Raw genomic sequence first — 57,671 nt, forward strand, 5'->3', positions numbered from 1 at the left:
AAAGTATATGTTTTCTCCCTTTTGTTTATAAATGAAACCACTTCGTCCAAATATAATAACGCATACCTTTGTATATACATTTTGATTTTCCAACATATAAGTCGCGGCTATACATACAAAAAGAGCCTTGCACTCATTTTCTCCCTTTATTTTCACTTGGCATGGGGCTCAAAAAGGCTCTGACCGCTTCTTTGCTTGGCCGGATCCTCTCTCACACCTAAAAAAGAATGGTTTTCTATCAGTTTTTCAATTTATATTCATATATTTTTAAACATCCTTTGAACACTATAGGTAAAGCGTCGTGTCCCATAAACCTAATTATTAATATGCTATAACAATCGCAATGGAAAGTAGGTGAAAAGAATCAATGTGCAGTAATTTTCTTATCTCTACTCCTGCTGAACCCAAAGTTGTCCAACCACTGGAACAAGAATTCAGTATTAGTGCAACACTTTACGGTGCACAGGCTTGGTCGGCTGATAGCGATACCTTTTTTCAAGAAATTTGGAAATCCACCCTGTTTGCATCCACCTCTCAGCCTGACGATGCTGTCTATCCACTTGGTATTCTAAAGATTATCAACCTCTCTTACGACACAATAACAGTTGTAACATCAAAAAAATTAAACAGTAGACTGGAGATTACAGTTCCACCGAATTCGGAAGCCATACTTTCTTCCAGTTCTTTAGCCGATGTCCAGGCTAGTACAACTGGCAGAGCAAGCAGAGTCAATTTTCTCTTTCATATCTTTTTTTCTCGCGAACCAGCTAGAACTTCCCTCATGCCATTACAGAAATAACAAAGAGGTAATCTTGCCTTTAAATTCTTCTATATTTTTCAACCGGAATAATGTAATCATTACCATGACACATAAAAGGATTTGTTACATGAAATACAAACACATAAAGTGAAACTTTAATCAGTGTGGGTTTTCTTCCCCCACTGATTATTAGCCCTCATCAATCGGGCTTTTACGGGCAGTTGGCCCCCCACCTATCTTCCTCGTTTCTCTCTAAATCTTGAGGTGGTGGTCTTACTGCCCGTTAATGCGGGATAAATAAAAAAAGTACATCACCATTATCGTTGATGTACCTTTCATTTCTACAACATAAAAAATGATAATGCCTACTCCTTTGTCTTCATAAGCTCAATATTATACGTCTCCACATCATTCAACTCTCCTGTATAATACGGATTTTCACGATACCACGACTGCTTTAAAAAGTATGATTGCATATCTTTCGTTTGAAAAACATGCCCATGCCGAGCATATATTTCATTTCTCGCGATCCGCAATTGTTCTTTTGTTAAAATGTTTAGCTCTGCGCTTGTTAACTTACGAATATGACTATCAGGAAAGAAAAATCCGTTATATACATATTTTGTTGTCACAGTTGATGGAGAAGAAGATGTTTCTTGTTTTTCAGGCTTCTTCTGAAACGAAAGTGTATAATATTGACTTGTTGATATATTTTCCACCTTTGTTTGTTCTTTTCCATTTGCACCTTCTTTTTCTAAATAAATAGAGACGCTTCCATCTGTAGCTACTGGTCCCCACTTAAACTCTTCCCCCACCAATGTCGTAATCGGTTTCTGGTTCGCATATAATGTTGCTCCCACTACATTTGTTTGAATGGTAATGTAGTGACCTTTTAACGATAAGTCAACTGTTACATTATTTTGATTTTGTTTCATAAGTACAACCTTTTCTTTACGCGTTAGCTTCACATAATCATTTTTAAACTCTGATTGAAACGTTTGAATACCTGGGAAAAATGGTCCATATTGCTTTTCAAACATTTTATCAGTTGTCTTATCTAACTCTTTTCCATTTATTTTTAACAACGCATCTTTTTCATTCGTAAGGAGCGTTGCATAATAGGTTTTTGCTTTCAATTTATATCGATCAAATAGAAAGAGGTATTTTCCATCCTTCGTTAATACAAAATCGACTTTTTCTACATCATTTTGCTTCTTCTTTTGCTGTTGTATAGAAGCTTTTAAATCATTAACATAGGACGGATATTCTTTTATATACGAAAACAACGGTCTTACACTCTCTTTATCTACTACAAATTGTGGGTCATCTGTTGTAACAATATCAATGAATTTTTCCGTATCTCTGTCTTGTAAAATCGTAACCATTCTATCAATTTGTGCTTCTGCAGAATAATACTTTGTTCCATACAGGTATGCGCCGCCAAAACCGACAATAAAAAGAATCACAAGCACAATCCATATTTTCTTCCCCTTGCTCATTTTCTTTCGTATCTGTGGTTCCTTTTCGTTCCCTACTCGCTGGTGCTCATCTCTTCTAGCCCCACACTTTTGACAAAATTGCACGTCATCCATTACCTGTGAACCGCATTTTGCACAAACGTTCATCCATTCATCCACCTTTTCATTAGAAGTTTGTTAAACCTCCAGTTAAGGTATCAAGTATTGTTTTTATATAGGACCAAAGCACAATCCAGCTCGCAATTGAAATCAAAATATTTGCGATAATAAGTGTATACACTGGATCTAATCCACCTCTGTCTAACTTTAATATGGAAACAATTGTGCAAATCGTCATCCCTGTTACAGCGAATCCTAAAAATAGTGGAGATAGGAAGCCTAACAAAAAGCTAAATAACAATGCAAGAATAAGTATAGCGACAACCGGTGTTGAAATTGTTCCCCATACCCCTAATGCTTCTAAAAAAGAAAAAGATGATTTCATGAGCTTTCCACTTACAAAAATTATACCCCCAACAAATAGAAATAAAATTAATAAAAATAAAAAGACCTTAGCTGATTCCCCGAAAAAAGAAGGCTGTTCTTCAGGTACAAATCCAGCCCTACTTATAATTCCAGTTGCAATTGCTGCCGTTGCACTCATCAACCGGTAAAACATACAAGCAAAAAAGAAACAAATAAGAACAAGACTTGTAATCCCATTCCTTACCTCAATATGTCCACTTTTCATAATTGCTGTTGGAGCTTTTAATGCATTCTTAAAAAACTGAATGTAATCACTTGCAAATTGCTTTGCTTGCTCTACCGTTTCATTCGAACGGTTTTCCTGTACAGGTGCTGGTTGGGACAACTGCTGTTCCCCCTGTTCTGCATGATGCTCTACAGCTTGCTCCATAAGTGAATGTCCACAATGACCACAGAATTTCGCTTCACTTGCATGCTCAGTTTTACACTCTGGACACATCATCCTACCATCTCCCTTGCATGTATCTTCTAAGCTGCTACAAATTCAATATATGTATAAGGACAGAAAACATGCCTACAAGAAAAAGCTATATATGCTATACATTTCCACCCTATCTATTCTAGTAATCTATTCACAAAGTGGTATGATAAACAGTAGTAAAATACATAGATTGGATGAAGAATATGGAACTAGCATACTCAATTTTTCATATATTCCTTAAAAGCTTAATACAATTTTTTTCATTACTTGGTGTTATCATTTTAGTTGGTTTTCTATTAGGATATTTAGAATCTCTTACACGAACGTATTGGACGAGGGCTTTTGGTAGAAAAGGCTTCCTTTTATCAGCTTGGATTGGTGTTCCTATTCATGAATTAGGACATGCGATTATGTGTGTCGTATTTAGGCATCAAATTGTGGCAATGCAGCTCTTTCCAACCAATACAAATAACGGTTATTTAGGTTATGTCAGGCATCAATATAATCAAAGAAGTATATATCAACGAATAGGAAATTTCTTCATCGGAATTGCTCCTATTTTCTCGGGAATGGCCGCCTTGATCCTTCTTATGTATTATTTCGTACCACAATCTTATTCGGTCTTTATACATGCTCTTGAAACAAATACTCAAACCGCTTCTATCAATATCGATATGTTACAAAATATTTTATTATCAGCCATTCTCTTATTAAAAAGTCTCTTTACAGTTAACAACTTATTTAATCCTTTGTTTTGGCTTTTTCTTTTTATCGCGATTTGTATCTCTGCACATATTGCCTTGAGCAAGCCGGATATAGAAGGTTCATTAGACGGTGTAATTACTATATTTATCGTTCTTTTCCTCTTCAATGCAATAGCAGGTCTATTTCATTATGATAGTAATCAACTAATAGGGAATGTAGTGAAATATAATATGTATGTACTTGCTTTCTCTAGTATTGCCATACTATTTTCATGTATCGCTGTATGTATCAGCTTTATTTTCTACAAAATTAAAACAGCTAGTTCGAGATGAACTAGCTGTTTTAATTAATTTTTGCTCTTATAGTTGCAATGCTCCACCGGAATCCGCGCATGTCCCTCTTCGTCTGTACACCAAGACTGCGACTGAAATGCGAGGAAAATGCCAACCCATTGCTGCTTTTTCTCAAAATGGATGAATAGGCCACCATCTTGCCATGTGCCATCATCCCCTTGCCACTTCTCCACATTTCCTTGATTCATATGAATATCATGTATCCCATTACCAGGTTTAAAATGAAAATATCGATCAGGTGTATCATTTTCTGGACCCCATCGTTCTCCAAATGCATAAATAATTGCCTTTTCCTCTATCGCTCGTTTTATATAGTGTTCTATTTTTTCATTTAAATCGTTGTCAGCTCCCGATTTTTCTGGCGGCAAAGGAATCATCTGTTTTGACTCAAATAAATTTCCCCGCACATAATCTAAAGCCACCTTTGGTTCATTATTTTTCACTTCTGTAAAACCAAAAGGTAATGTCGGTAAAATCGTAATAGCTTCTGATTTAATATTTTCACTTGCAAAATATAATACTTCTGATGGATAGCTCTGCGATTTCACATTAATTGCAATCCGGTAATCTACTCCCGATTCATCTTGCAAATGAACTTGATAATGAGGTGTTTTCCCTTTTCCAATCATAGATTGTAGTGCGGTACCTTTTAAAACGCCATAGTTTTTTAAGGGCATGGGATCATCTCCTCTTCATGTAATGGAAACACTTGTTCTTTTATAAATTATCCACTAACAAACAAAAATCCTCCTAAAGTAGAGGATTTCATCAAATATTTCATCGCAATACATACCAACCTGCAACTTCCACCACCACAATTAACACCGCTCCAAAAATCATAAGCGTTGTCTTCTTTAGTAGTTCATTCTCACGAAATGGAATATTACATAAATAGGCCCCAAGCGTAATCCGTGACGGGCAAGCAATTGTCGCTACGGATGATGCTGTATTTTGCAAAGTCGTAACATATTGCCACGGAAGTCCTACATTCTGCGCCGTTTGCATTTGTAGTTTAATAAACATCGCATTTGATCCTGCGTTACTTCCCGTTAAAAAACCACCAATTGCACCGATGAACGGGGCAACGAAGACAAATAATGTTCCAAATGTACTTCCTGCTGCTTCTGCTAATAATGTATGCATACCCGCGGCACCCATCAATTCTGAAATAGCAATGAACATTGTCGTTGTAATCGCAAACGGTATCCATTGTTTAATCGTTTGCGATAAAGACTGTTTTATAATAGAAGAAGGAATACGGAAAAAAACGATGGTAAATAAACATGTAATCCCAAGCCAAAATCCCGGTGAATATAATAACGCTAGTTTGTAAGAATACGATGGTAAATCAAGAATCGCGTAAGATTGTAGCATATTATGTAACGACGGAATGAGACGAGAAAGTAAAATACAAACTGTTAAAAATAAATAAGGGCTTATAATTTTCACGATAGAAACTTCTCGCTGCGTCGTGGCAGCATGCTCCGATAAAAACCCCTTTCCTTGCCTCGCTGTCATCTTAATGATAAGAAAGCCAAATGTAATCGTTACGATGGAACTTAAAATCCCGGCTAGTTCAACGCTTACGTATGCATTAGACAGATAGATTGATATAGAAAATAAGAGAAAAAAACCGAACCCTTCCTTCCATTTTTCCTTCACCGCTTGCCAACCACCAACTACATACAAAGAAAGTAAGACAAAGTATGCAAAAAAAGGAATACTGAGTAATGCTGTACTAGATCCTAAGTTTACTAATGGCATATTGATAAGCTGCGATCCAATAATTGTCCCTGTTGCCATCGCACCCCAGGAACTCGCCAATAAACCGATAAACGATAACAAGACTGCTTGGAACGGTTTATAACCAAGCGAAAGAAAAATAGGAGCTGCCACCATAAAACCAATTCCAAATCCGCTCACTGATTCGATAAGTGGACAAATTCCAAAGCACATTAAGAGCATTTGTAATAATCGATCATGTGTAACTTGTTCGATAAAACGTGCAACTTGATCGATATACCCCATTTTGTTCATGAGGTGAAATAAAAGAATACCAAAAAACAGAACATACCCTACAATAAAACAAATTAACCCGCCCTTAATTGTTGCATGCATGACCTCTCCCATTTGCAGTCGAAACATTGGCGTTAGTAAAACGATTCCAGTACATACAACATAAGAAATCAGCGAGGCTTTCAGCGATGTTTGCTTAAATACAAATAAACAAATGAAAATCATCATAATTGGAATAAGGGCTAACCATACAGCCATACCATCATCTCGTTTCTTATAAGATACAATTGTAACTATTATATAATAGATGTCAGAATATTCAATTCGTTTTATAACAGTTTTTCACTATTCTTTATCAAGTGAATGATCGAAAAAACGATACACTACAAGAAATACTATATTCCTCAAAAGGGGTTATAGATATGAACAAAGGACAATTTTGGCAGCTGATTTCAGAAATGAATCAAAAAGAGGAAACGAGCGAATGGCTGGTGGAACACTTAACTTCTCAGCCCACGGGCGAAATTGCAGATTATGAAATCCATTTCCAAACTGCTCTTAAAAGAAACGGGAGATACAGAATGGGACGACGATATTTGGGATACATTTGATTCCTTATTAGATGAAAAGGGACATGATTCATCTATGCCTGAAATTGAGTTCGATTGGGAAGAAGACGATGAAGAAGGATTAGCAAAACGTTTTGGTGAAAATCCTTTATTATATTAACTGAATAAATTCAAAATACTCGTATATGAAATGGTATAATTTACATAATGAATTCCATTTTATAAAGTGAAACTTTAATCAGTGGGGATTTTTTGTCTAAAAGAAAAAGAAGATTTTCAAAGAGGCTGAGCATAAATCAAATTTTGACTTATCTCTCAACCTCATAATATCTTTATGCTTATTGTGCCACGGCTTGTTTGTTTTTTTTCATAGTTCTCATGGATTCAGCTACTTTAACCATCATGGAACATTCTACTCTCTTACGGAAGATGTCACAGCTAAAATCGTAGATTCCATTGATGGAGCCGGTTGCATGCAATGCGTTGGCAGGGCAACCACCACTGCAGTAAAGTTTCGCCCAGCAGTCCTGACATTCTGGCTTCGAGTAGCAACTGCTCTCTTTAAATTGACATTGCATCTCTTGTTTTGTAATCCCATCCCAAATGTTTCCCATACTGTATTCGTTATCCCCGATGAACTGGTGGCAAGGAAAAATCTCGCCCCATGGTGTGACAGCGAAATATTCGGTTCCTGAGCCGCAGCCAGAAATTCTCTTTTGGATGCAAGGGCCTTCTGAGAGATCAAGCATGTAATGGTAGAAAGTGAATCCATTACCTTCTTCCTCACGCTTTAGCATTTCCTTGGCGAGAATTTCGTACTGGTTATAAATATCTGGAAGGTCCTTTTCGGTGAGTGCATATGGTTCCCGTGGATTACAGATGACCGGTTCCATCGAGAGCTTGTCAAAACCAAGATCTGCGATATGAAAAATGTCATTGGTGAAGTCAACGTTGTTATGAGTATAGGTTCCACGCACATAGTATTCTTTATCTCCACGGCTTTTGACGAATTCTTGGAACTTCGGAACGATATACTCATAGCTCCCCTTTCCAGTTACCGTTTTACGAAGGTGATCGTGGACTTCTTTTCTTCCATCAAGACTCAATACGACATTGTACATTTCTTTATTCAAAAAATCAGTGATTTCATCGTTTAGTAACATGCCATTTGTAGTAAAGGTGAAGCGAAACGTTTTTTTGTACTCTTTTTCTTTACTTCTTGCGTAAGCGACAATCTGTTTTACAACTTTCCAGGCCATGAGCGGCTCTCCCCCGAAGAAATCGATGTCGAGGTTTCGGTGATGACCGGAGTTTTCCAATAGGTAATCGATAGCTCTTTTGCCAACCTCATAACTCATAATCGCTCTGCTTCCATTGTATTTTCCTTGGCTGGCGAAGCAGTATTCGCATGATAAGTTACATGTATGTGCAACATTGAGGCAGAGGGCCTTTACATAAGTTTGGCGGTTTCTTAAATCAATTGAGAGACTCTTATATTCATCCTCAGTAAAGAGTTCCCCATCATTTTTTAGCTCTTCGATATCTGCAATGGTTTCTCGAATGTCTTTCTCAGAGATATCGGAATCATATACGTATTTTTCTAGCATCATTGTTATGATTTCTTCTGCAGCAGTAGTCTCATAAAGCGTGATGATTTCATAAGCGAGGTCGTCAACAACATGTACTGATCCACTGTAGGTATCGAGTACGATGTTGTATCCGTTTAATTTATATTGATGAATCATATTTAATAATCAAACTCCTTTTATCTATAAAGTAAAACTTCCGTTAATGGGGTTTTTACTTCTTGTTCATGCGGGATAAAAATGGCCGCCCATCTGGGAAACAGTTGGGCGGTACGTTTCTCATTTTCTATCTGTTCATTATGTTTTCACATTTTTGATTTGCAACTCCGCAAGATGTCTTGCAAGCTGATTGGCAAGATGTTTGACATGCGCCACACCCACCATGTTTTACTGTATCTGTCAGTTTACGAGTACTTAGTGTTACGATTCTTTTCATAACGTATAACTCCTTTTAAAAAAATTTTTAAGAAACAAACTCAACATTTGTGAATGTTTTCACATTAAAAACTACAATTTGTGAAATACTTCACATTAATTCCAGTAATAATTTTAACAACACCTTTGGTTTACGTCAATCATTCTTGATATTTTCATGTCAGTTGGGGAATCAACTGACCGTAAAAGCCAATTCGCTCAACTAATAATTAGTGGGAGATGAAGAATCCCCCACTAATTTGCAAGGTCTTAATGGCTTGAAACTTGCTCATATAATATAGAGGCCCCTTAACAGGCAGCCTCTTCTTCTTATTTCACTGCAGCAATCAGTTCACAAATTTCCTCTTCTTTTTCTGTTTCTAAAAGCTCAATTACCTTACTTCCCACAACCACTCCATCACATAACGTAATCATTTCCTCAATTTGCTCAGTCGTTGAGATTCCAAATCCAGCAACTACTGGAAGATGTACATGTGCTTTTACCTTTTCTAAGTAGCTATGAATTTCTTGCTTAAAGTCACGTCTAACCCCAGTGACCCCCGCTACCGTTACCGCATAAACAAACCCTTGTGACTCCCTCGTAATCTTTTCAATTCGTTCGATTGGACTCGTTACTGTTACAAGCGGAATAAGTGCGATATGCGCATCACGAAGGAGCGATGCGATAATATCTTGTTCTTCATATGGCAAGTCTGGAACAATAATTCCATCTACACCAGCTTCAAGACAACTTCCGATAAAACGTTCTTTACCAAATGCTAAAATAGGATTCAAGTATGTCATAAGTACGAATGGAATATTTACTTCTTGTCTGACTTCCGCTAGTGCCTGAAAGATTCCTCCGAGCGTTGTTCCACTGTCTAATGCTCGTTTTCCTGCTCTTTGAATTGTAGGTCCATCTGCAACTGGATCAGAAAAAGGAATACCAATTTCAACAATGCTCGCTCCTGCTTCATCTAGAAAATGAATTTGCTCTTTTAACTTCTCTAGACCTCCATCTCCTCCCATTACATAAGGAATAAATGCTTTTTTTCCATTTTGAAACGCTGCTGTAATTCTTTCTACTCCCATCGTTTACACCTCTTCCATATAACGTTTTATACTTTCAACATCTTTATCACCGCGGCCCGATAAACAAATGACAAGTCCTTCATCTTGCTTCATTGTAGGCGCAAGTTTTAATGCATACGCCACTGCGTGTGAACTTTCTAATGCCGGGATAATTCCTTCTTTTTTCGTTAGTAACTGGAATGCAGCTAGCGCTTCGTCATCTGTAATTGAGTTGTAAGAGACACGGCCAATATCTTTTAGCAGACTATGTTCTGGCCCAACTCCTGGATAGTCTAGCCCTGCTGAAATAGAGTGCGCTTCCTGAATTTGTCCTTCTTCATTTTGAAGGAGATACATCATCGAACCATGAAGAACGCCAACGCTTCCTTTTGTTAATGTTGCTGCGTGCTTCTCTGTATGAATCCCTTTTCCTGCTGCTTCTACGCCGTAAAGAGCAACTTCTTTATCATGTACAAACGGATAAAACATTCCCATTGCATTACTTCCACCGCCGATGCAAGCAACAACTGCTTCTGGTAATTTCCCTTCTAGCGCTTCATATTGTCTCTTCGTTTCTTTCCCGATTACACTTTGGAAATCACGTACAATTTGCGGGAATGGATGCGGTCCAAGAACAGATCCCATAATATAGTGCGTATCGTGCACATGTGCAACCCAGTAACGAAGCGCCTCGTTTACTGCATCTTTTAATGTTCCACTACCTGCTGCGACACTTTCCACTTTCGCTCCTAATAGTTCCATTCTGAAGACGTTTAACTTTTGTCGTTTTACATCTTCTTCTCCCATGAAAATGACGCACTCTAAACCGAGTAAGGCGCATACCGTCGCCGTTGCAACCCCGTGCTGTCCAGCTCCTGTTTCAGCTACAACCTTTTTCTTACCCATTCGTACTGCAAGAAGCGCTTGCCCAATTGTATTGTTAATTTTGTGTGCTCCGGTATGATTTAAATCTTCACGCTTTAAATAAATCTTCGCCCCTCCGCAATACTTTGTCAGATTCTCCGTAAAATAAAGCGGTGTTTCTCTTCCGACGTACGTTTGTAAATAATGCTCTAATTCTTGTTGAAATGCTTCATCTTGCATCGCTTCTTTATACGCTTCTTCTAATTCTAAAACAGATTGCATAAGTGTTTCTGGAACGTAACGTCCTCCGTATATACCGTAGTGACCTTTTTCATCTGGATATGCATATTGCATGTTTAACACTCCTTCGCTTTTCTAATAAATTGTTTTATTTTTTCGCTATCTTTCTTTCCATCCGTTTCTACTCCGCTGCTGACATCTACCATATATGGCTTAACAGTTTCAATTGCTTCTTTAATGTTTTCAATGTGTAATCCACCAGCTAAAATACACTTTTTACGAATTTCATTTGGCATATCATCTAGCAACTTCCATGAAAATATTTTCCCATTTCCACCATGAAACTTTTCTTTCGGGCTATCAAATAAGAGAAAATCAGCTTCATAGTCTGGTGATTGCTCTATATCTTCGCTCGAATGTACACCAACTGCTTTTATAGACGGAATATTCAATCTTCCGATATGATGATTTCCTTCATCCCCATGCAGTTGTACATGTGTTAAACCACAATCATTTACAATTTTCTGAATGACCTCTACCGATTCATTTACAAAAACACCAACTTTCATTACATCAGCTGGAAGCTCATCAATAATCTGTTTTGCTCTTTCAGGTGTAATTTCCCTTTTGCTTTTCGCAAATACAAATCCAATAGCATCTGCGCCGTATTCACACGCTTTCTTTGCTGTTTCTACATCGATAATGCCGCAAATCTTTACTTTCACGTTGTCACCTTCAGTGATTGAAAGAAGTCTCTTACAGAAGGTGCAGTCATCAGCGCTTCCCCAACAAGAATTCCTTTTGCACCTGCCTGCTTCACACGTACGATATCTTCTTCCGTATGAATACCACTCTCACTAATCCAAAGCATATTTTCTTCATTCAATCGTTTCCCTAGATTTTCTGTCGTACTCAAATCCACTTCAAATGTTTTCAAATTCCGATTGTTTATTCCAATCACATGAGGATTTAATGCTAGTGCTACCTCTAATTCTGTCTCATTGTGAACTTCTACAATTGCCTCTAATCCTACTTTTTGCACGTATGCATATAACTCTCGTAGTTTTTCTTCTGATAGTGCAGCAACGATAAGTAAAATGAGATCCGCTCCAGCTTCATATGCCCGATCAATTTGAATTGTATCGATAATAAAATCTTTACATAGAAGCGGAATATTACTATTTGCTCGTGCTGTTTCTAAATCTTGAAAAGATCCTTTAAAAAACTGTTCATCCGTTAAAACAGAAACTGCTCCGGCGCCACACTCTTCATACATTTTTACTTGCTTTGGTACATCTACATGTAAATGAATATCACCTTTAGATGGAGAAGCTCGCTTCACTTCAGCAATGACTGTGAAGTTTTGCAGTGCTTCTACAAGAGAGTGTGACTTCCGTTGTTTCTTCACCGGCGTATATGTTTTATACAACGCTTCTACCTCTTTTTTCTTCTGCTGAACAATCTTTTCTAAAATGGTTTCCATTTAATTCACCCTCTCTAATCTTTTATTACTTGCACTAATTAATAGATTCAATTTCGATAACGCTTTTCCAGAATCAATACTTTGAGCTGCAATATGAATGCCTTCTTCAATTGTCCCTGCTTTTCCATTTGCAAAAAGTGCAAGACCTGCATTGAGTAGAACCGTATCACGGTATACACTCTTTTCCCCCTCTAGTACTTGCAGTGTAATATTCGCATTTTCTTTTGCATTTCCACCTCGGATTTCTTCATTGCTCACACGAGAAAATCCATATTCTTCTGGAATAATACTCTCTTCTATAATTTTGTTATCCTTTAAAATCACTACATGATTTTCCCCTTGCAGAGATGCTTCATCTAAAAATCCGCTCCCATTTACAACAAGCGCTTGTTTTCTACCAAGCTTTTGCAATACCTCTGCTACAGGCATTAGCATATCTCGTTTGTATATGCCAACAAACTGCGTTTCTAAATCAATCGGATTTGTAAGAGGACCAATTAGATTAAAAATGGTCGGTACATTTAGCTCTTTTCTTATTTTCATAATGCGTTTAAGTGCTGGATGCATAGCTGGTGCAAACAGAAATGCGATACCAACCTTTTCTAATAAGTAGTCAATTTCTCTTGGCGTACATGCAATATTGACACCAAGTTCTTCTAATAAATCCGCACTCCCTGTTTTACTAGAAACCGCGCGATTCCCATGTTTCGCCACCTTCACACCAGCCCCGGCAAGTACGAAAGCAGATGTTGTACTAATGTTGAATGTTTGTGCACCGTCTCCGCCCGTCCCGCAATTATCCATTGCTCCTTTTATATGACTTGCAAATGGTAATGCCTTTTCCCGAAGAGCACGAACGAGGCCATATATTTCATCAGAAGTTTCACCCTTTGCCTTTAACAATGCTAAAAAAGCTGCAATTTCACTTTCTAATATATCTTCACTTAAGAGCACAAGGCCTGCTTCATACATTTCCTGTTCCGTTAAGTTCTGTCCATCTACTAATTTCCGAAGATAACTATTCATACTCGCTCCTCCTCTTTCACACTGGATAAAAATGCACGGATTAATTTTCCGCCCTCTTCAGTCGCAATTGACTCTGGATGAAACTGCAATCCGAAGAGTGGATAATAGTTATGGCGAACTGCCATGATTTCCCCATCATCCATCGCTGTTGCTAATACATCAAAACATTTTGGAATCGTATGCTTCGCCGCTACGAGTGAATGGTAGCGCATCGCAGTTAACGGTTGCGTGACATATGAAAATATCGATGTGCCATTATGCTTTACACGTGATGTTTTCCCATGTTTTATATGCTCTGCTCTTACAATTTCCCCGCCAAATGCTGAAACAATCGCTTGGTGTCCAAGGCAAATGCCAAGGATCGGAATTTGTTTGTAAAAATGTTGAATCACCTGGGTGCAAATCCCTGCATCCTCTGGTTTTCCTGGTCCTGGTGAAAGAATAATTGCTTTTGGCTTCATTTCTTCGAGTTCTTGAATCGTCACTTTATCATTTCGCAGTACAACAATCTCTTCCTCATATGCCCCTAACAATTGATACAAGTTATAAGTGAATGAATCATAGTTATCGATGAGTACAATCATTTCATTACCTCCAAAAGCGCCTTCGCTTTATTTAATGTCTCTTCATATTCAGCAATTGGATCTGAATCATAGACAATACCTGCTCCCGCCTGCACATATGCTGTCTGGTCTTTTACAACCATTGTGCGAATCGCAAGCGCCATATCAAGGTTTCCAGAAAAAGCTATATATCCTACTGCTCCGGCGTATACATTTCTTTTTTCCGTTTCTAATCCGTTTATAATTTTCATCGCCCTAATTTTCGGTGCCCCGGATACAGTGCCAGCCGGCAAACAGTAGGCTAGTGCATCAAAACAATCCATTTGTTTTCGCAATGTTCCGGAAACTTCAGATACAATATGCATGACATGTGAGTACTTTTCTACTTTCATATACTTATCGAGCCCAACAGAACCGACTTCGCTCACCCGCCCGATATCATTTCTTCCTAAATCTACAAGCATCATATGTTCTGCACGCTCTTTCTCATTTGCTAAGAGCTCTTTTGCTATCTCTTCATCTTCCTGCTTTGTTTTTCCGCGTGGCCTTGTTCCTGCGATTGGATTTGTCATCACTTTTTCATTTCGTACAGAAAGTAAACTTTCTGGTGAGGAACCAAGTACAACATAATCTTGGAAATCAATATAAAACATATACGGTGATGGATTTGCAATCCGAAGTTTTCGATATAATGCAAATGAATCGCCTATAAATTCACTTTGCAATCGCTGAGATAATACAACTTGAAAAATATCACCAGCTCGAATGTATTCTTTTGCCTTCTCCACCATTTCGCAAAACTTTTCTTCTGTTATAGAAGAAGTAAAGGATAGAGAAGGCTGTATTTCTTTCACTTGTTCTTCTCCATGTAAGACATCTTGTTTATATGCCTGCAATCTCTCGTGAACTTCTTCAAAAGAGTCCGTATCTTCTCCCCTGCATACATATACAAACGATAGTTTCTGACGTAAATGGTCGTATACAATAAACTCTCGGTACAGTAATACATGAACTTCCGGAATATCGACCGGATCAAACAGTTCTTCCCCAATGTCTTCATATTGCCGAATGACATCATAACCAATATATCCAACTGCTCCTCCGCAAAATGGAAATGGGCTTTCTACCTCTGATGGCGCAAGGGCTTTTTCCAATGCTTGTAATACATTTTCTTCTATCTGCTTCGTTCTACCATTTATCGTAATCTCTACCGCCGCGCCACTACTTTTGATTTCTCCGTATGGATCACATCCTAAATAAGAATAACGTCCCTTATCTTGATGAAGCTGCGAGCTTTCGAGTAAAAATTTTTTCTCACCTTTCATCTGGCGATATAAAGCAATTGGCGTTACACTATCTCCTTCTTCTTCATCAATTACCAAAAATGATTTTCCTTGTCTCTTTTGCATATTAAATTGTTCTTTCGTTATCATGTCTGTCACCTCACTATTGAAAATAAAAAAAGTCCTCTGCATATCGGAATATGCAGAGGACGATAAATTTACCGTGGTACCACCTCTTATTGGATGCAGAAGCATCCCTCTTTATTCAGGTACAAATATATACCTTATCCTTGTAACGGCGGAACCCGGGTTGCCTACTTATTTAGAATCTGTTCAGCATACCTCTCGTAAGCCCATTCCGCATATGGCACCGCACCGGGCTCCCACCTATCCCCGGCTCTCTGGAACGTCTCCAATATACGTACTCTTCTTACTTAAACGATTTAGTTTATTCAGTTCATTTATTTTTATACACAAAAAGGGAGTACTCATCCTATAGAAAGGACGGGTACTCCCGTGGTGCCACCTTAATTCGTTACAAATGTAACGCACTTTGCCGTATCCAAAATGAATACGTGTCTCTTGTATCGATGAGATCATGTCGCCAAAGCCTACTTCTTTCGGTTCGGTTTGGAAGCTCCGAAGGCCATTCCATATTAATTCCATACTGATTCGCACCAACCATCAGCTCTCTGACATGTTCATAATACGTACTCTTCTTCATCAACGCTTGCATTTTTTAAGTTGAAATCATTATATGCCGTTCCTTTTTCATAAGTCAATACTTTTTAAAAATTTTTATTTATTTCTCAGCTCAATATTATATTGACAAAACAACCTATTTCTATGTAAATATAATAAATACCCTATTAAAATTAAGGTTTTTTGTCAGAAAATTATATATTCGAAAAATGAACCAATGTCAAAAAACGCTTACATTTCAGAAAATTCGTATTTGTATATGGATTTTCTGAAATAATCATGATAGATTATAATTATGCAAAGTTCATCAAAAGACATTACAAAAGGAAGGGGAACTACATGAGTACGCAGATGTTAATTTTAATTTCTATCTCTATCTACATGCTCGGGATGCTAGTCATTGGCTATTTTGCCTATAAACAAACATCCAACTTAACAGATTATATGCTTGGCGGGCGTACACTAGGCCCCGCAGTAACAGCATTAAGTGCGGGAGCAGCTGATATGAGCGGCTGGCTGTTAATGGGATTACCCGGTGCAATGTTTAGCGTTGGATTAAGTAGTAGCTGGATTGCGATTGGCCTAACACTTGGCGCATACGCAAACTGGATCTATGTCGCTCCTCGCTTACGTACCTACTCAGAAATTGCAAACAATTCTATTACTATTCCAGAATTTTTAGAGCATCGTTTCCATGATGCATCTCATATGCTACGTCTTGTTTCTGGACTTGTTATTATGATCTTTTTCACATTTTATGTAGCTTCAGGATTCGTCTCAGGTGCTGTATTATTCGAAAATTCATTTGGCTTAAATTATCATGTTGGACTACTTATTGTTGGAAGCGTTGTTGTAGCTTACACATTATTTGGTGGCTTCTTAGCTGTAAGTTGGACAGACTTCGTTCAAGGAATCATCATGGTAGTTGCTCTTATCCTTGTTCCGGTCGTAACAATTATGAATGTAAACGGCATTGGACCAGCATTTGATACAATTAAATCTATTGACCCAGCGCTATTAGATATTTTTAAAGGAACATCCGTATTAGGTATTATTTCATTATTCGCCTGGGGTCTTGGTTATGCTGGACAACCTCATATTATCGTGCGCTTTATGGCCATCTCTTCTGTCAAAGAAATCAAAAGCGCACGCCGAATCGGTATGAGCTGGATGATTTTCTCTGTAGTAGGAGCTATGTTTACTGGTCTTATCGGTATCGCTTACTATTCAAAAGCGGGATTAAAGCTCTCTGACCCAGAAACAATTTTCGTTGAACTAGGTAACATTTTATTCCATCCATTAATTACTGGATTTTTATTAGCAGCTATTTTAGCGGCTATTATGAGTACAATCTCTTCTCAGCTTCTTGTTACATCAAGTGCAGTAACGGAAGATATATATCGAACATTCTTTAAACGTTCTGCATCTGATCGTGAGCTTGTATTTGTTGGTCGTATGGCCGTTCTTGTTATCGCACTTATTGGTTGTGGATTAGCATTTAAACAAAACGACACAATCCTAGCGCTTGTTGGCTATGCTTGGGCTGGATTTGGTTCTTCATTTGGTCCTGTCGTTTTACTAAGCTTATACTGGAAACGTATGACAAAATGGGGCGCGTTAGCTGGAATGATCGCTGGTGCTGCAACTGTTATCACGTGGACACAATTTAAGTTTTTAAAAGATTTCCTATATGAAATGATTCCAGGTTTCACAGCAAGCTTACTAGCAATTGTTATCGTTAGTTTACTAACAAAGCCTTCAAAAGAAGTCGAAAAGCAGTTCGAGGAATTTGAGAAAACTGCATAATATTTTTTAAAAAAGGAACCTCCGCTTTCATCATAAAAGCGGAGGTTCCTTTTTTTATTCATTGTTCGACAATTCTCTCCTTGAAATTAACAATTTCTTTATATTTCGTTAAATCTACCATAACACTACTTCGTTATAGTATGAGTATCAACACTTATACAGAAAGGAGACTTTAGAATAATGGCATCACTACAACACCAAAATTCAAAAAAGCTATCACTTATTACAAATTCTTCTTGTCCAAACATACAGTCAAAACCTCAAATTTCACTCGCTCCTTCTGTTGTATCTGTAATTGGTGTGCATATACAAAAAAACAAATTAAAAATAAAAGTAGAACAAAGCGCAGAATTATCAGCTTTCGTTCTCCCAGTTCAAGCAACAAATCAAGGGCTTATATGGACAAATATGAATCCTGACGTCATAACAGTCCATGCAGATGATGACAAAGCAATCATAACTGGAAGAAACCCTGGACGAGCTGTCATAATTGTAACAACTGCTGAAGGGAAATTTCGAGATTTATGTGTTGTTCATGTTCAGCCTTATATGACAAATCCGAATTGAACTCGCCCCCACTTTATTAAAGTGGGGGCGTTCAATTTTATTTAGTCTTGTGATTTAAAATAATCATGTGCCTTCTCTGCTAACATTTTACGTTCCTCTGGCTTTTGGAGATACTCTAGAACTGTCTCCGCAATCTTTTCATGGGGGACAAAAACAATTCCCGGCCACTCTACTTCATCTTCAGGGCTACTAGATTCAGAAATAATAAATTTATGATTCGCGACAGCGTGAGAAACTCTCGGTGTTTCAAGAATACCAGTTAAGTAGTAGTGTATGTTTAAAATAATTTTGGATCTTACTATAAGTTCATTTCTAAGAATTCCCCATACATTGCTTTTAAAAATAATATTTAAATCTGGTGCAAGCTTTTTTAACTGATCAAAAACTGCTTGACGGCGTCCATTCATAGCACCGATAAACAATACATCAATATCTTCAGAGATAGGCTTTATAAAAGTATCTGTTTTAATTTTTAAAGTAGGAGCATACTTCATTTTGACACGTTTCACTTCTTTTCCTAATTCTTTCTTTTTCAACCAAGCAATATTTTGAGGACTGTAATCCCACACTATCCTGTTTTTTAATATATTACGATAAATAATATTATCATACGGACACCCATCATATAGCTGCTCTAAATTATAAATAATCACATCTTCTGGAATCTTAACAGGAGTATGGACATATGAATGTGCACCAAAAACTATTGTATTATTCGCGTTTGTTAATAATGTTTCTGATATAATTGCCGTTTTCCCCTGCTGTTCTAACTTCCACTTTAAAGCTCTAGCAACATCTATAAAACTTCCATATGTATATGGCCATATGTAAAGACAATAGTCATAATAACTGTTGAAATACGCTTCAAATGCTTCCACATTATTTTGGTAAAGAACTACTTCAGGATGCTCAGCCAGAAGTTTATCGGCATATTTTTTCCCAACCTTATACAATCCCGCATAGTACGCTGATATACATTTTTTCAGCTCAACAGCCTCTCTTTGACTCGGTGACAACTCCATTTCAAGAAGAATACCTGCAAGCAAAAAGGCTTTCAAATGATCTCGATCATAATAATATTCTAATGCAGGTAATAGTTCATTGGGTGTATTACCATGTACTGAAGCTCCTAGTTCAACAGCCCATCTAATTAATTCCATTTTCTTTCCGCTCTCCCTTCTGAGAACAAATTACATAAATTTCACATAAAAGACAAATATGATTCCTTTTACTATTTATGAAAATTCCGTTTTAGTTATTCGACTTTTCATACAATTAATATAAGTATCAACTTCACATCCCATATAGCCAGTAAATATTAAGTTTTAATATCAAAATATAAAGTGAAACTTTAATCAGTGGGAAGTCTTCATCCCCCGCCTCTCTTCCTCGTTTTCCCCTGTATCTTGAGGGAATAAAAATAAGAGTGGCCCTTGAGACCACTCTTATCAATCGTTCATTATATGATTTTCTACTTCAATTTGCGGATGAATGCTTTTTAGCAAAGAAACAAATTTCCACTTATCTTTCGGTGAGACAAGGGCTGTTTCAAATTGAGAACCATAAAGTATTTCAAGTCTATCAAAAGACAGTGCCGGAGCTGCTAGGATTTCTCCTAGCAGCTTACTAACTATCTATAAATACACTACAGCTCTTGCGTAACTGCTGCGCTGTGTGCTGGTTCTTTCTGCACGCGCTTTTGCTGCTGCAACAAGAAAATAAATACACCGAACAATACGAGAATACTTCCGATAATTTGCATCATATTTAACTTCTCACCAAGCAAGAAAAACGCAAGTACCGATGCTCCAACAGGCTCTCCTAAAATACTCATTGAAATCGTTGTGGCATTCACATAATTTAATAGCCAGTTATTAATCATATGTGAAGCGGTTGGTACAATCGCAAGCAAACTGAAAATCCACCAGTCCCACGTAGAATATCCTGTAAACGGCACACTCATGATTACGTTATAAATAGCGATAAATATTCCCGCAAATACAAACACGGTAAAGCTATAAATCCAGTGTGAAACTTTTTTTACCGTTGTTTGCCCAATGAATAAATAACCAACAACTGCAATTACACTTAAAAAGGATAAAATATCCCCGAATATCGCTGCTCTGCTTAACCCTAAATCTCCCCATCCAATGCACATTACACCAAGGATAGCAATCCCCATTGTGGCAATGGCTGAATACGTCGTTCTTTCTTTAAACAGAAAAAAACCTCCAACTAATGATACGATTGGCTGAAGCGCTAAAATGATAGTCGAACTAGCAACAGTTGTAAACTTTAAAGATGCAAACCATAAAAGGAAATGCAGTGCTAAAAAGAATCCTGATCCTATTAAAAAACACCAATCTCGCGTTTGAATTCTGCGAAATTCTTCGCGTTTTTTCCAAACAATCGGAAGCATAAAGATTACAATAATCCATAATCGATACATGCTTAAAATTGAAAATGGTGCTGAGGACATCTTAACGAAAACAGCTGCAAATGAAATAGCTATAATGGAAACTGCTAATGGTAGTGCAATTGATTTTTCTTGTTTCAAAGTTGCTTTACCCCTCTCTCTTTAAAAATCCCCACTTCATTATATATAAACCCAATTTAATCTTTCAACATATAAATCATTGCTACGAAAAACAGAAGGTGACCTGCACTCACTTCCTCTCTTTATTTTCCCTTCGCATGGGGCAGGAAAAGGATTTGACCGCTTCTATCCATGGCGGATTCTCTCTTCCACCTAAAGATTAGGTTTTATATCGATTTTTCTTTTATTATATAAATACTAATTTTTTAGATTCTTCTTACCATTATGGTAAAATAGAAAATGAGAAGCACAGTAGTAGATGCATCCTTACATCTTCACTACCTGCGCTACCCTCACAGGGCAACTACAGCATATTTTTATTTAGGGGGATCATATATGAATCAAGCAACAGGGAGAATAGAAGAACTTTCATTTTACAGTACATCACTTCAAGAAGAGATTACACTTCTCGTCTATTTACCAGCTAATTACACGCCGCTGCACAAACACACCGTTGTAATTGCACAGGACGGGAGAGATTATTTTCAGCTTGGTAAAGCGCACCGCGTAATTGAACGTCTTCGTGAAAATGAAGAAATTGACCGAACAATTATTGTCGGTATTCCATATAAAAATGTTCACGATCGTAAAGAAAAATACTTTCCAAACGATGTAAAAAATAGCGCATACATTCGTTTCCTTGCGCATGAACTCGTTCCATATATTGATGAAAATTATCCAACCTATCAAATGGGAAAAGGTCGTGTATTAATCGGTGATTCCCTTGGTGGTACAGTGTCCTTTATGACAGCACTTATGTATCCGCATACATTCGGTAAAGTCGTTATGCAATCCCCATTTGTCGATGAAACAGTACTTAGTCTTGCAAAAGATTTTACAGAACCACACGCATTGGAAATTTATCATGTAATTGGGACGGAAGAAACCGCTGTAAAAAGAACGGATGGACAAGTTTCTGATTTTGTAGAGCCAAATCGCGAGCTGCATGCATTACTTACAGAAAGAAACTTCATCACACATTACGAAGAATTTGAAGGCAATCATACGTGGAAATATTGGCAAAATGATTTACCGAAAGCATTTTCTTATATTCTATCAATGAAATAATAGGAAGCAGTGTTCAGAATTATTTGATATAATAGAAAAAGAGATTTATTTTCTCGAAATCTAACTAGACTTACAAAGGGAGGAATATAAAGATGAAACTAGGCATTGTAATTTTTCCATCAAAAATGATTCAAGATAAAGCAAACGGATTGCGTAAGCGTTACGATCCGCATTATGCATTGGTTCCACCACATATCACATTAAAAACACCCTTTGAGGCACCAGATGAACAATTAGAAGCGATTGTACAAGAACTACATGCAATTGCAAACAAAACAAATCCGTTTACCCTTCATGTTGGAAAGGTAAGCTCATTTGCACCTGTTAATAATGTTATTTATTTCAAAGTAGATAAAACACCTGAACTCACATTCTTAAACGAAGAAATGCATAAAGGATTCTTCACGCAAGAACGCGAGTACGCTTTTGTACCACACTTAACAATTGGACAACACTTATCAGATGCAGAGCATGCTGATGTACTAGGCCGCTTACGTATGAAAGACTTTTATTACGAGCAACCAATCGACCGTTTCCACCTTCTATATCAATTAGAAAATGAAACATGGACAGTATATGAAACATTCCATATTGGAAAGGGGAACAACTAATTTGCAAGCACAAATCGTACAAACAGACGAACAGCTAAGAGACGCATTCTCTGTACGTAAACAAGTCTTTGTTGAAGAACAACATGTGTCTGCTGAAGAAGAATACGATGAATTTGAAGAAACTTCTAAACACATCGTTATATATGATGAGGATATTCCAGTTGGGGCAGGTCGCTTTCGCATTGTTGATAGCATCGGGAAAATGGAACGGATATGCGTTCTCGCTTCCCATCGCAAAAAAGGAATCGGAAAAATCATTATGGACGCGCTCGAAGCATATGCGAAGGAAGAGTCGCTACCAAAATTGAAACTCCATGCCCAAACACAGGCTGAATCCTTTTATAAGAAACTCGGATATCAAACCGTTTCTGATGTATTTATGGAAGCCGATATCCCGCATGTTGTTATGATAAAAGAATTATGATTTTCTAAACAGGAGGTAACCCCCTCCTGTTTTTTACATTGCTATTTTCTTTTTCTTCCGCTAAAGTTAAAAGTTGATGCTATAGTTTTGAAGGTGAATATATGACTCAAGAAAAATTTTCACAAAAATCATTAACACACGCTGACGTTCCGCAAGCAACATATCATATTCCAAAAACCTCTTCCCATTTAATTATGGAAAAGGATGCGGATGCTGCTTATTTCCGTGCTTTGGAACAGCAAGGCGTCTATTTAAATGAAAAACAATTAGAAGCAGTCAGAACGACAGAAGGTCCCGTTCTTACATTAGCTGGAGCTGGGAGCGGGAAAACATCTGTTTTAACAACTCGCGTTGGCTATTTAATTAATGTAAAAAATGTTCATCCACGCAACATTTTACTGCTTACGTTTACACAAAAAGCTGCTGAAGAAATTCGAAGCCGTGTAGCAAACTTACCTGGTATGAACCATGCTGCAAGCCGCTATGTTGTCGCAGGTACATTCCATTCCGTCTTTTTAAAATTACTTCGCAGTCAAGGATACAACCAGCAGATCTTAGCAAATGAAAAACATAAACAAATTATGATAAAAAAAATCTTAAAAGAATTGCGCTTAAAAGACGATTATGACGCTGAAACGATGCTCGCAATGATTTCACTCGAAAAAAACAAATTAAATCGTCCAAAAAATGTCCAAGCAAAAACACCCGTTGAACAAGAATTTCGTGAAGTGTATGAACGTTATGAAGATGTAAAACAAAGATATGGATATATAGACTTTGACGATATCTTACTAGAAACATTCTATATGCTTGAAAATAACGCACCTTTATTAACACAATTACAAAATAGATTCCATTACATTGAAGTCGATGAATTTCAAGATACGTCGTATGCGCAATATGAGATTGTAAAACTGTTAGCTTCACCGCGAAATAATTTATTTATCGCGGGAGATGACGATCAAGCTATATATGGCTGGCGCGGTGCAAGCCATCAAATTATCTTATCCTTTCCAAAAGAATTTGATGATACAACCATTATTGCGTTAAATACAAATTATCGTTCTAATCCTTTTATAGTGGGGCTTGGAAACGAAGTAATTAAACTCAATCAAGAACGCTTTAAAAAAGAATTATATTCCGTTCATGAAGAAGGTATACAGCCATTTTACGCACGTCCTGCAACTACTCTTGATGAGGCAAATCAAATCCTGCAACTCATTCAAGATAAAGTAGCGAGCGGCGAACGAGAATACAAAGACTTTTGTTTATTGTATCGTACGCACTCTGTCAGTCGTTCTTTACTCGACCAACTAACGATTCATAAAGTTCCGTTTATCAAACACGGTGCAAGCCAATCGTTCTATGAGCATTCTTTAATTAAGCCCGTACTCGATCAGCTACGTCTCGCATATGAACCGTTTCGAATCGAATCGCTCTCAAGCATATTGCCGACGATGTATATCGGCCGTGATGAATGCATTTCATTTATTGAACGTGAACAGTGGAAATACGGCGAAGGAAGATTCCCTTCCCTCCTGCATTTTCTATTGCTGAACCCGAGTTTAAAACCATTCCAAGTCAAAAAAATAAACGACCGAATTGACTTCATTAAATTCATTAAAGAATTAGAACCAAAGAAAGCACTAAAAGAAATTATTAAAGGTAAAGGGAAATACTTAGAGTACTTACAAAGTAATGACCGTTCTTCCTTTACGATGCATAAAGACATCCAAGAAGAAATGCTTGAGGAACTTATGGAATCAGCAACTCGTTTTACTGATATTCCTGCTTACTTAGAATTTATTAGTGCAGCTATTCAAAGCCAAAAAGAAATGGAAGCATTAAAAACAATGCAACAAAAAGATGCCGTATCTCTTATGTCCATTCACAATGCAAAAGGACTGGAATTCCCGTGTGTCTTTTTACTCGGAGCAAGCGATGGCATACTGCCTCATTCGTCTTCTTTAAAAGATGCAAATGACCGCGTAACTGACACATCTGAAGCGTTAGAAGAAGAGAGACGGCTCATGTACGTCGCCATCACGCGCGCAAAAGAAGAACTTTACATTTCCTCCCCGCAATTTTTTAGAGGAAAAAAATTAGATGTATCGAGATTTTTATATATTGCCCGGAAAGACTTACCAAAAAATCCAACACCTTAACATGTGGTGCTGGATTTTTTCATATCTTTCTCAAGTAATATCTGCTTATTGTCCAACACAATTTATAAAAATCTCCTAGACCTCACCTTTGTCCCCCGTAATATCAACTCTTCTCGACTCATATTCTAATAGTAAAAACTTGAGGATAGGGAAGTGAACAATATGACCTGTAATTCTAGCGACGAGCATGATACATACTTTGATGAAAGTTGTGTATGTAATATCGTCAAATTCATATATGAATTACAAGAATGTGCATCCACTGCTTATTTATCACAATATAATGCTCCATTCCTCCGTCCGCAATATACAGCAAAAGCAGCAAACACACGTCCATTTATTTTATTCACAAAATCAGGAGACCCATTTGAAGCATATGTTCCTTCTGCAAATAAAAATTGCCACTCTCCTATTTTCCGTGTAGAAAGTGTAGATGAAAATTGCTGCGCTGTACTTCGGGCATTAATCGTTATTATAGGTAAAGAACCTGACAAGAGCCCAAATTCCGTCTGTACTTACTTAACGATCCCGCATGCTAAATTACGTGCAACCTCTTCTTGTGTCACGGTTGATTTGCATTGCTTTTGTGGTATTCAATGTTTACGTGATGCATTTGTTACAAACTGCTGAATATATAACAGCATAGTATAACCTTTTAACATATAATTTTTCTTGTCCATTAACTTCCCGATTCTTCACCATAGTATCTCAATATGTCCGCAAAATTAACCCTTCGCTATATGCCCTGCTTTAAAGGTATATAACTCTCCGATGCAATATAGCTTCATTGTCTTATTACAAAAATTCCTTTTCATATATTTTCATACAAAACAAAAACACTCACGATAACATGAGTGTTTTTTCAACCTTGATTTTGTTGATTAGAAATGTTCTTTTTCTTACCACAATTACAACCCTTTTTCTTTACGAAGCCTTGTTGCTGTAATTGCTGCGCTTGCTGTTGTTGCTGCGCTTGCTCTTCCTGTAACTGTTGTTGCATTTGCTGCCATTGTTGCATATCATATGGATTTGGTTGCAGGTTATCTTCCATAACAAACATCTCCTCTGCTGTGCAATTCTATCTATTCACTATATGAACAGCCTTTCCTTTCTGTTCACCTATTTTTATGTTATTAAAGTCCGATTTTCCGACTAATCATCAGTTAAAAATCCCTATTCTTCAACAAATCTCCCAATTATCGTTTCAATAATAGCTGCTGCCCCTGCGAGTGCCAACAACGCTAATACAGGTTCTGCAACTTTAGGAATCCAATGATAAAAGAGAAGTAAAAATGCACTAATCCATACACCTGTACACCAATAACAACTTAACAATTCACCAATCCATTTTTGAATTCCAGTCCCCTTCACTTTCATATATGTAGACATAGTTCCATCGTGTTCTTGAATTTGTACTTCTTCAATAAAAGGAGAGCGTATAAAGCTGGTAATTTTATCGTATACAATGAGACGCGTAAACCGAAACACAGCTAACGAAAAAATAAAGAATAAAAACCAACTATTGAAGAACATTCTTCCCATCTCCTTATTTCCATTTACCGAAACATAAAGCATATCGCAGTATCCAACAAACGGAAGATTTTACTCTCCTTTAAATGAGGACAAATAAAGGCTTATCCTTGAAAAAAAAACATCCTATGAACCGTAACCGATTTGCTCCTATTTCAATACTCTAATAGTGTAAATGAAAACTAAATATAAGGAGTGAAATTCATGAGTTGTAAAGATGAAAGACATGATCATCACCATCACCGCTCAAACTGCGTATGTGACGTGGTAAAATTTATCGATGAATTACAAGATTGTGCTTCTTCCGCTTGCCCGACAGGCTGTGACGCTCCATTTTTAGGAGCAAATCAAGGTGCTAAATTCGCAAACACTCGCCCTTTTTTGTTATATACTACAGAAGGCGAACTTTTTTCTTCAGTATTCTTCCTAGAAAATGATCCTACAACACCAAATGATGATATCTGTGCACGTTCTCCTATTTTCCGCGTAGAGAGTGTAGATGATTGCTGTGCCGTATTACGGATATTAGTTCCACCTACACTTACACGAGAAACGTCCCAAACACCTGAGGATATTGTTTGTGCGTTTTTAAAACAAACAATACCACAATTAATCTCTACAAATTTATCCATCACAGTTGATTTAAATTGTTTCTGTGCTATTCAATGTTTACGTGATGTAAATGTTCCAGGCGTATAATCGCTTGATTAGAACAATTTGTAAAACTAAAAAACTATGAGGTGGTAGGTATTACTACCACCTTTTCTATATCCCCATAATTTGAATCGATACAATCTCTTCAAACTTCACATGAAATGTTTCAAATGTTTGTGGTGAATTAATAGATACATAACCATCTTCGTAATTGGTAATAAATCCTACGTATATATCCTTCTCTGCTATGACACGGCATTTTACATTTGGAATGTAATGCGGTCTATGCATAAAAAAATATATTTTCTCTTCATTGTTCATATCTTTAAACGATTTTCTCGTCAAATCCTTAAAAAAAACTTGAGATTTCCCATCCTTTTTTTCTTCCGCTTCCTCATCTATCACTTCTGTTAATTTTTCAGCTTCTTCTAGTCCCTCTGCCACATTTGTTACTTCTGTTACTTCTTCCACTTCTTCCACTTCCGCCACTTCTTCCACTTCTTCCACTTCTTCTACTTCTTCCACTTCTTCCACTTCTTCCACTTCTGCTACTTCCGCTAACTCAATACTTTCTGCAATATCTGAGCTTACTTGTTGATCTACCTCTTCATCCGATGTAACAGTTTCTTCTTGAATCAACTGTTCTACTTCGTCTTCTTTCACAACATTTTGCATGTTCTCCTTTTGTTCAGAAACGCTGTGATTCAATTTAATAATAAACGTTTGTTGTATACTTAACTTACCTTTCTCCAAATTAGGTTCCGCCGTATAAAGAAGCGGCTGGTTTTTTATCTCCTCAGTTTGTTTTTTAGTCAAGGTTCTCCCTCCTGTCAACAACACTTCTCTTCAAAGTATATTCCCAAAAGTGAAGAACTTGCTTTTAAATTTATAAACAATACGGAATCTACATCATTTTACATAAAGATATTTTAAGCTAAGTTTTGATAAAAAAAAAGCGCCCTATTTTTAGAGCTACCCAGTACCATCATTTTCCACCTTTCATACAATATATACAAGTTAGACATTTTAAATTATTTTTATCAAAAAAATTAGGAGGAATTAATTTGAATAGGTTTAATAAACATAACTGCATACCGCTTAATTGTTTATTTCCTTTACCTGAACCCGGACCGACTGGACCGACTGGGCCTACTGGACCGACTGGACCGGCTGGGACTGGCGCTGGGCCTACTGGACCGACTGGACCGACTGGACCGACTGGGCCTACTGGACCGACTGGGCCGGCTGGGACTGGCGCTGGGCCGACTGGGCCTACTGGACCGACTGGGCCTACTGGACCGACTGGGCCTACTGGACCGACTGGGCCTACTGGACCGACTGGGCCTACTGGACCGACTGGGCCTACTGGACCGACTGGGCCTACTGGACCGACTGGGCCTACTGGACCGACTGGGCCTACTGGACCGACTGGGCCTACTGGACCGACTGGGCCTACTGGACCGACTGGGCCTACTGGACCGACTGGGCCTACTGGACCGACTGGGCCTACTGGACCGACTGGGCCTACTGGACCGACTGGGCCTACTGGACCGACTGGGCCTACTGGACCGACTGGGCCTACTGGTGGTGGTGGTGGTGCTATAGTTGCATTTTCATCTGGACTGACGCCAGCTAACATGACTGTTATTGGCCCTGGGTTAATTGGTATTCCGAGTTTCATTGGATTTGGAACTGCTACTCCTGGCGCGGTCGTATTAGGTGCTAATATAAACTTGTTGGGCTTAGAAAATGAAGCATTTACCGTACCTCGTGTTGGAATTCTTGATTCAATATTTGCCAACTACACCGCGACAGGGTTTTCTGTGGCTAGTACTGCAACCGTTCGAGCACAATTATATATCAATCTCGCTGTCAACAATAACACCAACGTATTTACTCCATTCGGGCCTTTGGTGACATTAGCTCCACCCATCGTAGGAATTGTAGGTTTCTTAAATGCTGATGGCAATGCAACTGGAATAAATTTACAGGTAAATCCAGGAGATCGTTTGCTAATGGTCTTTTCTTTATTAGGCGGTACTGGTTCTGTTGCTTCTGTTCTTTCAGGCAACGCAAGTGCTGGCATTTCAATTCTTTAATTTAATCATCTCACCAACAAAATCAAAAGACATCGTTACACCTTTTCGACAAAAGAGAGAGATGCTAATCCAGTAAAGATTGAACTATTGACTTAGCGGGTAGGTATGAAAAAAGAGATGTCTTTTTAGATAGCAAGAATTCGATATTCAATCGGATTCTTGCTTTTTTCTTTATCTTTTCTCTTATCGCTGTCTGTGGCTATGATTAAAACAATCAAGAGGCTACGAAGATCCCAATATCCCTAAAGTACATGTGTAATTCTTGTGAAACAATCAAATTTAGTCACCTCACAAGAAAACAAAGTAATTTAGAACTATTTCGGATTAAGACATGATTTTTTTTAAAGCGCCCCTATTTCGTAGAAAGTACCCAGTACCATTATCTTCTATCATTCATACAATGTATGGATGTTTATATTTTTATTAAATTTCATACAAAAGATTAGGAGGAATTAATTTGGATAGGTTTCATGAACATAATTGCATACCACTAAATTGTTTATTCCCTTTACCTCAACCTGGGCCGACGGGGCCTGCTGGACCGACTGGACCGACCGGGCCTGCTGGAACAGGTAATACTGGACCTACGGGGCCGACTGGACCTACGGGGCCGACTGGGCAAGCTGGAACAGGTAATACTGGACCGACTGGACCGACCGGACCGACTGGACCTACTGGACCGACTGGACCTACTGGACCAGGATGCTGTCCATGTACCAACCTGCTCAACAACCCTGGATTTGATGATGGAGCTACAGGTGGTGTTATAGATTGGAACTCTTCAGCGACTGGAGCCACAGTAGTAGATACAGGAACTCAGCCAGACAACAACTCACACAGCGGTGTTTTGACAAGTCCAACCGGAGCTCGCATCCAGGCTGTAGCAATTGAACCCGGTGCATTTATCACCCAATCTGTTCATGTTGATCCAGGTTGTTGCTATACACTTTCCTTTGCTGCTAGTTCAAGGGCTAACGCACTGCTCGTAGCATCTGTAGCTTTTAGCCAAAACTTTGACTGTGTGACTCCGCCTTCTCCTGCGAACATTGTTGATCTGGGTATCCCAAATATTGTACCAAATAATCATCATCCTCAATCTACTTTCTCTCATTATACTCTCGTTGTATGTGTGCCTGCCGGTGCGACAAGAGCGTGTATTTCTTTCCAAAACATTTTACCTAGCCAAGGAAGTGGGGGAACGGCCTTTATTGACAACGTCGTATTCCAGCCTACCGGTGGAGGTTGTGACCCAAATTCATGCGTGCAGAATTTCTAATTGATTGACGAAATGGTAGCTTCTTAGTGAAACTGCTATTTCCAGGCTGTGGAGAAAGTCTTCTCCACAGCCTGCTTTGTATCTGAATGCTTTTTCATCTTTCATTACGAAGTTTCTATTACATATTCTCTCAGCGCTTCTTCCCATTTCCTCATAGGAGCAAAACCACTCAGTTTTAGGCACAGGTGCTGTAACACCGAATAGTATGACCTTTCTACTTTCACTCCATATTATTCTGTTTTCACAGGAAGAACCGTAACACTAGTTCCTATTTCTTAAAAAATATCAGCATACTATCATTCCTAAAGGTAGAATACTTCTTTTTTAGTTCTTTCACAAATCTGAGAATTTCTTATCTTTTTTCTGTTTACAAGAGAAAGCTCATTTACATAAACTATTTTACGTTATCAGAAAATATTGTGCATAACAATAAAATCCCAAAACTAACTCCAATAGCACAATATAGAACAGACTCTCAAATAATTTGGAAATCTCACTTTAAAATACTGTACTCATTTACACCTTTTAGAGTAAATACCTGGTGCCATTATTTTTTACCATTCATACACTGTATTGTTGTCACCATTTATTAATAAATTTTATACAAAAGATGAGGAGGAACTAACTTGGATAGGTTTAATAAACATAACTGCATACCGCTTAATTGTTTATTTCCTTTACCTCAACCCGGACCGACTGGACCTGCTGGACCGACTGGGCCTACTGGGCCTACTGGACCGACTGGACCGACTGGGCCTACTGGGCCTACTGGGCCTACTGGACCGACTGGGCCTACTGGACCGACTGGGCCTACTGGGCCGACTGGACCGACTGGGCCTACTGGACCGACTGGACCGACTGGACCGACTGGGCCTACTGGACCGACTGGACCGACTGGACCGACTGGGCCTACTGGACCGACTGGACCGACTGGGCCTACTGGGCCTACTGGACCGACTGGGCCTACTGGACCGACTGGACCGACTGGGCCTACTGGACCGACTGGACCGACTGGGCCTACTGGGCCTACTGGACCGACTGGGCCTACTGGACCGACTGGACCGACTGGGCCTACTGGACCGACTGGACCGACTGGGCCTACTGGACCTACTGGGCCTACTGGACCGACTGGACCGACTGGACCTACTGGACCTACTGGACCTACTGGACCAGGTTGCTGTCCATGTAACAACCTACTCCACGATCCTGGATTTGATGGTACAACTGGAGCATTTGCTACAGGTTGGAACCCGACGGATGGAGCAACTTTAAACAACCAGCAGCAAAACACCCACAGCGGTATTTTGGTTACAGGCCAAACCGGTCCATCCGACCCAGCAGCAACAACACGCATCGTAGCCCTAGAGCTTCCACCAACTCCAACAAACGCAGTTGTCTTCACAAGTGTCAGCCAGGCTGTCGATGTTGATCCAGGTTGTTGCTATACGCTTTCCTTTGCCGCTGATGTAAGGGATGGGGCGATACCTGTAGCATCCGTTTCTTTCCCACAAGTGCTACCGGCAACGCAATGTCCTCCTAGCCCTGCGGATATTGTTTCACATAATTTCCCACACATTGTCCTACAAGGTCATCAAGGTCAGAGTTCCTTCCAACCTTACACTCTCGTTGTATGTGTGCCTGACAATGCGACAGTAGCATGTATTACTTTCCAAAACATCTTTGTCGACAATGGAAATGGAGGAACGGCCTTTATTGACAACGTCGTATTCCAACCTACTGGCGGAGGTTGTGATGGTTGTGTGCAGAATTTCGTCTAATTAATTAACAAAATCGCAGCTCCTTAATGGAGCTACGATTTACAGGCTGTGGAGAAAATCTTCTCCACAGCCTGTTTTGTATCTGAATGCTTTTTCACTTGTCATTACAAAGTTTCTATTATATATTCTCTCAGCGCTTCCTCCCATTGTCTCATAGAAGTAAAACCATTCAGTTCTAGGCACAGGTGCTGTAAAACTGAATAGCGTGGTCTTTCTGCTTTCGCCCTATATTCTTCCGTTTTCACAGGGATGACCTTAACGTTGACCCTCATTTCCTGAAAAATACGAGTAGCAAACTCAAACCAAGAACATTCCCCCCGATTTGACACATGGTAGGTTCCATACTGATTCGTTTGTATCATTTCGCCGGTTTTACATACTAAATCTTTTGTATAAGTAGGACACCCAATTTGATCACACACAACGCGTAGCTCCTTTTTTGTCTGAGCCAACGTCTGCATTGTCCGTACAAAATTTGGACCTTCCCCGCCATACAACCATGATGTTCTCATAATAAAGTACCGACTGTGAAAGTTTCTTACTGCTTCTTCCCCTGCTAGCTTAGAAGCACCATATACATTGAGAGGATTTGTTTGATCAAATTCGTGGTAATCACGCGCATGCATTCCATCAAATACATAATCCGTACTAAAATAAACAAGTTTCGCTCCTATTGCTTCCGAAGCTACCGCTATGTTTCTTGTCCCCAATGCATTTACAGCATATGCTTCTTTCCAATTTTCTTCAGCAGCATCTACTTTTGTATACGCAGCGCAGTGAAGGACAAGATCTGGTTTTAGGCTTTTCATGATAGGATTAAGTGACGTAGCATCTGTAACATCTAATTCTTTTCTTGTAAAACTATAGAGTGTATCCCCTTTTTCTGTAAAATAAGCAATAAATTCTTTACCAAGCTGACCTCCTGCTCCTGTAACAAGTACTTTCACTTTATCTCACCTACTCTTTAATGGCTTCCACCATTGTTCATTCTTCCTATACCATTCTATTGTATCCTCTAAGCCTTTTGTAAAGGAGTATACCGGTTTCCATCCCAGTTCTCTCTGTAACTTAGACGAATCGATTGCGTACCGCCAGTCATGACCAAGGCGGTCTGGAACGAAGGATATCATATTCTTTGATTTTCCGAGCTTTTCTAAAATCATTTCCACAATCTCTATGTTTCTCTTTTCATTATTACCTCCAACATTGTATATTTCTCCGTCCCTTCCATTATGCAGAACTAAATCAATTGCCGTGCAATGATCGAATACATGAAGCCAATCCCGCACGTTTTGTCCCCTCCCATATACAGGAAGTTCCTTATCTTCCATTGCATTTGTAATCATAAGCGGAATGAGTTTCTCTGGATATTGATATGGACCGTAATTGTTAGAGCAGCGTGTAACAATTACAGGAAGTTTGTACGTTTCGAAATAAGAAAGAGCAATTAAATCCGAGCTGGCTTTACTAGCAGAATAAGGGCTATTTGGTGAGATAGGAGTCTCTTCCGTAAAATGACCAGTTTCTCCTAAAGAGCCGTACACTTCGTCTGTTGAAATGTGAAGGAATCGCTGAATACCGAAAGTTTTAGCAGCTTCCAATAATACAGCTGTTCCTACTATGTTTGTCGTATAAAATTGCATAGGACCTTGTATACTTCTGTCTACGTGCGATTCCGCTGCAAAGTGCACGATACTATCAATTTTGTAATCTTGCATTACAGCTTGAATTTTCTTAGCATCTCTTATATCCCCTTGTATAAAGGTATAATTACTATGAGGCTCTATATCCTTGATACTAGATAAATTGCCAGCGTATGTTAACAAATCATAATTAATAACATGGCAATCAGGATACTTCTTGAGAAAATAACGGACAAAGTTACTACCGATAAATCCTGCTCCTCCTGTGACTAGTACATTCATGTCGATATCTCCTTAAATTGAAAGTAATGAGTGGTTTCGTTGAACTTAGGCAACATGCCATCTTTTTCTGATAAAACCGGGTTACTTACGGGCCATGAAATAGCAAATTCTTCATCATTCCATGCGATTCCACTATCACATGACGCGTCGTAAAATTCATCTACTTTATAATGTACAATTGTGTGAGGAACGAGTGTACAAAAACCATGTGCAAATCCCTTTGGTACAAGTAACAGTCGATGATTATCACCCGTTAGCAAAAATGATTGCCATTTCTTATAGGTTGGGGATCCCTTCCTCAAATCCACAATAACATCGAAAATCGCACCTTGTATAACCTGTACGAGCTTTGTTTGAGCTCTTGGTTCTAGCTGAAAATGCAGCCCTCTTATCACACCCGCTTCCTTTGAATACGATGTATTGTCCTGTACAAATTTGTGGTGAATACCGAGATGCCTCAGCACCTTTTCATTATAACTTTCCTTAAAATACCCGCGCGCATCATGAAACACACTCGGCTCAATGAACTTAACATCAGAAAGAGATGCAGGAATCGTCTTCAACTCTTCCCTCCCCCTCCATTAAACTCATCACCAAAATCTACATGTTGCGCTAATGTATTCGCTTTATGCAGTGAAGGGTGCGTTCCGGCATCCGTCCACCATCCTTTCAGCGTATCGTAGGTAAGTACTCCTCTTGCCAAATACTCATTATTAATATCTGTTACTTCCAATTCTCCTCGATCAGAGGGTTTTAACTGACTGATCATCGAAAACACACTGTTATCGTACATATAAATTCCGATTACAGCATAGTTGCTCTTTGGAGAAGCCGGTTTTTCTTCAATGCATACAATCTTACCATCTTGAATATGAGGAACCCCAAAACGACGCGGGTCATCTACTTCTTTTAATAAAATTCTGGCTCCTGCCCCTTGCTTTCTGTAATTTTCTACATACGGTTTCAAGCTGTCAGAAAAAACATTATCACCTAGAACGACAATCATCTTCCCATTTCCCACAAACGTTTCGCATAACCCAAGTGCTTCAGCAATTCCTCCCGCTTTCTCTTGTACACGATATGTGAAGGACACCCCAAAATCAGCTCCACTGCCAAGAAAACTGACTACATCACCCATATGTTCTTTCCCGGTAATGACAATAATATCTGTAATCCCGCATTCCCGAAGCTTATATACAGAGTGATAAATCATTGGATAGCGACCGACGGGAAGCAAATGCTTATTTGTGACCTTTGTAATCGGGTACAATCGAGATCCAGTTCCACCGGCAAGGATAATCCCTTTCATTTTATCCCTCCCCCTTCAAACCATTTGTATTTTTGGTTCATACACTACACCCTTCAATTTTCATACATTATCAATTTAACCTTGTAAACTCTCTGCATACCCTATATATGTGCATAATGCTTTTCTATATTCCTCTTTATCTAATTCCTTGCTTTAAAGTTGATTACTTTCTGTTAAGGGACTACTAAACAACAAGAACTTATACACTCTCCTGTTTACCATCTGAAATATTGGCACACTTACACTTAAGCTCTTGCTATCTATGGTTTTATAAAAAAGGCATATACTCTTGTATAAATACCTTTCTATACGCTTCATATGAAAGCGCATCAAAGTCATCCCCGCAATAATGTATACACCATGGTTCTAATTGACTTGCTACCCCTACTTTATATCCTTTCTTAATAAACTCTAAACACTGCGAAATATCATAAAAGTGGTAGCCCGTAAACAAGTCTTCCCGCCAAGGTAAATCATATTGTGTAACCATTAACAGACCATCTACCGCTTGCACGGGCATATAAGGTATACGATGCCCGTACTGATCAAACGTAAGAGTGCGAAAAGCTCCCCTTCTCTCCTCAATAACTTTCCCAACCGTCTCTTTTCCCTCCCACCATATCCCACTCTCAGGAATGTTTTTACATCCAATCATTCCAAACATACCTAATGAAGAGTCATTTTGAAATAAAGATAATACGTTAAATAAAAAATAGGGGGAAATAATGAATGTATCTTGATGTAGATAAATTTTATACTGGGCATCATGTAGCATTGCTTGATTATATCCTTGTGTCATACTCTTAGAATTACGAACCGCTAAGAATTCTATCGTATACGCTTCTGGAACGTACAAACATTGTATATGCCTCTTACATTTTTCATATAGTTGATCATCATTTACACAAGTAACAAATAAAAATGTATTTTCACTCATTATCCAATTCACTCTCCTTAAATTTACCGCTTAAGAGCCAGTTGAAAATATAATTTGTACCGAAGCAACAGCTTCAGTACTTTTCATCACTGTTTAAAGCTGCATGTAATTTTGAAAGTAAACAGAGTGTAACAGCTACATTATTATTTAGAAACAGTATTTTTTTATTCTCCTCAACCACTTCAACACCTTGATTACTGTGAAATTAGATCTGACTATTGTTCTAACCATCATTTAGCTTCATTTGATAAACAAGTATTTAATTTCATCTTTTATATAAAGAAAAATACTTGCTACACACTGCTTTTTACGCTCTAACTTATCCTAAGTCAGAATAACCATATGGATCTCCAAATGCCTTTAAACAACTCCTATCTTTTATTTTCCTTACACATTATATTTACTACCTACATATATATGTCTTTCGTACAAGCAATCTAGTTGAAAGCGGAAAATAAAGAAAGTTTTTTCATCATCATGTTATGTAAAAAATAACTATTTACTAAGTTTTAGAATACCTATCATAGGAAAAGGGCTTTCTCATCAGATATAAGAAAGCCCCAGTAATTAAAAATATTCTACTTTACATTTCATAATTTCGCTGTAATATTTCTTTGTTCTCTAAGACAGTTTTAAAAATTTCACTATGTCCCTTTGGAAATAAAACTCCTAATCCAAATGAATGTCTAAATTCAATAGAAGGATATTGGGTTTTTAAAGTATTCCACAATTTATAAACCCCAAATTCCCTATCCATCACAGCAATATCATGAAATAAAACAATACCCTTATCCGCTACTTTAGGTAACCATGTTTGAAAATCATGTGAAACTGCTTCATAAGAATGACACCCATCAATATGAAGAATATCAACTGTTTCATCTTGAAACATTTCTAAAGCCTCATCAAATGTATTCTGAACTAAGGTCGCTATATTAGGATAGAATTTATTGACTACTCCTTTAACTGTTTGATAAACATCTTCTCCATAAGAACCACAATGTTGATCACCTTTCCAAGTATCAACTGCAAAACATTTAGTTGATAAATCTCCGTCTTTCACAGCCTGACAGAAACTATAAAACGAGGCTCCATAGTGTGTACCTAATTCAACAATTTTTTTAGGCTTCATAAATCTTACTAAATCATATCCAAAATTCAGATGTCCAGCCCATGCTGACATGCTTATCACAGTAGGATTATAATTATTTATTTCACTTAAAACATTATTATTTTTTTTCCATTCATGATGTATTAAGTCCGGATAATTTTTAAGAAATATTTGTCTTTCTTTTTCAAATCCCTCATAACTGATAATACCGCAATCATGTATGCACCACGGTGCATCTTGCTTAGGGACTCCTATATCATAACCATGATTAATAAATTCAAAACATTGAGATATGTCATAGAAATGCCATCCTTGAAATAAATCTTCTCTCCAAGAAAGGTCATATTGCGTAGCCATAATTAATCCATCAATCGCTTTTACCTTTTCATATTCATTTTCTACATTATACCTTCCGGTTAAAGACAATTGTCCTTTTCCTGCTGGAGTATGATAGACCACTCCATAAGGTTGATTACTTTCCCACCATACTCCTTTTGGTACTGTTTTTGAACCAATTACTCCTATCATTCCTAATTTAGCATTTTTCCTAAATAGTTCAATTATATCAAATATAAATTTTTTATTAATAATTGAAACGTCTTGATGTAAATATACTTTATATTTAGCATCGCTTTTTTTCATTCCCTGATTATAGCCGGACGTCATACTTTGAGCTCCTTCGATGGTCACAATTTCTATTTCATAACCCTCAGGTATTTCTAATTGTTTGATATGTTTTAAAGCTATACTGTATTCAATAGAATCGTTAACACAAGATATGAAACATATTTTCTTATCATTCATTTAATCATCACCTTAACAAATTAAATTTATTTTATCCTCTGGACAATTAAACATGAAATTCATAAATCCATACATTGAGTAATGAAATACAAAATAAATTATAAAATACTCACCGACTTTAACCCTACAACCTATATACTAGCTGTATTTCGATTTCCAGCTTCTCTCTTGCTAAAACCCTAACCTCAGTTTATATAACACCTCCCTTTTTTGTTAATGAAAAAGGGAGGTGTTAGGAAACTTAACGATAACAACAATCATTTTATTTATATTCTTTTGTATCAAAAGAGGTATGATTATAAAAGATTGTTAATTACACTCTCCTAATCTATTTCTAAAAAATATAGTTTTCACGGATATGATACAACATATTTTATTTTTAATATACCTTTCATCTTACCTTGTATAAAAATCCATTAGGGTGAAAAGTTACAAAGAACTTATGTTTACTCCCATCTATAACAAACTGATTATTTTCCTTTAAAAATTCTGTTAATGCTTCCATTGGCCCTGGTCCCCAATTTGGTAATACAGGATGACCATTTATGTTCGTATCTTCTACAACTAAATAGCTTCCTGTAGTAACTACCTCACTATATAATTTTAATTCATTCAGTACATGATTTTTGCTGTGATCGGAGTCCAAAATTACCATGACCACATCTTCCGGATTAATCATGCTTTGTACTTTTCCCATAGCTTCAGAGGATGTTGAAGATGCTCGTAAATAAGTTAATCGTGGGTGAGTAGGAAGGTTTGACTGAGGTGCTATATCAATAGAAAGAACTTGCCCTTTTTGGATTAAATCCAGCATCGATGAAAAAAACAGCGCGCTGCCTCCATCATATGTCCCACATTCAATAATAAGATCAGGCTTAATTTGATAAATTATTTCCTGATATAAAAATAAATCTAAAGGACATTTGTGAATTGGAACACCTAACCATTTGGTGCTTTTTGACCATACTAAGCTATCATAGTAATATTTATGGAACTCTTGAATAAAATCCTTCATATAAAACACCCCCTTTAAAATTTCCATTTATTTCATAAAATTGCGTGACACCAAACATAATATGTTTAAAAAGAAAAATTATGAATTCATTCATTCCAGAAGGCAAAGTAACTAAGTTCAGAAAGATGCTATATAATAACACATAAGGTATAGTTCCATGCAACTTATGAAGATCTTGGCGCTGTAAAAAAATACAGATGTTCTTCGTTGTAAAGTATGCTACCTTTTCATTTCTTGGTAATTGTACCTAACATCATTTCCTTTAGGGCAATATTTATCTTTTCTTCTAACACCCATATTCTTCATAACGTAATACAAACGGCCTATCAACATTAGAAATTATGGGTCATCTTGTTCCTTATAAAGACCTCATATTGTAATTGTCGAACTGGTGCCGTTTAAACAAGGCACGTTGAACAAAGTGACTCGCATTGTACCCGAATACAGTGTAAACGAATATGATAGTCAATGACGGACAGGGATTCCCAAAACCCACCAATCAACACCATAGATTAATAAATGTTTCCCACGCCCTTTCGTATGTTATTAATCGTATTTACATTAAATATGATAAAACTTAGTATACGCTTCTATGATAATTTTCAATTTTATTCTTTATGGAAAAAAGAAATCGTCTCCCCTAATCCTTGAAGCAATGAAAATTCCGGGTGCCAATTCAAATATTTTCTAGCTTTATCATTTGATAAATAACTATGGATAACATCCCCTGGTCTTTCCTCTTTGTATATTCTTTTATTTTCTATTTTCATTAAATTGCAAATTGTATCTAGCAGTTCATTAACTGAAATTTGTTGATTCGAACTAATATTACATATTTGATTGTCAGCATTTCTAAATGCCAAGAAGTTAGCATGTGCTACATCTTTAACAAAGATAAAATCTCGTGTCTGATTTCCGTCACCATATATAATTGGACTATCATTCTTAAATAAACGATCCATAAAAATGGAAATGACACCAGCCTCTCCATCTGTATTCTGCCTTGCACCATAAACATTGGAGTATCTGAGAATTGTATATTTTAAACCATAAAGCTTTGCAAATAATTGAATATATGCTTCACTGGTCAATTTTGATAAACCATAAAATGATACAGGATTAAGATCATGGTTCTCATCAATAGGTAAGTATTGGGGATTACCGTATACAGCAGCAGTTGATGCGTAAATAATTTTTTTTACATTGTACTTTATACAAGCTTGAAGAATATTAACAGTAGCCATGACATTTTCACTGCAATCGTAAAATGGCTGTTTTACAGATTCCTGTACAGATACTTGTGCTGCTTGATGTATTACAAAATCAGGTTTTTCAACCATGAAAATTTTATCGATATTGGGATCCCTTATATCAAAATGATAGAAAGCAACTTTTGATGGAATATTATACTTATGCCCAGTAACTAAATTATCAACAACCACTGTATCTATATTGTTTTCTAATAAGAATTCAACAATATGTGAACCAATAAAGCCAGCTCCACCTGTGACTAAAACTTTCAAATATTTCCCCTCCCAAAAAGTTATATTCCCTTACATATAAGACAACTAAAAATATTCATTTCATTCAATTAATTGAATGATTATTTCTATAAAATCAATGTTGTTACAATTTATGTTGACTATATATTTTTTGATACAGTAAGCCTTATAACTATTCAATGCCGAATTAAAGAGACTCACAAAATTAAATCCGACTGCATATGATAAATCTAGCGCATGCCTAATATGGTTTCACACATAAAGTAAAACAAAATACTTACATGCTTTACTATTGTAATTAATTACGTATATGAAGTTGCACATACCCAATAGCGCCCCATTAGATTGCAAGGCGAATGATTAAAATGAGGAGAATTTGTAAGATTGAGAGTTACTAGCAATACTTTAGAGAACTTATAACTCTTTATTAGCATTTGTTCAAAGTATATAAAATCAGATGTTGTTGAACGAATAAAACCTTTTGAACAAAAATAGGGGGGAAAATAGTGGCTAAAAATAAATCAAAAACAACAAAACACATAAAATCGCAAAAGAAAATATGTCTTTGTATGATTGTAAAAAATGAATCAAAAATTATAGAAAGATGTTTAAATCCGACTAAATCTATCATTGATTTTGTTTCTATTTGTGATACGGGTTCGACTGATGGAACACCTGAAATTATTGAAAACTGGTGCAGAGAAAATAACATACCTGGTACTGTGCACCATGAACCTTTTAAAAATTTTGGATATAATCGAAGCTTAGCTGTATCTTTGGCGCAAAAAACTTATCCAGAGGCAGATTATTTGCTGTTACTCGATGCTGATATGGTCTTAGAAGTTAAGCCACATTTTGATAAATGTAAGTTAGATAAGGACCATTATTTGACTATGCAATATGATCCTCAAATAAAATATTGGCTTTCTCGTCTACTTAAGACATCTTTGCCATGGCGATCCGTTGGAGTTACACATGAATATTGGGATTTAGATCGTTCTAAATTAAAGGCTGATCAAGTTACTTACTTTGATACAGTTGAAAAACTCGATAGTCTAATTATCAATGACCAAGGAGACGGTGGGAGTAAGAGTGATAAATTTGAACGAGATAAACGGTTGCTATTAGAAGGAATTCACGATGAAGCAACCCCGCCCGATTTAAAAATCAGATACATGTTTTACTTAGCACAAACATTATCCATTCTCAACGAATTAGATGAAGCAATCAAATGGTATAAAAAAAGAGTTGAAGCGGGCGGATGGGCGGAAGAAGTATTTTATGCCCTCTTACGAATAGGTCTCTGTTATGAACGTTTGGCAAATACGGCTTCTTTCCAACGTGAACAATTAATTACAGAGTCAGAAAAAAATAAATCAAAAGTTGATCAATCTACAATAGATACCTTCATCCATCAGGAGGAACAATTTTTTGCTCTTGCTACTACTTATCTTCAGAATGCTTGGGAGTACAGACCCTGTAGAGCGGAACCTTTGTCCCACCTTGCAAGAATGTATCGACTGAAAGCTAAAAATAATTTAAGCTTGATGTATGCATTACAAGGAAAAGAAATTCCATTCCCAAAAGAAGATATTCTTTTTGTAGATTACCACGTCTACGACTACCTTTTTGATCATGAAATTTCCATATGTGCGTATTATATCGAAAATAAACGTAATTTAGGTCGCGCTGCTCAGAAACGCCTCCAATCTAAAATCAAACAATTACCACCACATATAGCGGAGGTTGTTGAAAATAACTCGAAATTTTATTAGTTCATATAAGAAATAAAAAACACCTTTTATACCCCATTTCATTGGGTGGTCTGACCCCATTTGGTGAGACAAAGAAAAAACACCTAGACAACATGTTTCCTATAAGCTATAGGTGACATGTTATCTAATTTTCTCTGAATCCGTTCATTATTATAGTAGTGGATGTATTCATCCACAGTTTGTATTATACTAGCATTATTCGATTGTTTTATATTTTGCGCATAGAATCCTTCGGATTTCAAGTGAGAATGAAAGGATTCTATGAGGGCATTATCATGGCAGTTTCCTGTACGAGACATGCTTGTGATAATGCCTTTTTCTTTGGCATATGTTTGAAATTGTTTTGATGTATACACTTTTCCTTGATCCGAATGTAAAATCGTATCAATCACATTTCGCTTTCTTAAAGCTTCTTTTAGAGTATCTAATACAAGAGAAACATCCTGTGTCTCACCTATTTTATAACTTATAATTTCATTGTTAAACCCATCTATAATAGATGAAAAATAAAGAGTCTTATTGCCGAACATCAAATACGTGATATCCGTGAACCATTTTTCATTAGGCTTGGTAGCTTTAAATCTTCGTTGTATTCTATTTTTAGCTACCACTGGTTCATGACCGAGTACAAATGTCTTTTTCTTTTTTCTAACCCGAGATAATACGTTGTATTTTCTCATGATACGTAATACTTTTTTATGATTGATTACGATGTTAAATTGATTACGTAGACAAGCTGTAACCCGACGATATCCATACCGATATTTATGATGTTGACATATTTCTATTACGGTTTTTTCTTCATGATTAGTTACTGTTTTCTCCTGCTTTTTCCAACGATAATAAGTAGCACGTGAAATATCAAATATGGAACACAGTTCTGCAATTGTAAAAATTGATTGCCATTCCTTTATCATTTTCATTATTTCTTCTTTTCCTCCCACCTCCTTAAAATTTCTTGGCACTTTTCCAGCAATATAATCTTTGCCTTTAAATAACGTATTTCTAATTCTTTTTGTTCAAGTTCTGTTAACTTTTTTAAGCCTTTTCCATGTACAGATTGTCTTCCAATAGATTGTTCAAACCGATAGGTTTCGCCTTCACGATACCATTTCATCCAAGTTTTAATTTGAGCCACATGTTTAATTCCTAAGGCATCCATAATTTCTTTATTTTTGAATCCTTGGTGTTTCATTTCAACTACTTTCCACTTTATTTCGGCGGGATAATGCGTCTTTTTCCCCATACGAAAAACACCTCCATTAAAATCATAACTGATACTTACGATTTAGAGAGGTGTTTTTTATCGTCTCATTCTCAGGGTTCACTCCATTGGGGGTAGAAGGTGTTTTTTCATCATTTTATATTTAATTACCTAAAATATGATACCCAAAATCCCCATGAATGTTCTCACCAGTAACACGACTTGCTAAGTTACTAAATAAGAATAAAGCTGGATTACCAACCTCCTCTTGTGTTACGTTGCGGCGAAATGGTGCGCGCTCTTCGATTTGTTTTAAGATGCTGTTGAAATCACCAATCCTTTTTACTGATAACGTACGGATTTCTCCTACTGCCACAGGGGACACACGAATATTATGTATGCTATCCTAAGTCGTTCGCTAAATACCTTTTACTTGTGTCTAGCGAGTCTTGAATCACCCAAATATTGTTTAATGACATGTAATGTTTCTTTATTAGACTTGTCATCCATCATACAAAGTTCCCATTCATTTAAAGATTGAATACGTACACGTTCCATTGCTTTACCTACTAATACAGACTTGTTTAACAAGTAAAAATGATTACAACCTTTGAATTCAAAACCAATCCTGTATATAGTAAGTTGATTCATATAGAATTCATCAATATATATAATCTCTCAATTGGACTTTTACTCTTTAGTAGTGTATGAAGATTTCCCGAAAACATATAGCCACTAGCAGGGCATGTTAAAGACATACTCCCTCGCTTTTTAATTATCTGCATTAGGTAATATAAACTAAAAGCATAAATTTGAATTGGTATAAGAGGGTGTATTCACTAGGATGTTCTCTGCACAAAAATATACCTATAAACATATAGTATAAGTGTTATTAAATATTAACTTAATGAATAAGAAGGAGGGAATATTTTCCCATGGCATGTAACAGTAGTATCTGCCACCTGCTGTTGTTCTCCGGCATATTGCCAGGAACTATTATAACAGTTGTAGGTAAGTCCGGTTTTGTTTATGGACCAGCCAAGTTTATAAGCCTTAATATAGGAAATTGCATAGTTACATTGGAAGAGCAAGGTTTACCATCTCCAGGTTTTACGACTACTATTCTAATTAGCTGTGACGATATTGAGAGCATCATAACAACAGATGATTAGAAAATGACCACTACAATTGTTGATGTATAGTGAAGCTATTGTATATCTCTTCCGATTAACTCGGTATTTACAATTATTTAGATCAGAGTATGAAAGCTGAGCTAAGCAATAATGGCTATGAATGGACTTACTTTCATCCATTTCCTTAAAAAAACACTAACTATCAAATCACACTCATTGGAAAAGGCTGGCGTAATAGACTGCACAATTGTTCTTGTATCCGAATGTGCTCTTTTACACTTTCTAGTTGTACTTTTATGACTTCGACCGGATTCAAATTTGGCTTTTCTATCATCTCTTTAATCTCAGCCAAAGCAAAACCTAACTGTTTAAGTGACATAACTTGTTGCAGCTTTGCAATATCTGTTTCAGTGTAGAGCCTTTGTCCCTTATCAGAAGACTGCGGGAGAGAAAACAACCCAATTTTATCATAATGATGGAGCATCTGTACCGTAAGTCCGGTTTGCTTAGCCAACTCTCCAACTTTCCAGGTTTTTCTATTCAGAATCAACCCCTCATTTCGCACGAGTTAATTTTGCCGGCGACATTACTATACAACCTGACACCGTGTTAGGTTCAAGTAGCTTTTTTAAACTTTTTGCTGTTTATATAAATAACGCCCTTCATATAAAACGCCTTCTTATTTAAGAATCGTGCCCGATTGCGGAATTCATAAATCTTACACCAATATAGCTTTTCAATAAAATGTAACCAAAAACACCTTCCCCTATTCACATTGCATAAAAAGAATCCATTTTGAAAAAATTGATCAAAATGGATTTTTTTATATAAATCTTTATATGGATTTTATAGAAATAACACTGTGTTACCTACTTTTTCATGTTACTTTATGACAAGTTCTTGCATTTTCTTCACTTTATTTTAAAATCCTGTTCCCTCTTTTATTGATAACCGCTGAATTTCCTATAATACTCAAATGAACATTATACTGCTCCCAGTCATACCTTTTCATGCGCTATGCTAGTGAATATATCCTTAAAAATAAACGTTTTAATTTATGAAAGTACTATTTTCACGAAACTCTATCTATTTGCATATAATAGTATATATGTTATCAAATATTAACAAAGGAGGAAGATTTATTTATGTTTCTATGGATATGTAAAAGTAGCATCTGCCGTCAATTCTCCAACATACCACTTGGAACGATTATAACAGTTGTAGGTAAATCAGGTTTTGTTTATGGACCAGCCAAATTAACAAAATTTAATAAAAAAACTGGTATCGTTACATTAGAAGAAGAGGCTCTACCATCTCCAAACGTTACAAATGTTATACAAATTAATTGTAAGTGTGTTGAAAGCATCATAACAGCAAAAGATTAAAAATGATGAATACAATTGGTGATATGTAATGAAGTTATTGTATATTTCTTCTGGTTATCTTGGTATTTATGATTATTTAGATCAAAGTATGAAAACTGCGCTTAGTGATAACGGATATAAATGGACCTGCTTTCATCCATCAGAGCCAATAGAAAATATAAGGTCAATTGTTACCACGTTTCAGCCACAAGTAGTCCTAACAATATTAGGAGACAATCTCTCTATACAAGCTATCCAGTATTTTAAAGAGAATGGTATTCAATTGGCTTGTTGGATGACTGAAGACCCTTATTATTTTGATAAGACTTATCAAATCATTGATAGGTTCGACTATATCTTTACCATCGATACTGGAGCTTTAAAACAGTACCAACTCGTTCATCAGAATGCCCACTATTTACCGTTAGGTACGAATCATTCCATTTTTAAACCGCGCTCAGTAGAGCATGTATATAAAAGTGACTTGCTTCTTGTAGGATATCCATATCAGACAAGGGTAAACCTTATTCATTTCCTTCTAAAGAATACAAATTATGCCCTAACACTAATTGGAAAAGGATGGCGTAATAGACTACAAAAGGTCTGGAGAAACAATGCAAGGGTTATGATTGAAGATACATGGATGAATCCAGAAAAGGTTTCTTATTTTTATAACGGAGCTAGCATTGTATTAAACCCTCATCGAAGTAACAATTTCTTATATAATCAGAATACGTCCAAGGTTATGAATGAAAGCATTAATAATCGAACGTTTGATATTGCAGCATGTGGAGCTTTTCAATTAATAGAGGAAAAGCCTAATCTTCGTTCTTTCTTTACTGAAGAAGAAATGATATCTTATCAGGATTATGAAGATTGCCTGTGTAAAGTGATTACCTATATGAATGATAAAAAAAAGAAGGAGATTATTGCTCAAAAAGCTCAAAAAATAGTTATAGGACAGCATACATTTTGCCAAAGAATAAAAGAAATGGTGAAGACTATTCAATCATAAAAATCATGTTCTACAACAAATATAACTTATCAAAAAAAATAATATCTAATATCCATTCATTACACTCTAAACAATCTGTGTTTAAACCAAAATTTATTGGGGACAATTCTTACTTTCCACATTATCAAAAAGAAAAATCATCGGTTATATTATCGATGATTTTTCTTTTTATAAAGCATTTCATTAACCTATCTTTCTCGGGATATATAAACGAAAAGATTTCAAACATATAAAAAATGTACCAAAAAACTTAGATACAACCTTCACATTCTTTTAGCTTACAAACTGAATGATAAATCATTGGATAACGTCCAACAGGTAGCAAATGTTTATCGGTCACTCTAGTGATAGGATATAATCTCGATCCTGTACCTCCAGCTAAAATAATCCCTTTCATAAAATTGCTCCCTTCTTCTCTAACAATCTAAAACGTACCCCGATGTTTTAAGTAAAAATAGAGTAATATTCATATTTCCAAAGTATCTAAAGGTCATCTCCCGTATCCCTCATCAAAACCCCCATTGTACTAATAAAATTCCTTTGCAGTATTAATACAATTCTTTAGGGCTCATTGAATTAACAATCGTAAATTTCTTTCTAACAACGGTTTCAAAACTAAATGCTATGATTGATTTATTATAAAAAAACACGCTTTAGAAACTTTGATTCTTCATTATATGAAATAATAAAAACCCTTGTTACCAAGGGTTTTTATCTAACTAAGGAAGTTACGTTAAGCCTCATAGAAAAAAGGACTCAACTGTTATTAGATATTATTTCAAATAAATCAGGAGCTAATGTTCGAACACTCACTTCATTTTTATTCATTTCTATTAAATCCAATTTTTCAAAGAAACTTTTTATTTCTTCCTCTGAAGTCAACGTATGATCCCCTTTTATTGTAGAGAGCGCTCTTACTGAAGATTCCTCAATGGAACTTTCACCCGTGAAACTGATTGTATCTAATAAACGGATAATATTTTGATAAGCATAATTTTCTACATCCATGGACCCATAATAATTTTTTGATAGACTCCTTTTTTCTTCACCTATTTCTCCTTTAGATAAACAGAAATCGACTAAGTTGAATACTTCACTACTATTCACTGATTTATAGGTAACTGCATTAGGTAAATATTTCTTCTCTTTCTCATAATTAATTGGCATATAAGCAATGACTGGTTTATCAAGTAACAAAGCTTCAATGCCTGTCGTACAACGATTGTGTATCACGACTTTTGAGGCCAAAATCCACATAACCACATTACCATCATGGGCAACAAACACATTTTTATAATCCGACAATTCTTTTCGATAACTATCTACATTTTCATGAATATGAGGACGAACAACAATATTGAGATTCGGATATTTCTCACTTAATTCTTTAATTAATTGGATAAAATGTTCGTATACTTCCTTTATATAATGTTCGTTAGGATTGAACCCTCTTATAAAGTGATTATATTGCGTAAATCTTGTATTTACTAAAATAAAGTCTCCAAACCGCTGTTCAATCATTTTCACTTCATCATTATATAACCCCCGGAACTTTTTCTTGAGTAAATCGAACCGTGGATGACCAGTTAAATGAAATTTTCCCTTAAATTTAGGAAAAGTATTTGTAACTATTTCTTTATGAGCATCTCCCCAGCAATATACATGCTCAAGTATTTTAACATACGTATCATCTTTTCCAAGACGACTATAATTATTACTATTAAGGAATAATCCTTCTTCTTCATCCAATTCAACAATAGAATAGCCTAGTTTGTATGCACGAGTCATATATTCTTTCCTTGCATCACCATAAGGAGTTCCCTTTGAACAAATGATGCCCTTAGGTAATAACTCCAAGTGAGAGAGAATAGGCGTGTGCGTTCCCAGAATAATTCGATAATTCCCTTTAATTGCATAATAGGTTAAGAGTAATTTTGCGTCTAATTCCCTTGTTTTTGATTCGATTGGTAAGTAGAGAAACTTTTGTGACATAACCATCACCCCTTCTTATTTTTTCAATCGAAAATAACCTTGTCTTCAGTATCATTTATTATATTCTTTCTTATAAAAGATAGCACAAAGACAATAATGGCATTTATTACATAAAAGATCCCTATTTTCACTACAAATCTATTAGATATGTGGACCTTATCCTAAAATTCATTTCCTTCCCGCAAATCTCTTAATTTCTTTGCTTTTTCGTGGATTTGTTCTCTATTTTTTAATAAGTTTTTTAATAAATTTAATATTTCATTACTATTCATGTTGTCAAGAATCCATCCACACTGATATTTTTCTACTCGTTCAGCAGGGGCGCCTAGATCAAATGTAATAATGGGGTATCCCGATAACATTGCTTCACTTGTTGTATAGGAATATGTTTCAGGGCAAATGGACGGATTAATAACCAATGCTATTTCATTTTGAGCTAATATATCAGATAAATTATCCACCTGATATCTTCCTGTGACTTCAAACTTTCCTTCAGCACTTTTGTGTGGATTAAAATGAATATTTGTTATACCAATCACCTTTATATTTATTGGTAAATTTTCTTTAACAATTAAATCCTTTAGCTCATATATAATACTTGATCCTTTCGGATAATCAATGGCTCCCATAAAAGCAATATTTAAAACTTTTTTATTTAAAAACTCCTCCTTAAAGGAGTATGATATTTTTGGATTAATAACATGCTCTCTTACTTCTATCTCAATATCTTTATAGTATTTTAGAATAATATCTTTCGTGTTATGACTAGGGGTAATTACCTTTTTCGCACCCATTAAAAAAGAATAAAACGCTTCTCTCCAACCTTCAATATGAATAGCTTCTTTCGGAAATATTTTCGCAATACATCCCTGACAGATATCTACATTTGTTTCAGCATTACAATACTTCTTTTGATGATTTATTAAATTATAGCTTGGGCAAACACAATAAAAATCATGAATGTAAAAATAATAATCCACAAGTGAGTGTTTTATTAAACGAAACATTTTTTCAATGGGATACTTAAATAAATGATTAATAAAAATCAAATCAATGTTTAGAGCACTTAATAATTTTTTAAAGTTCATTTCAGTTAGTTTACTTATTTTAAGATTATAATTTATTGGTTCGGAATGATTATGATCAGTTAAAATCACATAATCTGTCCCAGGTGTTAACGTGTATATTCTCTCATCATCTTCTAATGTTTTTATATAGTTAGTTTGATAGATTGAGGCACCGCCACCTAAGCCATGATCGATAAATAATCTGCCCTTTCTATAAGAAAATTTATCGGCAACCATTATACTTTTCATGAATTCTCTTATATTTTTTATTGGATCCAGCCTTATAAAGTCTTGTATGATTTTATTATAATCTGGGTATCGGTTAAGTAGTTTTTTTAAATTACTTGACATTAGCTCTTGTTTACTTCCATCTATTTGATTAAAACTTACACCATGTTTATGATAAACAAACACATTTGGAATCAATATATTTTGATATCCTTTATGACGTGCTCCCATACACCAATCATTTTCCTCGCCATACCCCTTGCCAAAAACCTCATCATCAAAGATTCCGATATCATGAATAACATTTCTATTTAATGCCATACAGAAGCCTACACCTGTTGGGATTACTATCCCTTTGTTAATGACATATTTTGAAAAATAAGCATCGACTTCATTTGCAGTCATATTGTATGGCAATTCATTATCTTGAACAAAATTAGGATAGGAACAAATCGTAGCACTATTTGAGAAAGGGGTAACGGATGAAATTTTATCATTTACTAAAATAGGGTTGATTAAGCGCCGAAAACAATGAGGTGGAATTTCTGTATCGCTATTTAATAAGATGGGGTGATTTGTTGTTAAAAGTAAGCCTTTATTAATACTTTGTACATATCCTAAGTTTTTATCATTGTGTATAACCACTAATTTTTTTAAGCTTTGAGGTAATTTGTTAGATTTCAAGCTTTCCAAAAAACGATATATCTGTTGATCTGTACTAGCATCATTAATCAAAAATAAATTACAACGAATGTCTATATTATTGTATATACTTTCTATACATCTCTTTGTAAATTCGTAGCCATTATATATTGGTATAATCACATCCACTTCAGTATCTTCAAGTAATTCATTATTATATTCAATATAATTTGATTCATTTAATGTTTCTAAACTAAATTGATTACGAATAGAATCATTTAAAAAAGATGGTTTATCAGCTTCCTCGTTTGTATTCGAAATAGATTGGATATATGTTGGCTTTTCGTAGTTCCAATTTAAAATCAATCCTTGTTCGTCACCATTTAAACATTTATCCATATGGAGCTTAATCTCTTTTTCGTTTTTTGAATAACCCCAAATCCTCAAACTATTCATTTTCCCTTCAAAATATCCGTATGCTCCACATCCTCCAATACTTCCTGAGGCAAAGACATTAGTCTTAGTACTTTTTAATCCTCTTTTTACAAAACTTCCATTCACATATAAATTTGGAGTTTTATTTTCATAAACAATAGCTATATGAGTCCAATCGTCTATTTTTATTTCATATGTGAGTAGAGGAGGTAAATAATTGTGACTGTGTTCATATACCGTTATACCATTCGTTCCAACCGATACTCCGGCACCCGATTCATCTTTTCGTTCAATTACAGGATGCCCTGGACCAATAATATATCTTTGACCAAAAATTCCATGTTTTCCTTGATCCGATTCCTCATTTAATTGAATTTCCTTTTGAGGCTTTATCCAAAATTCATAGGTGAAATCATTTTTAATATTTCTAAACAAGTCCTTGGTCATTATTATTTCTTGCCCTTTAAAATTTAAAAACCCTTGAAACACATTGTTCACCCTCGCTTATATAATTCAAAAAACCAAAAAATAACTATTAAAATTAAAAGATATATATTTTTTTATTAATTGCGCCATTCAACATCTATTTCAAAGTTCTTTGAATTACGTGTTTTTATTACTGAAGATACATTTCTATTATTTAAGTTTTTAATCAACTAGTTGTACACGATCGATGTTTTTATTAATTACTAATTAGTGGTATAAACTATGCGATCGAACAATAGAAAGCAGATTTAGGCTTTTACTTTTACTATGCTATGTTTTGTTTGTCTTTTTGTATAGTTACATAGTCTAGCTTGAAAAAAGATGGTGCATTATCTCTATATTAAATACATAATCCCTCTCTGAACTTGAACAGCTTATGAACATGTAACACTTTTTGATTAGAAAACCTGAAGATACCTCTTATATCTAAAAACGAAGATTTTGATTTCTAGCCTCTCAATAATATAAAAAACTATTTAACATATTTATCATTTCCTGAACCAAGAAATAAATCACAAAACAGTTAAAAGTAGACTTCAATCTAGGCTTATTCACCATTTCGGGAAAATTATAAGGAAATGTAGAGATGATACCCAAACGTTTTCCCGAAATATTCATAGTAATAGATAGTGAAAATGGATTCAATAAAAAAAGGCTGTGAAAAAAATGGATTTAACAGGAAAAACAATTTTAGTTACAGGTGGAACAGGCTCTTTCGGAAAGAGATTTATAAAAAAAGCCCTAGAACTTGGTGTAAACAAGATTATTGTTTTTAGTCGTGATGAATTGAAACAATACGAAATGGCTCAAGAGTATACAGATTCGCGTATTCGTTTTTTTATTGGGGATGTACGTGATAAAGCTCGTTTATACCGTGCTTTTGCTGGGGTGGATATTGTAGTTCATGCAGCTGCTTTAAAGCATGTCGGTGCATGTGAGTACAATCCGTTTGAAGCAATTAAAACAAATATCTATGGCGCTCAGAATGTAATTGAAGCTGCTATGGATTGTGGTGTGAAACGTGTCATTGCTTTGAGCACAGATAAAGCTGCCTCTCCAATTAACTTATACGGTGCAACGAAATTAGCATCAGATAAACTTTTTGTTGCAGCAAATGCTTATGCAGGGAAAAAGGACACCAGATTTGCAGTGGTACGATACGGAAATGTAGTAGGCAGCAGAGGCAGTGTAGTACCATTTTTTAAAAGCATAAAAAAAACCGGGAAAATCCCTATAACGGATGAACGTATGACACGATTTTGGATAACACTTGATCAGGGAGTACAATTTGTTCTTGATAACCTTCAGCGAATGAAGGGCGGGGAAATTTTTGTCCCTAAAATCCCCAGCATGAAAGTAACAGACTTGGCAAAAGTAATTGCACCTAAATGTAAAATTGAGTTTATAGGCATCCGTCCAGGCGAGAAGCTTCATGAGGCTATGATAACTGAAGATGATGCCCGTCATACTTTAGAATTTGAAGATTATTATATCATTCAACCAGAATTTAATTGGTGGGATAAAGCGTATATAAGTGAAGGCAAACCGCTTCCAGCAGGTTTTAGTTATACAAGCGACAAAAATGAACATTGGTTAACAAAAGAAGAGTTAAAACAGTTAATTAGTGAATAAGATAAAAAAACAGTCTAAATAAGTCAAAACAACATATAAGGGAGTATTAAGGATCATGAAGTATTGTTTAGCAATTCATGGCGGAAAACCCGTACGGAATCATTATTTGCCATACGGCAAGCAATCCATTGATGAAGATGATATTCAAGCCGTAATCAACGTTTTAAAAAGTGATTTTATTACAACCGGTCCAACAATAAAACAATTTGAAAATCAAGTGGCAGCATATGTAGGTGCGAAATACGCCGTAGCATTTTCAAGTGGAACAGCCGCCCTACATGGCGCCTGTTTTGCAGCGGGGATATCCAATGATGATGAAGTCATCACGACATCAATGACGTTCGCTGCCAGTTCTAACTGTGTCCTTTACCAAGGTGGCGTTCCGGTATTTACGGATATAAAATCCGACACTTACAATATTGATCCTAATTTAATAAAAGATAAGATTACAAATAAAACAAAAGCAATTATACCTGTACATTTTACTGGACAGCCAGTTGAACTTGAAAAAATTTCAAAAATTGCCCAAGAATATAACCTAACAGTAATCGAAGATGCAGCTCATGCATTAGGCGCTACTTACAAAAAGAAAAAAATTGGTTCAATTAGTGATATGACCATGTTCAGTTTTCACCCCGTCAAACATATTACAACAGGCGAGGGCGGAATCATTACAACAAATAATGAAGACTACTATCAAAAACTTCTTCAGTTTAGAACCCATGGAATCACCCGTAACCCTAATAACCTAACTGAAAATCATGGACCTTGGTACTATGAAATGCAATTTCTTGGCTATAATTATCGGATGACAGATATTCAAGCTGCTCTTGGATTATCACAACTGCAAAAATTAGATTCTTTTATTGCTAAAAGAAAACAATATGTATCAATGTATAATATGGCACTAAAAGATTTACCTGAAGTTATTCTTCCAAAACAATTAGATCATGTTGATTCAAGTTGGCATTTGTATATCATTCAGTTAAATTTACCAATGCTAAAAGTTGATCGAAAAGAAATCTTTCAAGCGTTACAGCAAGAAAATATTGGTGTCAATGTTCACTACATTCCAATTCATTTACAACCCTACTATCAAAAATTAGGTTATCAAAAAGGAATTTGTCCTAATGCTGAAAAATTATATGAAAGTATCATTACTCTACCATTATTTTCAGAAATGAGTGAACAAGACGCTAATGATGTCATTCAAGCAGTTAAAAAGGTAATCAATTTCTATAAAAAATAAGTGAATAAAAAGGTGATGAAATGAAAGTTGCCGCTATTATTCAAGCTCGAATGGGCTCAACTAGACTTCCGGGGAAGATAATGAAGAAAGTTCTTGATAAAACACTATTAGAATATCAAATTGAACGAGTAAAAAGAGCGAAAACAATTAACCAAATTATTGTAGCGACTACTACAAATCAAAATGATAATCCAATCATTGAGCTTTGCGAACAACTTTCTGTTCCTTATTATCGTGGATCAGCAGATGATGTATTATCACGTTATTATGAAGCTGCAACACAATTTTCTGTAGATGTTGTAGTTCGATTAACTTCAGATTGTCCCGTTATTGATCCTGATATTATTGATAAGATAGTTAATTGCTATTTAGAACATCAAAATAAATATGATTATGTATCTAACACATTAATCCGTACTTATCCAAGAGGTTTAGATACAGAAGTTATGCCCTACCGAATTTTAAAACAAACATATGAAAAAGCAAATCAGCCATCCTATCGCGAGCATGTGACTGCATATATATATAACACCCCTAAAACGTTTAAACTGTTCAATGTCCAGAATCACTTAGATGAAAGTAAACATCGCTGGACTGTAGATACGAAAGAAGACTTTATCTTTATAAAAAAAATTATTACAAAACTATATCCAGTTAATCCCCAATTTTCTTTCATTGATATTTTAAATTTATTAAAACAAGAACCAGACCTGTTTTATATTAATAGCCATATAGAACAAAAAAAATTAGGGATATAGTTTAAATGAACATACTCATTCGTGTTGACGCTTCTATAGAGATTGGAACAGGGCATGTTATGCGATGTTTAACCTTAGCAAAAGAGTTAAAAAATCAAGGACATCAGATTTCCTTTATATCTAGGGAATTGGACGGTCATATGTGTAACTTTATAAAATCTCAGGGACACACAGTATATATGTTGCCTAAAATGAAGTTAGTAAGAAATAATTGTAATACTACACATGCTCAATGGCTTCAAACGAGCTGGGAAATTGATGCTCAACAAACAATAGAAATGATACGTAAAAGCATTCACTTTGCTGATTGGCTCATTGTAGATCATTATGCTTTAGATAAAAAGTGGGAAGAAAAGTTAAAGGAGTTCGCCCACTATATAATGGTTATAGATGATTTAGCAGATAGGTTACATATATGTGATCTACTGCTAGATCAAAATTATTATGCAAACATAGATCAAAGATACGAAGAATTGATCCCTATAAATTGTATAAAATTATTAGGCCCCAAATATGCATTGCTAAGATCCGAATTTTTAAAAGCACGAAAAAATGTAAGAAAAAGAACAAATCCCCTTAAAACAATACTCATATTTTTTGGTGGAAGTGATCCCACTAATGAAACTTCCAAAGTAATCAAAGCTCTAGAAGCAATAGAATATACGCAGCTTCTTATTCATGTAGTTATCGGTCGATCAAATCCTCAAAAAGATTTCATCCAAAATTTATGCAAAAAGCATCCAAATATGGTCTTTCATCATAATATTGATTATATGTCTAGATTAATGAATGAAGCGGATTTAGCCATATGTGCTGGAGGTTCAACCACTTGGGAAAGATATTGTTTAGGATTACCCGCACTATTAATCTCAGTAGCGCATAATCAAGTTGAAATATGTAAAACAGTAGGAGATTTAGGGATTGATTTTTACATTGGAAAATCAGAAGAAATTTACGAGAAGGATATTTGTAATGCCCTTGAGATTGTTAGGAGCGGAAACTTTGATTTAGAGGGATCTTCTAGAAAAGCATTGGAGATTGTAGACGCTTTTGGAAAAACACGTGTAGTATCAAAGATTTTACAATATTAAATGTTAAGGAAGATATTATGAACATTCTATTATTAGGATCTAAATGTAATAATTTGTACAGTTTTCTTAAATCATCTGGAAATAGTGTTGTTTTCTATGAAAATAGAATAGACATTCACTCACCTATTCTTATTAATATTGACTTTATCGTCAGCTATGGATACAGATATATGATTCCTCCTTCTATTATTGAGAAATTTAATAACAAAATTATTAATTTGCATATCTCTTATCTTCCTTGGAATAAGGGTGCTGATCCAAATTTATGGAGTTTCCTTGAAGATACACCTAAAGGGGTTACAATTCATTATGTGAATAACGGGTTAGATACGGGCGATATTATCACTCAATCGGAAGTTCCCTA

Annotated in this window: 53 protein-coding genes, 6 pseudogenes and 2 other annotated features (1 of these 61 only partly in view); of the genes and pseudogenes, 24 read left to right on the forward strand and 35 right to left on the reverse strand. The window is 36.1% G+C overall.

Features of this window, described 5'->3' with window-relative positions; all coding sequences use genetic code 11:
- Window positions 1-367 precede the first annotated feature (367 nt).
- Entirely contained in the window at window positions 368-799 is a 432-nt protein-coding gene (locus MHH71_RS09390; protein WP_018781107.1) for a hypothetical protein, read from the forward strand.
- A 326-nt stretch (window positions 800-1,125) separates the two neighbouring features.
- Here the strand turns inward: MHH71_RS09390 and MHH71_RS09395 are convergent, their stop codons facing one another.
- Both MHH71_RS09395 and MHH71_RS09400 read right to left on the reverse strand, forming a co-directional pair.
- Window positions 1,126-2,385: a TcaA 3rd/4th domain-containing protein gene (locus MHH71_RS09395; RefSeq protein WP_033798740.1), complete on the reverse strand. Its 1,260-nt coding sequence runs from the start codon at window positions 2,383-2,385 to the stop codon at window positions 1,126-1,128.
- Between the two features lie 19 nt (window positions 2,386-2,404).
- A complete protein-coding gene (locus MHH71_RS09400; protein ID WP_006093995.1) occupies window positions 2,405-3,205 on the reverse strand; it encodes a zinc ribbon domain-containing protein in 801 nt (266 codons plus the stop codon).
- Window positions 3,206-3,378: 173 nt separating this feature from the next.
- On the opposite strand from MHH71_RS09400, the gene MHH71_RS09405 reads away from it, so the two are divergent.
- Window positions 3,379-4,221: a hypothetical protein gene (locus MHH71_RS09405; protein WP_006093994.1), complete on the forward strand. Its 843-nt coding sequence runs from the start codon at window positions 3,379-3,381 to the stop codon at window positions 4,219-4,221.
- A gap of 14 nt (window positions 4,222-4,235) precedes the next feature.
- Here MHH71_RS09405 and MHH71_RS09410 read toward each other — a convergent pair whose 3' ends face one another.
- A complete protein-coding gene (locus MHH71_RS09410; protein WP_006093993.1) occupies window positions 4,236-4,919 on the reverse strand; it encodes a DUF2278 family protein in 684 nt (227 codons plus the stop codon).
- A gap of 100 nt (window positions 4,920-5,019) precedes the next feature.
- Window positions 5,020-6,516 carry an L-lactate permease gene (locus MHH71_RS09415; RefSeq protein ID WP_006093992.1) on the reverse strand — a complete coding sequence of 499 codons (1,497 nt, stop codon included), beginning with the start codon at window positions 6,514-6,516 and terminating at the stop codon, window positions 5,020-5,022.
- A 164-nt stretch (window positions 6,517-6,680) separates the two neighbouring features.
- Between MHH71_RS09415 and MHH71_RS09420 the strand changes: the two genes are divergently transcribed.
- Window positions 6,681-6,869: a DUF4240 domain-containing protein gene (locus tag MHH71_RS09420; protein WP_306472975.1), complete on the forward strand. Its 189-nt coding sequence runs from the start codon at window positions 6,681-6,683 to the stop codon at window positions 6,867-6,869.
- The gene (locus tag MHH71_RS09425) at window positions 6,793-6,987 is read left to right on the forward strand and encodes a hypothetical protein (protein WP_006093991.1); all 195 of its coding nucleotides are present in this window, start codon (window positions 6,793-6,795) and stop codon (window positions 6,985-6,987) included. Before MHH71_RS09420 ends, MHH71_RS09425 begins: the two co-directional genes overlap by 77 nt.
- A gap of 178 nt (window positions 6,988-7,165) precedes the next feature.
- Here the strand turns inward: MHH71_RS09425 and scfB are convergent, their stop codons facing one another.
- The 9 genes from scfB to trpE all read right to left on the reverse strand — a co-directional run bounded on the left by scfB (window position 7,166) and on the right by trpE (window position 15,507).
- On the reverse strand, window positions 7,166-8,572 hold the full coding sequence (scfB, locus tag MHH71_RS09430; RefSeq protein WP_006093990.1) for a thioether cross-link-forming SCIFF peptide maturase: 1,407 nt from the start codon (window positions 8,570-8,572) through the stop codon (window positions 7,166-7,168).
- 127 nt (window positions 8,573-8,699) lie between these two features.
- The gene (gene scfA, locus MHH71_RS09435; protein WP_016113838.1) at window positions 8,700-8,849 is read right to left on the reverse strand and encodes a six-cysteine ranthipeptide SCIFF; all 150 of its coding nucleotides are present in this window, start codon (window positions 8,847-8,849) and stop codon (window positions 8,700-8,702) included.
- 308 nt (window positions 8,850-9,157) lie between these two features.
- A complete protein-coding gene (gene trpA / locus MHH71_RS09440) occupies window positions 9,158-9,919 on the reverse strand; it encodes a tryptophan synthase subunit alpha (protein ID WP_006093989.1) in 762 nt (253 codons plus the stop codon).
- A 3-nt stretch (window positions 9,920-9,922) separates the two neighbouring features.
- Window positions 9,923-11,116, reverse strand: a complete 1,194-nt coding sequence (gene trpB, locus MHH71_RS09445) for a tryptophan synthase subunit beta (protein WP_006093988.1) — start codon at window positions 11,114-11,116, stop codon at window positions 9,923-9,925.
- Between the two features lie 2 nt (window positions 11,117-11,118).
- Complete coding sequence (locus tag MHH71_RS09450) at window positions 11,119-11,727, reverse strand: phosphoribosylanthranilate isomerase (protein WP_033798738.1); 609 nt, start codon at window positions 11,725-11,727, stop codon at window positions 11,119-11,121.
- Window positions 11,724-12,485, reverse strand: a complete 762-nt coding sequence (gene trpC, locus MHH71_RS09455; RefSeq protein WP_006093986.1) for an indole-3-glycerol phosphate synthase TrpC — start codon at window positions 12,483-12,485, stop codon at window positions 11,724-11,726. The genes MHH71_RS09450 and trpC overlap by 4 nt, the downstream gene beginning before the upstream one ends.
- Window positions 12,486-13,511 (reverse strand): anthranilate phosphoribosyltransferase, encoded by a 1,026-nt coding sequence (gene trpD / locus MHH71_RS09460; protein WP_033798737.1) that lies wholly within the window; start codon window positions 13,509-13,511, stop codon window positions 12,486-12,488. It lies immediately after the preceding gene.
- Window positions 13,508-14,095: an aminodeoxychorismate/anthranilate synthase component II gene (locus tag MHH71_RS09465; protein WP_018764056.1), complete on the reverse strand. Its 588-nt coding sequence runs from the start codon at window positions 14,093-14,095 to the stop codon at window positions 13,508-13,510. Before MHH71_RS09465 ends, trpD begins: the two co-directional genes overlap by 4 nt.
- The gene (trpE, locus tag MHH71_RS09470; protein WP_006093983.1) at window positions 14,092-15,507 is read right to left on the reverse strand and encodes an anthranilate synthase component I; all 1,416 of its coding nucleotides are present in this window, start codon (window positions 15,505-15,507) and stop codon (window positions 14,092-14,094) included. Before trpE ends, MHH71_RS09465 begins: the two co-directional genes overlap by 4 nt.
- Window positions 15,508-15,559: 52 nt before the next feature.
- Window positions 15,560-15,805: a binding site (T-box leader), on the reverse strand.
- A gap of 49 nt (window positions 15,806-15,854) precedes the next feature.
- Window positions 15,855-16,093: a binding site (T-box leader), on the reverse strand.
- A 305-nt stretch (window positions 16,094-16,398) separates the two neighbouring features.
- Between trpE and putP the strand changes: the two genes are divergently transcribed.
- Together putP and MHH71_RS09480 are read left to right on the forward strand one after the other, a co-directional pair.
- Window positions 16,399-17,865, forward strand: coding sequence for a sodium/proline symporter PutP (putP, locus tag MHH71_RS09475; protein ID WP_033798736.1), 1,467 nt, complete (start codon window positions 16,399-16,401; stop codon window positions 17,863-17,865).
- A gap of 177 nt (window positions 17,866-18,042) precedes the next feature.
- Window positions 18,043-18,432: an Ig-like domain-containing protein gene (locus MHH71_RS09480; protein ID WP_033798735.1), complete on the forward strand. Its 390-nt coding sequence runs from the start codon at window positions 18,043-18,045 to the stop codon at window positions 18,430-18,432.
- A gap of 41 nt (window positions 18,433-18,473) precedes the next feature.
- Here the strand turns inward: MHH71_RS09480 and MHH71_RS09485 are convergent, their stop codons facing one another.
- From MHH71_RS09485 to MHH71_RS09495, 3 genes and pseudogenes are all read right to left on the reverse strand, one after another.
- Complete coding sequence (locus tag MHH71_RS09485) at window positions 18,474-19,592, reverse strand: glycosyltransferase (RefSeq protein ID WP_006093980.1); 1,119 nt, start codon at window positions 19,590-19,592, stop codon at window positions 18,474-18,476.
- 288 nt (window positions 19,593-19,880) lie between these two features.
- Window positions 19,881-20,039 (reverse strand): annotated as a pseudogene (locus MHH71_RS09490) (PH domain-containing protein); the annotation flags it as partial.
- A 38-nt stretch (window positions 20,040-20,077) separates the two neighbouring features.
- Window positions 20,078-20,989: a DMT family transporter gene (locus MHH71_RS09495; protein WP_033798734.1), complete on the reverse strand. Its 912-nt coding sequence runs from the start codon at window positions 20,987-20,989 to the stop codon at window positions 20,078-20,080.
- A gap of 375 nt (window positions 20,990-21,364) precedes the next feature.
- On the opposite strand from MHH71_RS09495, the gene MHH71_RS09500 reads away from it, so the two are divergent.
- The 5 genes from MHH71_RS09500 (at window position 21,365) to MHH71_RS09520 (ending at window position 25,926) form a co-directional block, all read left to right on the forward strand.
- Window positions 21,365-22,096 carry an alpha/beta hydrolase gene (locus MHH71_RS09500; RefSeq protein WP_006093975.1) on the forward strand — a complete coding sequence of 244 codons (732 nt, stop codon included), beginning with the start codon at window positions 21,365-21,367 and terminating at the stop codon, window positions 22,094-22,096.
- A gap of 92 nt (window positions 22,097-22,188) precedes the next feature.
- Complete coding sequence (locus MHH71_RS09505) at window positions 22,189-22,707, forward strand: YjcG family protein (RefSeq protein WP_003206263.1); 519 nt, start codon at window positions 22,189-22,191, stop codon at window positions 22,705-22,707.
- A gap of 1 nt (window position 22,708) precedes the next feature.
- On the forward strand, window positions 22,709-23,131 hold the full coding sequence (locus tag MHH71_RS09510; protein WP_006093974.1) for a GNAT family N-acetyltransferase: 423 nt from the start codon (window positions 22,709-22,711) through the stop codon (window positions 23,129-23,131).
- Between the two features lie 101 nt (window positions 23,132-23,232).
- A complete protein-coding gene (locus MHH71_RS09515) occupies window positions 23,233-25,296 on the forward strand; it encodes an ATP-dependent helicase (RefSeq protein WP_006093973.1) in 2,064 nt (687 codons plus the stop codon).
- Between the two features lie 162 nt (window positions 25,297-25,458).
- Window positions 25,459-25,926 (forward strand): CotY/CotZ family spore coat protein, encoded by a 468-nt coding sequence (locus MHH71_RS09520; RefSeq protein WP_006093972.1) that lies wholly within the window; start codon window positions 25,459-25,461, stop codon window positions 25,924-25,926.
- A gap of 232 nt (window positions 25,927-26,158) precedes the next feature.
- Here MHH71_RS09520 and MHH71_RS09525 read toward each other — a convergent pair whose 3' ends face one another.
- Together MHH71_RS09525 and MHH71_RS09530 are read right to left on the reverse strand one after the other, a co-directional pair.
- Window positions 26,159-26,356 (reverse strand): hypothetical protein, encoded by a 198-nt coding sequence (locus MHH71_RS09525; protein WP_003195959.1) that lies wholly within the window; start codon window positions 26,354-26,356, stop codon window positions 26,159-26,161.
- Window positions 26,357-26,469: 113 nt separating this feature from the next.
- Complete coding sequence (locus MHH71_RS09530) at window positions 26,470-26,829, reverse strand: DUF1360 domain-containing protein (protein WP_018781130.1); 360 nt, start codon at window positions 26,827-26,829, stop codon at window positions 26,470-26,472.
- Window positions 26,830-27,030: 201 nt separating this feature from the next.
- Between MHH71_RS09530 and MHH71_RS09535 the strand changes: the two genes are divergently transcribed.
- The gene (locus tag MHH71_RS09535; protein WP_003195957.1) at window positions 27,031-27,525 is read left to right on the forward strand and encodes a CotY/CotZ family spore coat protein; all 495 of its coding nucleotides are present in this window, start codon (window positions 27,031-27,033) and stop codon (window positions 27,523-27,525) included.
- Between the two features lie 66 nt (window positions 27,526-27,591).
- Here MHH71_RS09535 and MHH71_RS09540 read toward each other — a convergent pair whose 3' ends face one another.
- Window positions 27,592-28,296, reverse strand: a complete 705-nt coding sequence (locus tag MHH71_RS09540; protein ID WP_006093970.1) for a CotO family spore coat protein — start codon at window positions 28,294-28,296, stop codon at window positions 27,592-27,594.
- Window positions 28,297-28,544: 248 nt separating this feature from the next.
- Here MHH71_RS09540 and MHH71_RS09545 point away from each other — a divergent pair, with 248 nt between their 5' ends.
- From MHH71_RS09545 to MHH71_RS09555, 4 genes and pseudogenes are all read left to right on the forward strand, one after another.
- Window positions 28,545-29,579, forward strand: coding sequence for an exosporium glycoprotein BclB-related protein (locus MHH71_RS09545; RefSeq protein WP_340723491.1), 1,035 nt, complete (start codon window positions 28,545-28,547; stop codon window positions 29,577-29,579).
- A gap of 457 nt (window positions 29,580-30,036) precedes the next feature.
- The gene (locus MHH71_RS09550) at window positions 30,037-30,855 is read left to right on the forward strand and encodes a hypothetical protein (protein ID WP_006097378.1); all 819 of its coding nucleotides are present in this window, start codon (window positions 30,037-30,039) and stop codon (window positions 30,853-30,855) included.
- A gap of 626 nt (window positions 30,856-31,481) precedes the next feature.
- Window positions 31,482-31,760, forward strand: a pseudogene (locus MHH71_RS30550) (hypothetical protein); the annotation flags it as partial.
- 81 nt (window positions 31,761-31,841) lie between these two features.
- A pseudogene (locus MHH71_RS09555) lies at window positions 31,842-32,633 on the forward strand (hypothetical protein); the annotation flags it as partial.
- 104 nt (window positions 32,634-32,737) lie between these two features.
- Here MHH71_RS09555 and rfbD read toward each other — a convergent pair.
- From rfbD to MHH71_RS09600, 9 genes and pseudogenes are all read right to left on the reverse strand, one after another.
- On the reverse strand, window positions 32,738-33,580 hold the full coding sequence (gene rfbD, locus MHH71_RS09560) for a dTDP-4-dehydrorhamnose reductase (protein ID WP_006097340.1): 843 nt from the start codon (window positions 33,578-33,580) through the stop codon (window positions 32,738-32,740).
- Between the two features lie 6 nt (window positions 33,581-33,586).
- The gene (gene rfbB / locus MHH71_RS09565; protein WP_033799449.1) at window positions 33,587-34,558 is read right to left on the reverse strand and encodes a dTDP-glucose 4,6-dehydratase; all 972 of its coding nucleotides are present in this window, start codon (window positions 34,556-34,558) and stop codon (window positions 33,587-33,589) included.
- Window positions 34,555-35,121, reverse strand: a complete 567-nt coding sequence (gene rfbC, locus MHH71_RS09570; protein WP_033799448.1) for a dTDP-4-dehydrorhamnose 3,5-epimerase — start codon at window positions 35,119-35,121, stop codon at window positions 34,555-34,557. The genes rfbB and rfbC overlap by 4 nt, the downstream gene beginning before the upstream one ends.
- Window positions 35,118-35,867 carry a sugar phosphate nucleotidyltransferase gene (locus MHH71_RS09575; RefSeq protein ID WP_006097337.1) on the reverse strand — a complete coding sequence of 250 codons (750 nt, stop codon included), beginning with the start codon at window positions 35,865-35,867 and terminating at the stop codon, window positions 35,118-35,120. Before MHH71_RS09575 ends, rfbC begins: the two co-directional genes overlap by 4 nt.
- 268 nt (window positions 35,868-36,135) lie before the next feature.
- Complete coding sequence (locus MHH71_RS09580; protein WP_006097336.1) at window positions 36,136-36,804, reverse strand: glycosyltransferase family protein; 669 nt, start codon at window positions 36,802-36,804, stop codon at window positions 36,136-36,138.
- A gap of 583 nt (window positions 36,805-37,387) precedes the next feature.
- Window positions 37,388-38,059, reverse strand: coding sequence for a class I SAM-dependent methyltransferase (locus MHH71_RS09585; RefSeq protein ID WP_050774450.1), 672 nt, complete (start codon window positions 38,057-38,059; stop codon window positions 37,388-37,390).
- Window positions 38,060-38,080: 21 nt separating this feature from the next.
- Window positions 38,081-38,719, reverse strand: a pseudogene (locus tag MHH71_RS09590) (glycosyltransferase family protein); the annotation flags it as partial.
- A 391-nt stretch (window positions 38,720-39,110) separates the two neighbouring features.
- Window positions 39,111-39,734: a CmcI family methyltransferase gene (locus MHH71_RS09595; protein WP_050774423.1), complete on the reverse strand. Its 624-nt coding sequence runs from the start codon at window positions 39,732-39,734 to the stop codon at window positions 39,111-39,113.
- A 608-nt stretch (window positions 39,735-40,342) separates the two neighbouring features.
- Entirely contained in the window at window positions 40,343-41,257 is a 915-nt protein-coding gene (locus MHH71_RS09600; protein ID WP_006097333.1) for an NAD-dependent epimerase/dehydratase family protein, read from the reverse strand.
- Between the two features lie 548 nt (window positions 41,258-41,805).
- Here MHH71_RS09600 and MHH71_RS09605 point away from each other — a divergent pair.
- Window positions 41,806-43,011 carry a glycosyltransferase gene (locus MHH71_RS09605; protein ID WP_050774449.1) on the forward strand — a complete coding sequence of 402 codons (1,206 nt, stop codon included), beginning with the start codon at window positions 41,806-41,808 and terminating at the stop codon, window positions 43,009-43,011.
- 83 nt (window positions 43,012-43,094) lie between these two features.
- Here the strand turns inward: MHH71_RS09605 and MHH71_RS09610 are convergent.
- From MHH71_RS09610 to MHH71_RS09625, 4 genes and pseudogenes are all read right to left on the reverse strand, one after another.
- Window positions 43,095-44,257, reverse strand: a protein-coding gene (locus MHH71_RS09610; protein WP_098125495.1) for an IS3 family transposase whose coding sequence is annotated in 2 segments (ribosomal slippage) — window positions 43,095-43,990 and window positions 43,990-44,257 — 1,164 coding nt in all. Because the reading frame shifts where the segments join, the coding sequence is not laid out codon by codon here.
- A 121-nt stretch (window positions 44,258-44,378) separates the two neighbouring features.
- A pseudogene (locus tag MHH71_RS09615) lies at window positions 44,379-44,661 on the reverse strand (SDR family oxidoreductase); the annotation flags it as partial.
- Window positions 44,645-44,866: a hypothetical protein gene (locus MHH71_RS09620; protein ID WP_033798727.1), complete on the reverse strand. Its 222-nt coding sequence runs from the start codon at window positions 44,864-44,866 to the stop codon at window positions 44,645-44,647. The gene MHH71_RS09620 and the pseudogene MHH71_RS09615, both read right to left, overlap by 17 nt.
- Before the next feature lie 684 nt (window positions 44,867-45,550).
- On the reverse strand, window positions 45,551-45,862 hold the full coding sequence (locus MHH71_RS09625; protein WP_240516965.1) for a MerR family transcriptional regulator: 312 nt from the start codon (window positions 45,860-45,862) through the stop codon (window positions 45,551-45,553).
- 631 nt (window positions 45,863-46,493) lie between these two features.
- On the opposite strand from MHH71_RS09625, the gene MHH71_RS09630 reads away from it, so the two are divergent.
- Together MHH71_RS09630 and MHH71_RS09635 are read left to right on the forward strand one after the other, a co-directional pair.
- Window positions 46,494-46,733, forward strand: a complete 240-nt coding sequence (locus MHH71_RS09630; protein ID WP_006093938.1) for a hypothetical protein — start codon at window positions 46,494-46,496, stop codon at window positions 46,731-46,733.
- 28 nt (window positions 46,734-46,761) lie between these two features.
- Window positions 46,762-47,727, forward strand: coding sequence for a CgeB family protein (locus tag MHH71_RS09635; RefSeq protein WP_003206191.1), 966 nt, complete (start codon window positions 46,762-46,764; stop codon window positions 47,725-47,727).
- Window positions 47,728-47,989: 262 nt separating this feature from the next.
- Here the strand turns inward: MHH71_RS09635 and MHH71_RS09640 are convergent.
- From MHH71_RS09640 to MHH71_RS09650, 3 genes and pseudogenes are all read right to left on the reverse strand, one after another.
- Window positions 47,990-48,124, reverse strand: a pseudogene (locus tag MHH71_RS09640) (sugar phosphate nucleotidyltransferase); the annotation flags it as partial.
- A 359-nt stretch (window positions 48,125-48,483) separates the two neighbouring features.
- On the reverse strand, window positions 48,484-49,719 hold the full coding sequence (locus tag MHH71_RS09645; protein ID WP_240516964.1) for a surface carbohydrate biosynthesis protein: 1,236 nt from the start codon (window positions 49,717-49,719) through the stop codon (window positions 48,484-48,486).
- 161 nt (window positions 49,720-49,880) lie between these two features.
- Window positions 49,881-52,580: a glycosyltransferase gene (locus MHH71_RS09650; protein ID WP_240516963.1), complete on the reverse strand. Its 2,700-nt coding sequence runs from the start codon at window positions 52,578-52,580 to the stop codon at window positions 49,881-49,883.
- Window positions 52,581-53,243: 663 nt separating this feature from the next.
- Here MHH71_RS09650 and pseB point away from each other — a divergent pair.
- The 5 genes in view from pseB to MHH71_RS09675 are tightly spaced (at most 55 nt apart) and all read left to right on the forward strand, a layout consistent with a single transcriptional unit that may run on beyond the window.
- Complete coding sequence (gene pseB, locus MHH71_RS09655) at window positions 53,244-54,209, forward strand: UDP-N-acetylglucosamine 4,6-dehydratase (inverting) (protein WP_033798730.1); 966 nt, start codon at window positions 53,244-53,246, stop codon at window positions 54,207-54,209.
- A gap of 55 nt (window positions 54,210-54,264) precedes the next feature.
- Complete coding sequence (pseC, locus tag MHH71_RS09660; protein WP_003206199.1) at window positions 54,265-55,458, forward strand: UDP-4-amino-4,6-dideoxy-N-acetyl-beta-L-altrosamine transaminase; 1,194 nt, start codon at window positions 54,265-54,267, stop codon at window positions 55,456-55,458.
- Between the two features lie 20 nt (window positions 55,459-55,478).
- Window positions 55,479-56,216 (forward strand): cytidylyltransferase domain-containing protein, encoded by a 738-nt coding sequence (locus tag MHH71_RS09665; protein ID WP_006093943.1) that lies wholly within the window; start codon window positions 55,479-55,481, stop codon window positions 56,214-56,216.
- Between the two features lie 5 nt (window positions 56,217-56,221).
- A complete protein-coding gene (pseG, locus tag MHH71_RS09670) occupies window positions 56,222-57,307 on the forward strand; it encodes a UDP-2,4-diacetamido-2,4,6-trideoxy-beta-L-altropyranose hydrolase (protein ID WP_006093944.1) in 1,086 nt (361 codons plus the stop codon).
- A 17-nt stretch (window positions 57,308-57,324) separates the two neighbouring features.
- Window positions 57,325-57,671 carry the 5' portion of a formyltransferase family protein gene (locus tag MHH71_RS09675; protein ID WP_006093945.1) on the forward strand. Its footprint extends 232 nt past the window's final position, so 347 of the gene's 579 nt are visible here — the first part of the coding sequence; its start codon is at window positions 57,325-57,327; its stop codon lies beyond the right edge, outside the window.

The sequence above is a fragment of the Bacillus sp. FSL H8-0534 genome (assembly GCF_038005885.1).
Taxonomy (GTDB): Bacteria; Bacillota; Bacilli; order Bacillales; family Bacillaceae_G; genus Bacillus_A; species Bacillus_A pseudomycoides.

Bases quoted from the DNA above. Each gene is read 5' to 3' on its own strand.
- MHH71_RS09500 (WP_006093975.1), top strand. From the start codon at position 21,365: ATGAATCAAGCAACAGGGAGAATAGAAGAACTTTCATTTTACAGTACA.
- MHH71_RS09410 (WP_006093993.1), bottom strand. From the start codon at position 4,919: ATGCCCTTAAAAAACTATGGCGTTTTAAAAGGTACCGCACTACAATCT.
- MHH71_RS09535 (WP_003195957.1), top strand. From the start codon at position 27,031: ATGAGTTGTAAAGATGAAAGACATGATCATCACCATCACCGCTCAAAC.
- MHH71_RS09645 (WP_240516964.1), bottom strand. From the start codon at position 49,719: ATGTCACAAAAGTTTCTCTACTTACCAATCGAATCAAAAACAAGGGAA.
- MHH71_RS09420 (WP_306472975.1), top strand. From the start codon at position 6,681: ATGAACAAAGGACAATTTTGGCAGCTGATTTCAGAAATGAATCAAAAA.
- MHH71_RS09525 (WP_003195959.1), bottom strand. From the start codon at position 26,356: ATGTTTGTTATGGAAGATAACCTGCAACCAAATCCATATGATATGCAA.
- MHH71_RS09395 (WP_033798740.1), bottom strand. From the start codon at position 2,385: ATGAACGTTTGTGCAAAATGCGGTTCACAGGTAATGGATGACGTGCAA.
- trpA (WP_006093989.1), bottom strand. From the start codon at position 9,919: ATGGGAGTAGAAAGAATTACAGCAGCGTTTCAAAATGGAAAAAAAGCA.
- putP (WP_033798736.1), top strand. From the start codon at position 16,399: ATGAGTACGCAGATGTTAATTTTAATTTCTATCTCTATCTACATGCTC.
- trpB (WP_006093988.1), bottom strand. From the start codon at position 11,116: ATGCAATATGCATATCCAGATGAAAAAGGTCACTACGGTATATACGGA.
- MHH71_RS09580 (WP_006097336.1), bottom strand. From the start codon at position 36,804: ATGAGTGAAAATACATTTTTATTTGTTACTTGTGTAAATGATGATCAA.
- MHH71_RS09400 (WP_006093995.1), bottom strand. From the start codon at position 3,205: ATGATGTGTCCAGAGTGTAAAACTGAGCATGCAAGTGAAGCGAAATTC.
- MHH71_RS09425 (WP_006093991.1), top strand. From the start codon at position 6,793: ATGAAATCCATTTCCAAACTGCTCTTAAAAGAAACGGGAGATACAGAA.
- pseG (WP_006093944.1), top strand. From the start codon at position 56,222: ATGAACATACTCATTCGTGTTGACGCTTCTATAGAGATTGGAACAGGG.
- trpE (WP_006093983.1), bottom strand. From the start codon at position 15,507: ATGATAACGAAAGAACAATTTAATATGCAAAAGAGACAAGGAAAATCA.
- MHH71_RS09520 (WP_006093972.1), top strand. From the start codon at position 25,459: ATGACCTGTAATTCTAGCGACGAGCATGATACATACTTTGATGAAAGT.
- MHH71_RS09530 (WP_018781130.1), bottom strand. From the start codon at position 26,829: ATGTTCTTCAATAGTTGGTTTTTATTCTTTATTTTTTCGTTAGCTGTG.
- MHH71_RS09415 (WP_006093992.1), bottom strand. From the start codon at position 6,516: ATGGCTGTATGGTTAGCCCTTATTCCAATTATGATGATTTTCATTTGT.
- MHH71_RS09465 (WP_018764056.1), bottom strand. From the start codon at position 14,095: ATGATTGTACTCATCGATAACTATGATTCATTCACTTATAACTTGTAT.
- MHH71_RS09515 (WP_006093973.1), top strand. From the start codon at position 23,233: ATGACTCAAGAAAAATTTTCACAAAAATCATTAACACACGCTGACGTT.
- MHH71_RS09390 (WP_018781107.1), top strand. From the start codon at position 368: ATGTGCAGTAATTTTCTTATCTCTACTCCTGCTGAACCCAAAGTTGTC.
- trpD (WP_033798737.1), bottom strand. From the start codon at position 13,511: ATGAATAGTTATCTTCGGAAATTAGTAGATGGACAGAACTTAACGGAA.
- MHH71_RS09630 (WP_006093938.1), top strand. From the start codon at position 46,494: ATGTTTCTATGGATATGTAAAAGTAGCATCTGCCGTCAATTCTCCAAC.
- MHH71_RS09620 (WP_033798727.1), bottom strand. From the start codon at position 44,866: ATGAATCAACTTACTATATACAGGATTGGTTTTGAATTCAAAGGTTGT.
- MHH71_RS09505 (WP_003206263.1), top strand. From the start codon at position 22,189: ATGAAACTAGGCATTGTAATTTTTCCATCAAAAATGATTCAAGATAAA.
- MHH71_RS09595 (WP_050774423.1), bottom strand. From the start codon at position 39,734: ATGAAGGATTTTATTCAAGAGTTCCATAAATATTACTATGATAGCTTA.
- MHH71_RS09405 (WP_006093994.1), top strand. From the start codon at position 3,379: ATGAAGAATATGGAACTAGCATACTCAATTTTTCATATATTCCTTAAA.
- trpC (WP_006093986.1), bottom strand. From the start codon at position 12,485: ATGGAAACCATTTTAGAAAAGATTGTTCAGCAGAAGAAAAAAGAGGTA.
- scfB (WP_006093990.1), bottom strand. From the start codon at position 8,572: ATGATTCATCAATATAAATTAAACGGATACAACATCGTACTCGATACC.
- pseB (WP_033798730.1), top strand. From the start codon at position 53,244: ATGGATTTAACAGGAAAAACAATTTTAGTTACAGGTGGAACAGGCTCT.
- MHH71_RS09605 (WP_050774449.1), top strand. From the start codon at position 41,806: ATGATTGTAAAAAATGAATCAAAAATTATAGAAAGATGTTTAAATCCG.
- MHH71_RS09575 (WP_006097337.1), bottom strand. From the start codon at position 35,867: ATGAAAGGGATTATCCTTGCCGGTGGAACTGGATCTCGATTGTACCCG.
- MHH71_RS09665 (WP_006093943.1), top strand. From the start codon at position 55,479: ATGAAAGTTGCCGCTATTATTCAAGCTCGAATGGGCTCAACTAGACTT.
- scfA (WP_016113838.1), bottom strand. From the start codon at position 8,849: ATGAAAAGAATCGTAACACTAAGTACTCGTAAACTGACAGATACAGTA.
- pseC (WP_003206199.1), top strand. From the start codon at position 54,265: ATGAAGTATTGTTTAGCAATTCATGGCGGAAAACCCGTACGGAATCAT.
- MHH71_RS09635 (WP_003206191.1), top strand. From the start codon at position 46,762: ATGAAGTTATTGTATATTTCTTCTGGTTATCTTGGTATTTATGATTAT.
- MHH71_RS09485 (WP_006093980.1), bottom strand. From the start codon at position 19,592: ATGGAATTAATTAGATGGGCTGTTGAACTAGGAGCTTCAGTACATGGT.
- rfbB (WP_033799449.1), bottom strand. From the start codon at position 34,558: ATGAATGTACTAGTCACAGGAGGAGCAGGATTTATCGGTAGTAACTTT.